37 protein-coding genes and 6 pseudogenes are annotated in these 41,728 nt (G+C 71.8%); 22 read left to right on the forward strand and 21 right to left on the reverse strand.

Annotated features, from left to right (window positions below):
- Together B1L11_RS31850 and B1L11_RS31855 are read right to left on the reverse strand one after the other, a co-directional pair.
- On the reverse strand, window positions 1–823 hold an 823-nt coding region (locus B1L11_RS31850; protein ID WP_079319088.1), incomplete at its 3' end, for a tyrosine-type recombinase/integrase.
- Between the two features lie 132 nt (window positions 824–955).
- On the reverse strand, window positions 956–1,384 hold the full coding sequence (locus B1L11_RS31855; protein ID WP_079319117.1) for a glutaredoxin domain-containing protein: 429 nt from the start codon (window positions 1,382–1,384) through the stop codon (window positions 956–958).
- Window positions 1,385–1,446: 62 nt separating this feature from the next.
- Here B1L11_RS31855 and B1L11_RS31860 point away from each other — a divergent pair.
- The 9 genes and pseudogenes from B1L11_RS31860 to B1L11_RS31890 all read left to right on the forward strand — a co-directional run.
- Window positions 1,447–2,268 (forward strand): annotated as a pseudogene (locus B1L11_RS31860) (extracellular solute-binding protein); the annotation flags it as partial.
- Window positions 2,269–2,325: 57 nt separating this feature from the next.
- Window positions 2,326–3,231, forward strand: coding sequence for a carbohydrate ABC transporter permease (locus B1L11_RS31865; protein ID WP_218671446.1), 906 nt, complete (start codon window positions 2,326–2,328; stop codon window positions 3,229–3,231).
- Complete coding sequence (locus B1L11_RS31870; protein ID WP_079319091.1) at window positions 3,228–4,076, forward strand: carbohydrate ABC transporter permease; 849 nt, start codon at window positions 3,228–3,230, stop codon at window positions 4,074–4,076. Before B1L11_RS31865 ends, B1L11_RS31870 begins: the two co-directional genes overlap by 4 nt.
- 44 nt (window positions 4,077–4,120) lie before the next feature.
- Window positions 4,121–4,831 carry a family 1 glycosylhydrolase gene (locus B1L11_RS52445; RefSeq protein WP_256863066.1) on the forward strand — a complete coding sequence of 237 codons (711 nt, stop codon included), beginning with the start codon at window positions 4,121–4,123 and terminating at the stop codon, window positions 4,829–4,831.
- Entirely contained in the window at window positions 4,819–5,322 is a 504-nt protein-coding gene (locus tag B1L11_RS52450) for a family 1 glycosylhydrolase (protein ID WP_256863067.1), read from the forward strand. The genes B1L11_RS52445 and B1L11_RS52450 overlap by 13 nt, the downstream gene beginning before the upstream one ends.
- A complete protein-coding gene (locus B1L11_RS31880; RefSeq protein ID WP_179155418.1) occupies window positions 5,319–6,989 on the forward strand; it encodes a family 20 glycosylhydrolase in 1,671 nt (556 codons plus the stop codon). The genes B1L11_RS52450 and B1L11_RS31880 overlap by 4 nt, the downstream gene beginning before the upstream one ends.
- Window positions 6,986–7,744: pseudogene (locus tag B1L11_RS54220) on the forward strand (glycoside hydrolase family 3 N-terminal domain-containing protein); the annotation flags it as partial. The gene B1L11_RS31880 and the pseudogene B1L11_RS54220, both read left to right, overlap by 4 nt.
- A gap of 277 nt (window positions 7,745–8,021) precedes the next feature.
- Entirely contained in the window at window positions 8,022–9,281 is a 1,260-nt protein-coding gene (locus B1L11_RS54225; protein ID WP_306291731.1) for a glycoside hydrolase family 3 C-terminal domain-containing protein, read from the forward strand.
- 30 nt (window positions 9,282–9,311) lie between these two features.
- Window positions 9,312–10,514: a serine hydrolase domain-containing protein gene (locus B1L11_RS31890; RefSeq protein WP_218671447.1), complete on the forward strand. Its 1,203-nt coding sequence runs from the start codon at window positions 9,312–9,314 to the stop codon at window positions 10,512–10,514.
- Here the strand turns inward: B1L11_RS31890 and B1L11_RS31895 are convergent.
- Complete coding sequence (locus B1L11_RS31895) at window positions 10,493–11,320, reverse strand: ABC transporter permease (RefSeq protein WP_079319093.1); 828 nt, start codon at window positions 11,318–11,320, stop codon at window positions 10,493–10,495. The two genes, B1L11_RS31890 and B1L11_RS31895, sit on opposite strands and share 22 nt — an antisense overlap.
- A complete protein-coding gene (locus tag B1L11_RS31900) occupies window positions 11,317–12,327 on the reverse strand; it encodes an ATP-binding cassette domain-containing protein (protein ID WP_079319094.1) in 1,011 nt (336 codons plus the stop codon). The genes B1L11_RS31895 and B1L11_RS31900 overlap by 4 nt, the downstream gene beginning before the upstream one ends.
- A 76-nt stretch (window positions 12,328–12,403) precedes the next feature.
- On the opposite strand from B1L11_RS31900, the gene B1L11_RS31905 reads away from it, so the two are divergent.
- Window positions 12,404–13,171 carry a TetR/AcrR family transcriptional regulator gene (locus B1L11_RS31905; protein WP_079319095.1) on the forward strand — a complete coding sequence of 256 codons (768 nt, stop codon included), beginning with the start codon at window positions 12,404–12,406 and terminating at the stop codon, window positions 13,169–13,171.
- 16 nt (window positions 13,172–13,187) lie between these two features.
- Here the strand turns inward: B1L11_RS31905 and B1L11_RS31910 are convergent, their stop codons facing one another.
- Entirely contained in the window at window positions 13,188–13,661 is a 474-nt protein-coding gene (locus B1L11_RS31910) for a hemerythrin domain-containing protein (RefSeq protein ID WP_218671448.1), read from the reverse strand.
- Between the two features lie 250 nt (window positions 13,662–13,911).
- On the opposite strand from B1L11_RS31910, the gene B1L11_RS31915 reads away from it, so the two are divergent.
- Both B1L11_RS31915 and B1L11_RS45810 read left to right on the forward strand, forming a co-directional pair.
- The gene (locus B1L11_RS31915; protein WP_256863068.1) at window positions 13,912–14,499 is read left to right on the forward strand and encodes a DUF2243 domain-containing protein; all 588 of its coding nucleotides are present in this window, start codon (window positions 13,912–13,914) and stop codon (window positions 14,497–14,499) included.
- A gap of 70 nt (window positions 14,500–14,569) precedes the next feature.
- Window positions 14,570–15,253 (forward strand): annotated as a pseudogene (locus tag B1L11_RS45810) (cytochrome c oxidase assembly protein); the annotation flags it as partial.
- Between the two features lie 165 nt (window positions 15,254–15,418).
- On the opposite strand, the gene B1L11_RS45815 reads toward B1L11_RS45810, so the two are convergent.
- The gene (locus B1L11_RS45815; protein WP_256863069.1) at window positions 15,419–16,591 is read right to left on the reverse strand and encodes a cation:proton antiporter; all 1,173 of its coding nucleotides are present in this window, start codon (window positions 16,589–16,591) and stop codon (window positions 15,419–15,421) included.
- The gene (locus B1L11_RS31925) at window positions 16,588–17,070 is read right to left on the reverse strand and encodes a cation:proton antiporter regulatory subunit (RefSeq protein ID WP_079319097.1); all 483 of its coding nucleotides are present in this window, start codon (window positions 17,068–17,070) and stop codon (window positions 16,588–16,590) included. The genes B1L11_RS45815 and B1L11_RS31925 overlap by 4 nt, the downstream gene beginning before the upstream one ends.
- Before the next feature lie 117 nt (window positions 17,071–17,187).
- Between B1L11_RS31925 and B1L11_RS31930 the strand changes: the two genes are divergently transcribed.
- A complete protein-coding gene (locus B1L11_RS31930) occupies window positions 17,188–17,802 on the forward strand; it encodes a helix-turn-helix domain-containing protein (RefSeq protein ID WP_079319098.1) in 615 nt (204 codons plus the stop codon).
- Here B1L11_RS31930 and B1L11_RS31935 read toward each other — a convergent pair.
- The 8 genes and pseudogenes from B1L11_RS31935 to B1L11_RS31970 form a co-directional block, all read right to left on the reverse strand.
- Window positions 17,777–18,565: a bifunctional 2-polyprenyl-6-hydroxyphenol methylase/3-demethylubiquinol 3-O-methyltransferase UbiG gene (locus B1L11_RS31935; protein ID WP_079319099.1), complete on the reverse strand. Its 789-nt coding sequence runs from the start codon at window positions 18,563–18,565 to the stop codon at window positions 17,777–17,779. The two genes, B1L11_RS31930 and B1L11_RS31935, sit on opposite strands and share 26 nt — an antisense overlap.
- A 36-nt stretch (window positions 18,566–18,601) precedes the next feature.
- On the reverse strand, window positions 18,602–19,453 hold the full coding sequence (locus B1L11_RS31940) for an SRPBCC domain-containing protein (RefSeq protein WP_079319100.1): 852 nt from the start codon (window positions 19,451–19,453) through the stop codon (window positions 18,602–18,604).
- On the reverse strand, window positions 19,446–20,015 hold the full coding sequence (locus B1L11_RS31945) for a helix-turn-helix domain-containing protein (RefSeq protein WP_079319101.1): 570 nt from the start codon (window positions 20,013–20,015) through the stop codon (window positions 19,446–19,448). The genes B1L11_RS31940 and B1L11_RS31945 overlap by 8 nt, the downstream gene beginning before the upstream one ends.
- 80 nt (window positions 20,016–20,095) lie before the next feature.
- Window positions 20,096–21,357 (reverse strand): annotated as a pseudogene (locus B1L11_RS31950) (RNA polymerase sigma factor).
- Window positions 21,358–21,483: 126 nt separating this feature from the next.
- A complete protein-coding gene (locus B1L11_RS31955; RefSeq protein ID WP_079319102.1) occupies window positions 21,484–21,855 on the reverse strand; it encodes a YciI family protein in 372 nt (123 codons plus the stop codon).
- 47 nt (window positions 21,856–21,902) lie between these two features.
- Window positions 21,903–22,565 (reverse strand): DUF998 domain-containing protein, encoded by a 663-nt coding sequence (locus tag B1L11_RS31960; RefSeq protein WP_079319103.1) that lies wholly within the window; start codon window positions 22,563–22,565, stop codon window positions 21,903–21,905.
- Between the two features lie 204 nt (window positions 22,566–22,769).
- A complete protein-coding gene (locus B1L11_RS31965; protein ID WP_143737691.1) occupies window positions 22,770–24,038 on the reverse strand; it encodes a cell wall metabolism sensor histidine kinase WalK in 1,269 nt (422 codons plus the stop codon).
- 75 nt (window positions 24,039–24,113) lie between these two features.
- On the reverse strand, window positions 24,114–24,773 hold the full coding sequence (locus tag B1L11_RS31970; RefSeq protein WP_079319105.1) for a TetR/AcrR family transcriptional regulator: 660 nt from the start codon (window positions 24,771–24,773) through the stop codon (window positions 24,114–24,116).
- A 57-nt stretch (window positions 24,774–24,830) separates the two neighbouring features.
- Between B1L11_RS31970 and B1L11_RS45820 the strand changes: the two genes are divergently transcribed.
- The 4 genes from B1L11_RS45820 (at window position 24,831) to B1L11_RS31990 (ending at window position 28,838) form a co-directional block, all read left to right on the forward strand.
- Window positions 24,831–25,025, forward strand: coding sequence for a hypothetical protein (locus B1L11_RS45820; RefSeq protein ID WP_143737692.1), 195 nt, complete (start codon window positions 24,831–24,833; stop codon window positions 25,023–25,025).
- A gap of 70 nt (window positions 25,026–25,095) precedes the next feature.
- Complete coding sequence (locus tag B1L11_RS31975; RefSeq protein ID WP_079319106.1) at window positions 25,096–26,013, forward strand: cell wall metabolism sensor histidine kinase WalK; 918 nt, start codon at window positions 25,096–25,098, stop codon at window positions 26,011–26,013.
- Window positions 26,014–26,129: 116 nt separating this feature from the next.
- Entirely contained in the window at window positions 26,130–27,680 is a 1,551-nt protein-coding gene (locus B1L11_RS48850; RefSeq protein ID WP_218671449.1) for an SDR family oxidoreductase, read from the forward strand.
- 297 nt (window positions 27,681–27,977) lie between these two features.
- Window positions 27,978–28,838 carry a pentapeptide repeat-containing protein gene (locus B1L11_RS31990; RefSeq protein ID WP_256863070.1) on the forward strand — a complete coding sequence of 287 codons (861 nt, stop codon included), beginning with the start codon at window positions 27,978–27,980 and terminating at the stop codon, window positions 28,836–28,838.
- Window positions 28,839–29,062: 224 nt separating this feature from the next.
- Here B1L11_RS31990 and B1L11_RS55375 read toward each other — a convergent pair.
- Window positions 29,063–29,437: pseudogene (locus B1L11_RS55375) on the reverse strand (SDR family oxidoreductase); the annotation flags it as partial.
- On the opposite strand from B1L11_RS55375, the gene B1L11_RS32000 reads away from it, so the two are divergent.
- Complete coding sequence (locus B1L11_RS32000) at window positions 29,436–30,224, forward strand: AraC family transcriptional regulator (RefSeq protein ID WP_143737694.1); 789 nt, start codon at window positions 29,436–29,438, stop codon at window positions 30,222–30,224. The pseudogene B1L11_RS55375 and the gene B1L11_RS32000 overlap by 2 nt on opposite strands.
- Window positions 30,225–30,252: 28 nt before the next feature.
- Here the strand turns inward: B1L11_RS32000 and B1L11_RS32005 are convergent.
- A pseudogene (locus B1L11_RS32005) lies at window positions 30,253–32,257 on the reverse strand (BTAD domain-containing putative transcriptional regulator).
- A 140-nt stretch (window positions 32,258–32,397) separates the two neighbouring features.
- Here B1L11_RS32005 and B1L11_RS32010 point away from each other — a divergent pair.
- Together B1L11_RS32010 and B1L11_RS32015 are read left to right on the forward strand one after the other, a co-directional pair.
- The gene (locus tag B1L11_RS32010; RefSeq protein WP_079319109.1) at window positions 32,398–33,276 is read left to right on the forward strand and encodes an alpha/beta fold hydrolase; all 879 of its coding nucleotides are present in this window, start codon (window positions 32,398–32,400) and stop codon (window positions 33,274–33,276) included.
- A gap of 316 nt (window positions 33,277–33,592) precedes the next feature.
- Window positions 33,593–34,831, forward strand: coding sequence for a WD40 repeat domain-containing protein (locus B1L11_RS32015; RefSeq protein ID WP_079319110.1), 1,239 nt, complete (start codon window positions 33,593–33,595; stop codon window positions 34,829–34,831).
- A 487-nt stretch (window positions 34,832–35,318) separates the two neighbouring features.
- On the opposite strand, the gene B1L11_RS32020 is transcribed toward B1L11_RS32015, so the two are convergent.
- From B1L11_RS32020 to B1L11_RS32030, 3 genes are read right to left on the reverse strand one after another with little or no spacing between them, the layout of a single operon-like run.
- Window positions 35,319–36,173 (reverse strand): haloalkane dehalogenase, encoded by an 855-nt coding sequence (locus B1L11_RS32020; RefSeq protein ID WP_079319111.1) that lies wholly within the window; start codon window positions 36,171–36,173, stop codon window positions 35,319–35,321.
- 19 nt (window positions 36,174–36,192) lie between these two features.
- Window positions 36,193–36,633 (reverse strand): winged helix DNA-binding protein, encoded by a 441-nt coding sequence (locus tag B1L11_RS32025; protein ID WP_079319112.1) that lies wholly within the window; start codon window positions 36,631–36,633, stop codon window positions 36,193–36,195.
- Between the two features lie 59 nt (window positions 36,634–36,692).
- Window positions 36,693–37,106, reverse strand: coding sequence for a nuclear transport factor 2 family protein (locus B1L11_RS32030; protein WP_079319113.1), 414 nt, complete (start codon window positions 37,104–37,106; stop codon window positions 36,693–36,695).
- A gap of 108 nt (window positions 37,107–37,214) precedes the next feature.
- Here B1L11_RS32030 and B1L11_RS32035 point away from each other — a divergent pair, with 108 nt between their 5' ends.
- Both B1L11_RS32035 and B1L11_RS32040 read left to right on the forward strand, forming a co-directional pair.
- Window positions 37,215–37,754, forward strand: coding sequence for a MarR family winged helix-turn-helix transcriptional regulator (locus B1L11_RS32035; protein ID WP_079319114.1), 540 nt, complete (start codon window positions 37,215–37,217; stop codon window positions 37,752–37,754).
- Between the two features lie 319 nt (window positions 37,755–38,073).
- Window positions 38,074–38,733 (forward strand): recombinase family protein, encoded by a 660-nt coding sequence (locus tag B1L11_RS32040; protein ID WP_079319115.1) that lies wholly within the window; start codon window positions 38,074–38,076, stop codon window positions 38,731–38,733.
- A 13-nt stretch (window positions 38,734–38,746) separates the two neighbouring features.
- Here the strand turns inward: B1L11_RS32040 and B1L11_RS32045 are convergent, their stop codons facing one another.
- A complete protein-coding gene (locus B1L11_RS32045) occupies window positions 38,747–41,668 on the reverse strand; it encodes a Tn3 family transposase (RefSeq protein WP_079319116.1) in 2,922 nt (973 codons plus the stop codon).
- Window positions 41,669–41,728: the final 60 nt, after the last annotated feature.

A 41,728-nucleotide genomic window follows, 5' to 3' on the forward strand; every position in this document is an offset into this window, starting at 1 on the left:
CGCCGGCGTCGAGCAGTTCGCCGATGAACGTGCGGCGGAAGTCGTGCGGCGTACGGGGGGACGCCCCGGCGGCGGCCAGGCGCCGGGAGACGATGTCGGCGATGGCCTGGCCGGTCATGTGGGCCGGCCGCAGCCGCCCGCCCTTGTTGATGGGACAGAACAGGGGGCCCGTCGCCCGGCCGCGTACGGCGAGCCAGAGGTCGAGGCGTTCGACGGCCTCCGCGGTCAGGTAGACCAGTCGTTCCTTGTCGCCCTTGCCCCGCACCCGCAGGGAGCGCGCGTGGGGATCGAAGTCGGCCAGGGTGAGCCCGGCGATCTCGGCGCGGCGGCAGCCGGTGGAGTAGAGCGCCGCCAGCATCGCGCCGTCACGACGGCCGGCGGGGGAGTGGTCGCCGTCGCACACCTCCAGCGCGGCCGCCAGCGCCTCGGCCTCGACGTGCCGTCCCGCCGGGACGCGGGTGTGCTTGTAGGCGGGCAGGTCGGCGGCCCGCTGGTAGTCCTCGCCGCTCATCAGGCCCAGCCGCCACGCCTCCTTCAGCACGCGGCGCAGGGCGACCAGGTGTTTGTTGACGTGGGCGGGCGACCAGCCCTGCTCCCGCATCAGCGTGCGCAGGCGGATGGTGTGCTCGTAGCGGAGCAGTTCCCAGGGCTGACCGGCGCCGGTCGCCGCCGGGTCTCCGGTGATGAGGCGGGCGATGCGGTCGAGGCAGCCCTTCATCGTGCGCTTGGACTCGGGGCTCTGCAGCGCGTCGAGATACACCCGGTAGGGGTCGCGCTCGGGCCGTGCCGGGGTGTTCCGCTCGGGGACGGCGGGGGTGTTCATCGCCTCGATCCTACTATGAATCTACATTGTAAAGGCGCCCGACTAGTTGTAAGATCATTTAAGTCACCGACAAACCCTCGACGACAACGCGAAGGCCGTACGTCCCGCGTCCGGAGCAGTCGCTGAGGTCTGTCAGGGCAGTTGGGCGCGCACCCATCGAGGGTCGGGGTTGACGTGCGGCCTGCCCGCCACGACCACGGTCGGCACCGTCTCGTCGCCGCCGGTGGCGGCCCGGACCGCCGCGGCGCCGTCCGGGTCGCGCCAGATGTCGACCCAGTGCATCCGGTGGGCGTGACGTCCGAGCCGCGTGCGCAGGCGCAGGCAGTAGCGGCAGCCGGGGCGCCAGTAGACGATCGGGCGGCCGTCGGCCTCGCTGCGGCGCAGCGCCTCCGCCGCACTGACGGACCTCGGGAAGGCGAGGGGCGACAGCAGTGCGGCGGCCAGCAGGAAGATCAGGAGCAGCGTGACGGCGGCGCCCGGCAACCCCTGGGTGACCTTCCTGGCCGCCGCGGCGAGCCCGACGGCCAGGAAGAGGATCGGCAGCATCCATCGGCGCAGCATGGCGGTCACGCTAGCGCACCGGCCCGCGGTGCCGGCGGCTCGAGGTTTCCTGGTACGTCGACGTCCGCGTGCTGTACTACCGGACGGATCTGGCCGAGAAGGCCGGCTGGAAGAAGGCCCCCGCCACCTGGGACGAACTGCGGCAGATGGCCAAGGACATGCAGCGGAAGGCCGGGGCGAAGTGGGGCATCCGCCTGCCCGCGGGCACGACCGGATCGTTCCTGTCCACCCTGTGGATGCCGTGGTCGAACGGCGCCGAGCTGTTGAACGCCGGCCAGTCCGCGTGGACGCTCGACACACCGCAGTTCGCCGGAGCCTACGAATACCTGGCGTCGTACTTCACGGAGGGCATCGCCGACCCGAACGTGGACACGGCCACCGCCGCGGAGGTGAAGGACTTCCTGTCGGGCGCGACGCCCATGGTGGTCGACGGCCCGTATCTGCGCAGCGTCATCGCCACGGCCGCCGGGAAGCAGTTCGCGAGCAAGTACGCGACCGCGCCGCTGCCGAAGAAGGAGAGCTCGATCTCGTTCGTCGGAGGGTCGAACCTGGTGGTCTTCAAGGCGGCCAAGAACCCCGATTCCGCCTGGAAGCTGGTGCAGTGGCTGAGCCAGGCGCAGACGCAGGCGGCCTGGTACGCGGCCAGCGGTGACCTGCCCGCCGTGCGGAGCGCGTGGCAGGATCAGGCGCTGGCTTCGGACCCGACGCTCGCGGCGTTCGGCGAGCAGCTCACGACCGCCAAGGCGCCGCCGCAGATCGTCTCCTTCGACAAGGTCGGCGCCGCCGGCGACTCCGCGATCGAGAAGATCGTCAAGGGCGGGGTGAGCGTGGCCGACGCGCTGCGGGAACTCCAGCAGCGGGCCGACGCCATCGGAGAGTCCTGAGTCGTGTCGAGATCCGCACTCGTGGCAACGCCTGCGCGGGCGCGTACGTCCGGTGACGTGCGCGCCCGTCCGGGAGGACCCGGCTCCGCGCGCCGGCGCCGGCAGACCGTGATCGCCTGGATGTTCGCCGCACCGTTCGTCGTCGTCTTCGCGGTGTTCATGATCCTGCCGATCGTCGGCTCGCTCGGCTTCTCCTTCACGGACATGACCGCCCGGGACATCCAGACGCCGTTCAGCGTGGACTTCGTCGGGTTCCGGCAGTACGCCGACGTGCTCACCGACCCGGAGTTCCTGAACGCGGCACGCGTGACGGTGTTGTTCGTGCTCGTCGGCATCCCCGTCACCGTGGGGCTCGGACTGGCGCTGGCGCTCGCGCTCAACTCGGGGATCCGGCGATTCAGGCCGATCTACCGCCTCGGCTTCTACGCGCCGGTGGTGACGAGCGTGGTCGCCGTCTCGGTCATCTGGCGTTACATCCTCGCCCGTGACGGACTGCTGAACATGCTCCTCGCGGTGGTCGGCGTCCAGGGTCCCGACTGGCTGAACAGCACCACCTGGGCGTTGCCCTCGCTGATCGTGATGGCCGCCTGGCGCAACACCGGAACGCTGATGGTGGTCTTCCTGGCGGGCCTGCAGGGCATTCCGGCCGACATCACGGAGGCGGCGGCGATGGACGGCGCCGGGGTGTGGCGTCGCCTGCGCAGCGTCACGCTCCCGCTGCTGCGCCCCACGATGCTCCTGGGCGGCGTCCTCATCTCGGTCGGCTATCTGCAGTTCTTCGAGGAGGCCTACGTGATGACGCAGGGCGGGCCGCTCGACTCCACCTTCTCCATGACCTACTACACGTTCAACACCTTCGGCTTCGGCGACCTCGCCAAGGCGTCGGCGGCGAGTTACATCATGTTCGTCGTCATCGCCGTGGTCAGCGCCGTGCAGTTCCGTGCGCTCAGGAGAACCACATGACCCGCACGACCGGACGGGCCCGGCCGAAGCTCCTGTCGGCGCGACCGCTCGGCTACGTGGTGCTGACCGCCGGCCTTGTGGTGTGGCTCATGCCGTTCGCCTGGATGGTGCTGGGCTCGTTCAAGACGCAGGACGAGATCTTCGCCGATCCTCCGACGTGGTGGCCGCAGTCTCCCACCGGCGGGAACTTCGCCCGGTGGCTCACGCAGCTGCACTTCGGCACGTACTTCACCAACAGTCTCGTCGTCGCGGTGCTCACGGTGCTGGGCAACCTGCTGTTCTGCTCGATGGTCGGCTACGCCCTCGCCAAGATGGACTTCGCCGGCAAACGGATCCTGCTCGGCGTCGTGCTGGTGACCATCATGGTGCCGGGCGTCGTGACCTTCGTTCCGCTCTTCGTGATCGTCGCGAAGATGGGGATCCTCAACTCGTACGGCGCGCTCGTGCTGCCGTTCCTCACCCAGCCGGTCGGCGTCTTCCTGATGCGCCAGTTCATGCTCGACATCCCCGACTCCCTGATGGAGGCCGCGCGCATCGACGGCGCGTCGGAGCTGAGGATCTTCATCCGTATCGTGATGCCGTTGTGCGGCCCCGCGCTGGCGACGCTCGGCATCCTCACCTTCCTCGGCTCGTGGAACAACTTCCTGTGGCCGCTCGTGGCCAGCCAGTCCGAGTCGATGTACACACTGCCGGTCGCGCTCTCGCTCTACTCCACGGGCCAGTACTCGACCGACTACGGCACGCTGCTGGCCGGCGCCGTCCTGATCATCACGCCGATCCTCGCGCTCTTCGTGTTCCTGCAGCGCTACTTCGTGCAAGGCATCGCCACGGTAGGGCTCAAATGACGGCACCGCAGACGCAGACGACCGCAACAGAAGGAGCAGACGTAGTGAATTCGCACGACCTGGCCTTCCCCGACGGGTTTCTTTGGGGGGCGTCGACGGCGGCGCACCAGGTTGAGGGGAACAACGTGGGAAGCGACTTCTGGCAGGCGGAGAACGACGGGACGTGGGGTCTGCCCGATCGGTCGGGCGACGCCTGCGACAGCTACCACCGCTGGGCCGAAGACCTCGACATCGTGCAGAGCCTCGGGCTCAACGCCTACCGGTTCAGCATCGAGTGGGCGCGGGTGGTCCCCACACCCGGTCATCCCTCGCTGGCGGTGTTGCACCACTACCGCCGGATCATCGAAGGCTGTGGGCAGCGGGGCCTGACGCCGGTCGTCACGCTTCATCACTTCACGAGCCCCGCGTGGCTGAGGGACGAGGGAGGCTGGACGTCCGCGGGGGCGATCGCGCGCTTCACCGAGTACGTCCGCGCGGTGCTGCCGATCCTCGACGGCGTGCCCTGGGTCTGCACGATCAACGAGCCCAACATGCTCGCATGGACGACCGCGCGGCGTGCGCACGGGATCGGCGGCTCCGCCCCCTCCTTCGTCCCGCCGGATCCCGAGGTGACGCTCGCGCTGGCACGCGCGCACGCGGAGGCCCGGGAGTTGCTGGCGTCCGTGCCCGGGGTCAGGTCGGGGTGGACGGTGGCGAACCAGAACGTGCAGGACCACGGCGCCGGCGCGACCGCACGGCCGAGATGTCGTATCTGATCGACGACCAGTACATCGACGTGGCGAAGGGGGACGACTTCGTGGGCGTGCAGGCCTACAGCCGGCTCCGGGTGGGGGAGCAGGGGGTCATCGCCCCCGGTCCGGCCGACAGGCGCACGATGACGGGCTGGGAGTACTATCCCCGCGCGCTGGAGGACGCGGTCCGTCATACCGCCGCGCGCCTTGGAGGGTCGACGCCGTTGCTGGTGACCGAGAACGGCATCGCGACCGGCGACGACGACGAACGGATCGAGTACACGGGCGAGGCCCTGACGGGCCTGGCCCGCGCGATGGCCGACGGCGTCGACGTGCGGGGGTATCTGCACTGGTCGCTGCTGGACAACTTCGAGTGGGGCTCGTGGGAACCCACCTTCGGTCTTGTCGCGGTGGACCGGACGACCTTCCGGCGGACGGTCAAGCCCAGCGCGCGGTGGTTCGGGCGGCTCGTGCAGAACCCCGTCACGACGCTCGGCCGGGAGGCCGCGTCGTGACGCGGACCGCCGGGGCCGCGGTGAGGGCCGCGGTGAGGCCCGCGCTGGTGCCGTGGCCGTACGCGGTCGCGCTCGACGACGCGACGACGACGGTCCTGGACCCCGGCCGCGTCGTGATCGAGGCGGAGGACGCGCTGCGCGAGGTCGGCGAGTGGCTCGAAGGCGAGTTCGCCCGCCTCGCCGGCCGGCCGGGCGGCGACCACGCGGACGATCCACCGCCGCTGCGCGTCGTCCTGCTGATCGGGGAGGCTCCCCGCGATGTGCCGCCGGCGGGCGGGGTCGCGCCCGACGAGGTCGCGCAGGACGAGCGGCACACCGTGACGATCGCTCCCGGCGAGGTGACGGTGACCGGAGCGTGCCCCCGGGCGGTCCTGCGGGGCGCCGCGACGCTGGTGCAGCTGGCGGAGTGCGCCGACGGACGGCTGCCGACGGGGCGGATCGCGGACGGGCCCGGCCTGGCGTGGCGCGGCCTGATGCTCGACGTCGTGCGACACCCGTTCCGCCTGGAGGAGATCCGCCGCGTCATCGACCTGCTGACGCGGTACAAGCTCAACGTTCTGCACCTTCATCTCACCGACACCGAGGGCTGGAGGCTGGAGTCCGCGTCCTGGCCGAGGTTGAACGCGACGTCGCCGGGCGAGTTGATCACATGGCGCGATCTGGACGCGTTGGCGGCGTTCGCCGCGGCGCGCGGGGTGACGATCGTGCCCGAGATCGACCTTCCCGGGCACTGCCTGGCGGCGGTTCGCGCCTATCCGCAGCTCACCGATGGCGGGATCGCCTCCCGGCTGGGATATGTGGACCCGTCCGTACCGGGGGCCGAGGCGTTCCTGGAAGAGACGGTCAGCGAGTTCGCGCGTGCGTCCCGCGGCCGTTTCGTCCACGTCGGCGGCGACGAACCCTTCGGGATGCCGCACGAGGCCTACGCTCGTGCGGTCGGCGCCACCGTACGTGCCGCGCACCGGGCCGGGAGGCGGGTCGTCGCGTGGCAGGAGACCGTGCGGAGCGGCGCCCTCGGCGAGGGGGACATCCTGCAGCTGTGGATCGGTGCGGAGACGAGCATCGACGCCGACGCCAAGAAGGCCGGGTTGCCTGAGGCCGCCCACCCGTTCGTCGACCAGATGGTCGCCTTGTTCGCCCTCGCGCCCTCCGACGGCCCCGCCGCCGCGGCGGCCGGACTGCCGGTGCTCGTCTCCTCCAGCGACGTGCTGTATCTCGACCGGCCGTACGCGGAGGCGGCCGACGACGCCGAGGGGGAGGCGCGCCGGGCCCGGCTCGGGTTCCGCGACTATCCGCCGAAGACTCTCCGTGAGATGTTCGACTGGTCTCCGCGGTCGCTGGTCGCGGGGCTCGACGTGCGGATCGCCGGTGTGGAGGCCGCGATCTGGTCGGAGACCATCGAGGACTTCGACGATCTGGCGTTCTTGCTGCTTCCCCGTCTCCCGGGTGCGGCGGAACGGGCATGGACGCGAGAGCGGACGAGCTGGGAGGATCACCGGGCGCGGCTGGACCCGCATGCCGAGGTGTGGCGGGCGACCGGATGGGGCGCGGCGTTCCGGCCCGCCACGTGCGGTGTGCGCCCTTCCCCGACCGTCGCTCCGGCACCGACCACCTTTACGACACCGGGCGCTCCCTCATCCCTCCTGAACGCAGAGGCCGGCACATGAACCTCTCCCACGACCTCACCCTGGCCGAGAAGGCGTCGCTGACCTCGGGGAGCAGCACCTGGCAGACCACCGCCGTCGGCGAGTGGGTGCGCGCGCTCACGCTGACCGACGGCCCGCACGGCATCCGCAGGCAGGACCCCGCGTCGGGCGACGCGCTCGGGCTGAACAACAGCCTTCCCGCCACCTGTTTCCCGCCCGCAGTCACGCTCGGTTCCTCCTGGGACCCCGAGCTGGCCCGGCGGGTGGGTGCGGCCCTCGCCAGGGAGGCGTCCGCGCTCGGCGCCGACGTCGTGCTCGGGCCCGGGGTGAACATCAAGCGTTCCCCGCTGTGCGGCCGCAACTTCGAGTACTTCTCGGAGGACCCGCTGATCAGCGGGGTGATGGGCGCGGCCCTGGTCACCGGGATCCAGTCGCTGGGGATCGGCGCGTGCGTGAAGCACTTCGCGGTCAACAACCAGGAGACCGACCGGATGCGGGTGAGCGCCGACGTCGACGAGCAGACCCTGCGCGAGATCTACCTGCCCGCCTTCGAGCGGATCGTGCGCGAAGCGGCGCCGTACGCCGTGATGTGCTCCTACAACAAGATCAACGGAGTGTACGCGAGTGAGAACCGCACACTGCTGACCGAGGTGCTGCGGGAGGAGTGGGGCTTCGACGGACTGGTGGTGTCGGACTGGGGCGCGGTCGACGACCGGGTCGCCGCCCTCGCCGCCGGGCTGGACCTGGAGATGCCGCCGACCGGCACCGACGAGCGGATCGTCGCGGCCGGGCGCCTGGAGGAGTCGGCGGTCACCGCCGCCGCCGAGCGCGTCATCCTGCTCGGCCGCCGGGTGGAGGGCGCGCGGCGCTTCGACGGCTGGGACGAGGACGCCCATCACGAGCTGTGCCGCGAGGCCGCCCGGGCCGGCGCCGTCCTGTTGAAGAACGACGGCGATCTGCTGCCGCTCGACCCGGCCGCCTCCCAGCGGATCGCCGTCATCGGGGAGTTCGCCCGCACCCCCCCGTTATCAGGGCAACGGCAGCTCGCACGTGGTGCCCACGCGCCTGGACACCCCGTGGGACGCGCTGCGGGCCGCCGCCGGCCCCGGCGCCGAGCTCACCTTCGCCCCCGGATTCACCCTGGTTCACGATCGGGGGGACGGCGTGCCGGAGGCCGCCCTGGTGGCCGAGGCCGTGGCCGCCGCGCGACGGGCCGATGTCGCGCTGGTGTTCCTCGGCCTGCCCGAGGCCGCCGAGTCCGAGGGCTTCGACCGGACCACGATCGACCTTCCGGCCGACCAGATCGCCCTGTTGCGTGAGGTGTCGGCCGTCTGCCCGCGGATCGCGGTGGTCCTGGCCAACGGCGGGGTCGTCTCCGTGGCGGAGTGGCAGGACATGGCGTCCGCCGTCCTGGAGGGGTGGTTGCCGGGGCAGGCCGGCGGGGCCGCGCTGGCCGACCTGATCTTCGGGTTCCACAGCCCCTGCGGCAGGCTGACCGAGACCATCCCGCTCAGGCTCGCCGACACTCCCTCCTACCTGCACTTTCCGGGACGTGACGGGCATGTGGTGTACGGCGAGGGCCGTTACGTCGGCTACCGCCACTACGACACCCTGGATGTTCCCGTGGCCTACCCCTTCGGCCACGGCCTGAGCTACACCCGGTTCTCCTACAGCGACCTGGAGGTCGTGGAAAGCGGGGAGAACGCCTGGACGGTTGAGGTCACCGTCACCAACACCGGCGGCCGGTTCGGCCACGAGGTCGTGCAGCTCTACGTGGCCTTTGAGGAACCTATCCCGTCCAGGCCCGGGCACGAGCTGCGCGGCTTCGCCAAGGTCGGGCTGGAGCCCGGCGAGTCCGAGCGGGTCTCCTTCGCCCTGACCGGCAGGGACATCGCGCAGTGGTCGCCGGCCCGCCACGGCTGGCGGGTGGACGAGGGGCGTTTCATCGTCGAGGTGGGCGCGTCCTCGCGTGACATCCGCCTCAGGGCCGAGGTCGCCGCGGCCGGGGACGGGCAGGTGGACGAGCTCGAGCCGATGTCCACGCTGGGGGAGTGGCTGGCCCATCCCGTCGGCGCGCGGCTGCTCGGTGAGCGGATGCGGCACGTCGCCGGCCTCCTCGGCGCCTCCGGCGGCCACTCGGCGCTGATCGAGCTGGCTCTGGGGATTCCGCTGGTCAAGTTCTCCACCTTCGGCATCGGGCTGACCCCGGACGTCGTCGCGGAACTCGTCGCCGCGGCCCGTGAGGCGTCCCCGCACGACGACCGTTCCGGGGCGACGGTGCCGCAGGGCCGTACGACAGGGGGAAGCCGATGACCGAGGTCCACGGCAGCGTCCACCCGGGCTTTGAAGCCGTTCGCGCGGCCTTCGCACGCGGGCAGCACGACGACGGGGGGCGCCGCCCAGCTCGCCGTCTACCAGGACGGGCGGCTCGTGGTCGACCTGTGGGCGGGCGGCGACCCGATCGGCGGACGCCCCGTGAGCGGCGACTCGCTGGGCATCGTCATGTCGGTCAGCAAGGGAGCCGTCGCCACCTGCGCCCACCTGCTGTCCCAGCGCGGCGTGCTCGACCTGGACGCCCCGGTCGCCCATTACTGGCCGGAGTTCTCGGCCGGGGGCAAGGCCCGGATCAGGGTGTCGGACCTGCTGACCCACCGGGCCGGCCTTTCGGGGTTCAACCCTTTCGCCCCGGAGGCGCCGATCGGCCCGGACGCATACCTGGACTGGGGCGCCTGCGTGGCCGCGCTGGAGGCGATGAGCCCGCTGTGGGAGCCGGGGACCGCCATGATGTACCACGCCCTCACCTACGGCTACCTCGTCGGCGAGGTCATCCGCCGCGCCACCGGAAGGACCGTGGGGGCCGTCCTGGCGGACCTGGTCGCCGGTCCGCTCGGGCTGGACCTGTGGATCGGCCTGCCCGAGTCCGAGGAGCACCGCTTCGTCCCGCAGTTCTCCCGCAGCCTCAGCCGGGCGAGCAGGAGGTGCTCGCGCTGCTCACCGGTCTGGGCCTCGATCCGGCCGACCGGCTCGTGCGCGCCACCGCCGCGACCTTCCGCGGCGTCGCCGCGGCGGCGGAGGGGTTCAATCGGCGCGAGGCCCATGTCGCCGAGGTCCCTGCCGCCAACGGCATCGCGAACGCCCGTTCGCTCGCCCGCATGTACGCCGCGACGATCGGCGCGGTCGACGGGGTTCGCCTGCTCGACGGCGACAGTGCGGCACGGGCGAGTGCCCCGCAGACCGACGACCTGCCCGCCCCGCCGCCCTTCGACCGCCTGCCGGCCCGGAGTCCTCGCGCTTCGGGCTCGGCTACGAGTTGCCCCGGCCGGGCCTTCCGATGCTCGGGGAGGGGTCGTTCGGTCACGCCGGAGCCGGGGGACGCCTGGCCTACGCGCAGCCGCGCACCGGTACGGCCGTCGCCTACGTGTGCACCGACATGAGCTGGAACCCCGCCGCCGGCCCCGATCCACGCTGGGTGCCGTGGACCCGGGCGCTGCGGGACATCGTGGGCGGGACGTCTTGAAGGGGTGTCAGCGGTCGAGGCGGCGGTAGCGGCGCACCGACAGCGGGAAGAAGACCGCGATGAGCAGCAGCGGCCAGACCAGGGCCATGACCGCGGCGTGCTCGGCGATCCAGGTGGTGCCGCCCGCCCCGGGGTTGCCGAACAGGTCGCGGGTGGCTGCCATGGTGGCCGACAGGGGGTTCCACTCGGCGACGGCGGCGAGCCAGCCGGGCATGGTGCCGGTCCAGGCGAAGGCGCTGGACAGGAAGCCGACGGGCCAGACGAGGACCTGGACGGCCATGACGGCTTCCGGGCCGTTGAGGGTCAGCCCGAGGTAGATGCCGACCCACAGGAACGCGAAGCGCAGCAGCAACAGCAGCCCGATGGCGAGGGCGGCGCGGGCGGGGCCCTCGTGCCAGCGCCAGCCGACGGCCAGGCCGCAGGCGATCATGACGAGGAGGCCCAGGACGGTGTTGAGCATGTCGGCGACGCTGCGGCCGAGGACGACGGCCGAGGAGGCGATGGGCAGGGAGCGGAAGCGGTCGGTGACGCCCTTGGCGGCGTCGCGGGCGACGGCGGTGAAGGTGGCCTCGATGCCGAAGAGCATGGTCATGGCGTACATGCCGGGCATGAGGAATTCGCGGTAGTCGCCGCCGCCCGGTACGGCCATGCCGCCGCCGAACAGGTAGCCGAACATCAGCACGATCATGACGGGGAACAGCAGGCCCGCCACGACCTGGCCGGGTTTGCGGACCCAGTGGCCGAGGTCGCGCAGGGTGACGGTCCAGCCGTCGGCCAGGGCCCAGCGCAGCCGCGCGGCCGCGGTGCGGGGGATCTCGGGTGCGGTGACGGTCATGCGGCGGCTCCCCTTCTCGTGCCGTTCTCCGTACCGTTCTCCGTGCCGGTCGGGTGGCCGGTCAGGTGGAGGAAGACCTCGTCCAGGGTGGGCCGTCGCACGGCGATGTCCGCCACGGCGATGCCGGCGGCGTCGAGCGCGCGCAGGACCTCGGGGAGCGCGGCGGACCGGTCGCGTACGGGTGCGCTGACGCGGCGGGAGTCGGCGTCCACGTCGACGGACACATCACCGGGGGCATCGCCCGGGGCGCCCGCCACCCGGCCGGCGATCGCGGCGGCGGCGGGCAGGTCGGCGGTGTGGCGCACGACGACGTCGAGGCGGTCGCCGCCGAGCGCGGATTTCAGCTCGTCGGGGCTGCCCTCGGCGACGACGCGGCCGGCGTCGACGACCGAGACACGGGAGGCGAGCTGGTCGGCCTCCTCCAGGTATTGGGTGGTGAGGAGCACGGTGGTACCGGCGGCGACGAGGCCGCGTACAGCGTCCCACACCTCGGTGCGGCCACGCGGGTCCAGGCCGGTGGTGGGCTCGTCGAGGAACAGCACCGGCGGGGAACAGATCATGCCGACCGCCAGGTCGAGGCGGCGGCGCATGCCGCCGGAGTACTGCCCGACGGGTTTGGTCCCGGCGCCGGCGAGGCCGAACCGGGCGAGCAGCTCGTCGGCCCGGGCACGGGCCGCGGCGGGGCGCAGGTGGTGGAGGCGGCCGAACATGACGAGGTTCTGCCTGCCGCTGAGGACCTCGTCGAGTGCGGCGTGCTGGCCGACCAGGCCGATGCTGCGGCGTACGTCGGCGGCCTGCCGTACGACGTCGAAGCCGACGACGCGGGCCGTGCCGCCGTCGGGGCGCAGCAGCGTGGTGAGTATCCGGACGGCGGTCGTCTTGCCTGCGCCGTTCGGCCCGAGCAGGCCGTGCACCGTGCCCTCGCTGACGGCGAGGTCGACGCCGTCGAGGGCGGGGGTGTCCCCGTATCGCTTGCGCAGCCCTTCGGCCACGACCGCGTGTGTCATGGTGGCTCCTCCGTACGGTTAAGTACGCTGTACCGTACAGCATACGGAACCAGGGTGCGCATAGAATTCGCAGGCGATGACGGAGTACAGCTCGCAGGGAGACCCGGCGCGGAGTCTGGCCCTGCTGTGGCGCACGGGTGAGCGGACCGGGCGCAAGGGCAAGCCGGATCTCGGGGTCGATCGGATCGTGCGCGCGGCGATCGAGGTCGCCGACGCCGAGGGCCTGGCCGCGCTGTCCATGCGCAAGGTCGCCGAGCAGCTCGGGGTGGGGACGATGTCCCTGTACACCTACGTCCCGGGCAAGGCCGAGCTGATCGACGTCATGCTCGACACCGCGTACGGCGAGCTGCCCGCCCCCGAGGAGGTGCCGGGCGGCTGGCGGGGCAGGCTGGAGCTGATCGCGCGGGAGAACCTGGCGCTCTACCGGCGGCACCCGTGGATGCTGCAGGTGTCGTCGCTCACCCGGCCCCCGCTGGGGCCCAACCTCATCGCCAAGTACGACTACGAGTTGCGGGCGGTCGACGGCATCGGCCTGGACGACCTCGAGATGGACTCGGTCGTCACGCTGCTGAACGGCTACGTGAGCGGCGCGGCGCGGGGTGCGGTGGAGGCGGCGCAGGCGCCGGGGGACACGGGCGTCACCGACGAGCAGTGGTGGTACGCCCACGCGCCCTACCTGGCCAGGGTGTTCGACCCCCGGCGTCACCCGGTGGCCGCCCGGGTGGGCGCGGCCGCGGGCGAGGCGTACAACGCGGCCTACGACCCCGACCAGGCCTTCGAGTTCGGCCTGCAGCGCGTGCTCGACGGCATCGAGGCGTTCGTCGCCGCCCGCACCGCCGGATGAACGGTGCCGGAGCCGGTCAGCGCTCCGCGTCGTCGGCGAGCAGGAACGCGGGCGGGGAACGGTCCCAGTCCGGCACGTTCAACGCGTTGAGCGCCGCAACGATGCGCTTCTCCTCGTAGACGAAGTGCGTCTCCATCAGCGCCGCCAGGCTGTCCATCTCGCGCCGGACTTCGGCGGGGTCCGTCTCCTCGTCCAGCCCGGCGACGAGCGCCTCGAGCCGTCGCAGGGAGTCCTCCACCAGCCGGTGGTCACGGCGCAGCTCCTCCAGCACCGGGCGCAGTTCGGGGAACCGCCCGGCGACTTCGGGGAACGCGACGTCGTCCTCGCCGGTGTGATGCCGGGTCAGCGCCGAGCAGAAGGTCAGACAATGGGCACGCAGTTCGCGTGGCCGCGCGCCGCCGGCGAAATAGGCGTCGACGCCTTCACGCAGCCCTGCCAGCTCCTCGCGGAGCCAGAGGTGTACTTCGATCAACTGGTTGCCGAACGCCATCAGGCGATCGTCGGATCTCGCCAAAGTTCGTTTCCGTGGTTTCGGCGCCTCCATGCCCTCGGCGGTCTCTTTGCCGGGTGCACTGCGGCGCTGGCAAGATTCCTACCAACGCCGCAAAGAACGTGTCAAACACGTAAGCACCAGGCCGGATGTACGGGGACGACCGCAGCCGCTCCATAAAGAGTCGGTAGGCCCGCGGCGGCTCCGCGCGTGCCTGCGTGACTACACCATCTCGTCCGGGGAACCTGCCGTGGCGGAGATCCGCACAGCGGCGGCGGAGGGGACGGAGGCAGGGGTGATGGCGACCACCGCGGGCGAGGCCCGGGCCGATGCGACGCCGGCCAGTCTGCGGCTGCCGGGCATCGTGCTCGGGGTGGGACTCGGCGGGTTCGTCGACGGCATCCTGCTGCACCAGCTCCTGCAGTGGCATCACATGCTGAGCGGCACCAACAGCGACCGCATCGGGGTGAAGTACTACAACCCCCGCACCGTCTCCGGGCTGGAGATGAACACGGTGTGGGACGGCGTCTTCCACGCCGTGTGCTGGCTCGCGGTGCTCATCGGCCTCGCGATCCTGTACTCCAGGGTCACCCGCAACCGGCGCAGGGTGTGGACCTCGCGGGTGTTGTGGGGCTGGATCCTGGCCGGCTGGGGGATCTTCAACCTCGTCGAAGGCGTCCTGGACCACCACATCCTGGCCATCCATCACGTCCGCGGCGGTCCCCACCAGCTCTGGTGGGACATCGGTTTCCTCGTCCTTGGCGCGCTGCTGCTCGCCGGGGGTTACCTGCTCGCGCGCAGCGGGCGGTCCTTCGACCCCGCCCAGACCCCCGCATGACGGACCACGCACGATGGACCCCGGCGTGACGGATCACGGCATGATGGACCCCGGCGTGATGGATCACGGCATGGCGGACCACGGCGCGCACTTCGCGGGGTTGTCCGGCGTGCTGCTGCCGACCCTCGCCCTGCTCGTGTATCTGCACCTGGCCAGGCGGGCGCGCCGCCGCAACCCGGTCGCGGGCTGGAGCCGGTGGCGTACGGCGGGCTTCGCCACCGGGGTCGTCCTGTCGGCCGCGGCGCTCCTGCCGCCCGTCGCGTCCTTCGCCCACGCCGACTTCCGGGGCCACATGGTCCAGCACATGCTCATCGGCATGTACGCCCCGCTCGCCCTGGTGCTGGGGGCCCCGGTCACCCTGCTGCTGCGGACCCTGCCCGTCGGCGGCGCGCGGCGGCTGAGCGCCGTCGTGCACAGCCGTCCCGGCCGGCTGCTGACCCATCCGGCGACCGCCCTGCTGCTGTCCACCGGCAGCCTCGTAGTGCTGTACTTCACCCCGCTCTACGACGCCGTCACCGCCCGGCCCGCCGGGCACTGGCTGCTGCACGCGCACTTCCTGCTGTCGGGGTGCCTGTTCGCGCACGTCATCGCCGGCCCCGACCCCGCGCCCGCCCGGCCGGGCGTGCGGGCCCGCCTGATCTACCTCGGCTGCGCCATCGCCGTGCACGCGGTCGTCGCACAGCTGATGTACGGCGGATTCTGGGTGGACGTCCACGCGCCCGTTCCCGACGTGCAGGGCGGCGCAGAGATCATGTACTACGGCGGCGACATCGCCGAACTCCTCCTCGCCGCCGCCCTCGTGTCCACCTGGCGTCCGGAACGCCGTCCCCGGCCGGGCCGTACGGGCGTGAAAAGAGCACGGCCCGCCGCCGCGATGCGGGGCAGACCGGTGACACGGGGGGAAGGAGGGCGACGGCCCTCAGGCGCGGGCGGCTATCCGCGTGAGGAGCGGCTGGACCAGGCGGGCCGCCAGGGGACCGAAGGCCGCCAGGATCAGGACGTACGCCGCCGCCAGCGCGCCCAGGTCGGGATGGGCGCCGGCGGCCACCGCCAGCCCGGCGATGACGATGTTGAACTCACCGCGGGGGATGAGCGCGATGCCGGCGCGGACCCGTCCGGCACGCGCGATGCCGGCGCGGCGGGCGGCGTACACGCCGGTCAGCAGTTTGGTGATCATCGTCACGAGGGCCAGGCCTGCGGCCAGACCGGCGGCGGGGAGGATCTTGGTGGGGTCGGTCTGCAGGCCGAAGAACACGAAGAAGACCGCGGCGAACAGGTCGCGCAGCGGCGCGAGCAGCGCCTGGGCGTCTTCGGCCAGCTCGCCCGACAGCGCGATCCCGACGAGGAACGCCCCGACCGCGGCCGACACCTGCAGCTGCTGGGCCAGCCCGGCGACCAGCAGCGCCAGCCCGACCACCTTGAGCACGAGCACCTCGGAGTTGGGGCTGGCGACGAACGCCTCGATGTAGCGGCCGAAGCGCAGCGCGACCAGCAGGACCACGCTCACCGCGGCGAGCGCGATGGCCACCGTGACCGCCCCGGCGACCAGGCTCAGGCCCGCCAGCATGGCGGTCAGGACCGGCAGGTAGACCGCCATCGTGAGGTCCTCGAACACCAGCAGCGACAGCACCACCGGGGTCTCCCGGTTGCCGATCCAGCCAAGGTCGGACAGGACCTTGGCGGTGATGCCGGAGGAGGTGGCGTAGGTGACGCCGGCCATGGCGACGGCGGCGACCGGTCCCCAGCCGAGGAGCAGCGCGCAGATGGCGCCGGGCGCCGCGTTGAGCACGAGGTCGACCAGGCCCGCGCGGGCGTTGCCCTTGAGGCTGGTCACCAGCTCGTCGGCGTTGTATTCCAGGCCGAGGGTGAGCAGCAGCAGGATGACGCCTAATTCGGCGCCGGTGGCGATGAAGTCCTCGCTGGTGGCCAGCGGGAGGATGCCACCGGTGCGAAGGCCAGGCCCGCGATGAGGTAGAGAGGGATGGGGGAGATGCCGACGCGCAGCGCCAGTGCTCCGAGGATGCCGAGTCCGAGGACGACGGCGCCGAATTCCAGGAAGAGTATCGCGGTATTGTGCACGCGCTGCCCTCAGCCGCTGGCGAAGATGTCGGCGACGGCGGCGGTGCTGTCCTCGCTGCCCACCACGACCACGATGTCGTCCCCGGTGAGGAGGAAGTCGGGGGCGGGGCTGGCGAACACGTGCCCGGCGCGGACGACGGCCACGATGGAGGCTCCGGTGCGGGTGCGGACCTGTGCCTCGCCCATGGGCCGGCCGGCGTAGGGGGAGCCGGGCGAGATCGGCAGCTGCACGCTGACCAGTCCCTCGACCTCGCGGTGCAGGGCGTTGAGCCGCTGGACGATGCGAGGGGCGCCGAGCAGCTCGACGAGCGCGTCCGCCTCCTCGTCGTTGAGTTTCACTGTCTCGCAGGCCCTGTCGGGATCGTCGGGATCGTAGATCACCAGGTCGCGCCGCCCGGTGCGGTGGGAGACGACCCCGATGCGCCGTCCCGAGCGGGTGGTGAACTCGTGCCGCAATCCGATCCCCGGCAACACCGTCTGCTCGACATCCACGGTGCCGCTCCTCCGTCCTGATAAGCCAATACTTGCCCAGGAACCTACCAATAATGGACGGAGGTCTCATTTCGGCCGTCTTGGCACGTGCCGTTGCGGGTATGGCAAGCTGACGCCGTGGACGACGACCTCGAACACGCGCTCGTCTCGGTCGGGCCCCGGCTGCGCGCGCTGCGCAGGCAGCGCGAGACGACCCTGGCCGACCTGTCGGCGGCGACCGGCATCTCGGTGAGCACGCTGTCGCGGCTGGAGTCGGGTGCCCGACGTCCGACCCTCGAACTGCTGCTGCCCCTGGCCCGGGCCCACGGGGTCACGCTGGACGAACTCGTCGACGCCCCGCCGACCGGGGATCCGCGCATTCACCTGCGGCCGGTCGTCCGCTTCGGCATGACGATGCTGCCGTTGACCCGCCGGGCCGGGGGCATCCAGGCGTACAAGCTGGTGATTCCGGCAGGCAGCGCCAGGAGGCAGCCGGAGCCGAAGACCCACGAGGGGTACGAGTGGCTCTACGTGCTGAACGGGCGGCTGCGGGTGGTCCTCGGCGAGCAGGATCTGGTGCTGTCACCGGGCGAGGCGGCCGAGTTCGACACCCGGCTGCCGCACTGGTTCGGCGCCGCCGACGCCGACGCGGTCGAGTTCCTCAGCCTGTTCGGCCAGCAGGGCGAGCGCGCCCACCTGCGCGCCCGCCCGAAAGCGAAGCAGGAGCCTACGCGGGCCGGCGGGCGAGGGTGAGCATGTGGCCGCTGACCCCGAGAAGCGACGGCACGCGTTCCAGCGTGCGCTGCGCGTCGAGCATGAGGCTGCGGCGTTCGGGGTCGTCGAGCCAGTCGTTCACGTCGCCGTACAGCCAGAAGGCGCCCTCCAGGCCGTACCGCTCGGCGCCGGGGAGCCCCGCGTCGGCGAACTCCCCGGGCACCTCGTCGGGGTCGTGCAGGTAGGCGGAGAAACCCTGCACGGGACCCAGCAGGACGCCGTCCTTCATGGCCTCGCGCGCGGCCCGGCGGTGCGGTTCCTGCTCGTAGACCCCCAGGTAGACCATGTCGTGCACGGCCGCGTAACGGTTGATGGTGGCGGCGGCCACCAGTCCTCCGGGGCGCACCACGCGGCGCGCCTCGGTCAGGGCGGTGACCCGGTCGGCGCGGTCGGCCAGGTGGTAGAGCGGGCCCAGCAGCAGGACCGCGTCCGCGCTCGCGTCCGGCAGGGGCAGGTCGCGTGCGTCGCCCTGCCGGGCGGTCACACCCGGCAGGGCCGCGGCCCGCTCGACGTGGAGCGGGATCGGGTCCAGCAGTTCGACCTCGTAGCCGTCGGCGACCAGCCATTCGGCGTGCACCCCGGTGCCGCCGCCGACGTCGAGCACCCGGGCGGGCGGTGACGGCAGTGCCCGGCGCAGCACGTCCTGCGTCCGCCACAGCTCCAGCCGGCCCCGGCCCGTACGGAGCCTGCCGTCCTCCCTGTCCTGCTCGTAGTAGGCGAGCACTTCCAGGGTCACCGTCATGACCGATCACACTCCGCCTGGTCGTGGGCGCGGTGGCTAGGCCGCCGGCTCGGCGGGGAGCCAGATCCGGTGGCCGCCGGGCACCTCATGGTAACGGCGCAGCTGGGCCAGGCCGCTGAGCCATCCGGTCCAGCCCGCGTACGGCGGGTTGCCGGTGTCGAAGCCGCTCTGGACGAACGTCAGGCGGGTCTTGCCGCCGCTGTCCTCCAGTTCCCAGGTGACGACGCCCCCCGGTCCCCAGTCGGCCGACATTGTCTTGCCGGGGACCAGGTCGATGATCTTCGCGGGGTGCGGGTCGGCGTCCAGTCCGCCCATGGCGAAGCGCCCGCCGACGTACGGCTCGATGCCGATGGGGTAGCCGAACCAGTCGCTCGCCTTGTCCGAGTCGACCAGGGAGTCGTAGACCTGCTCGACCGGCGCGTCGACGACCATCTCGCCCCGGAAGTCGGCCGAGGTGTAGTCGGGCTGGGGGCCGATCTCGCGCCCCTCGACGTGGTCGGCCAGGTTGGACAGCGCCAGCGACCAGAAGGTCTGCAGCACGCCCCGGATGCTCGCCCCGGTGATGGCGTCCTGGAAGTCGAAGTGGCTCTGCGACAGGGTCAGGACGGTCGTGTCCGGGGTCTCCTCCTCCAGTGTGATCTCGGTGGTCGTCTCCACGCCGTCCAGCAGCCAGGCGAAGCGCAGCGTGTGGTCGTCGGCGTGCAGCGGGCGCTGGTGGGGGGCGTCGCCCTCGGGAGTGCGGCGGCCCCAGAACGCGTAGCGGCCGGGCAGGTCCGCCTCGGCGTGCTCGGCCAGCCACACCCGCATCGCGGCGGGGTCGGTCAGCGCGTGACGCACCTCCTTCAGCGGAGCCGCCAGGCGGACTCGGACGATCATCGGTTCACTCACGGTCGTCTCCCGGGGGATAGTGGGGATAGCACGCCACGGCGAGCTTGAAGGCGTCGCCTTCGTCGCCGCCGTAGCGCGTGAACAGGTCCTGCAGCGCGGTGCGCAGGTCGGCCAGGAACTGCTGGCGTCGTTCCGGGGGCACGCGCACCTCGCCGGACACGCCGATGGACGGCAACTCCGGCGCCGTCCGGTCGAGGGCGGCGATGTCGGCCTGCACCTCTTCCATGAGGTCGAGCAGGTAGCCCAGGCTGAGCTCGTCCTGCCGCCGGCGCAGCCCGCCGATGCGGCCCACCAGGCCCGGCGACAGCCAGTAGGAGCGGGCGCTCGCCTGGTAGATGCCTTCGGTGATGCCGCGCACCCGCCGCTCGGAGACCTGGTCGACCAGGCCCGCCTCGACCAGGCGTTTGACGTGGTAGTAGACCCGCTGCGGCGTCTGGTCGAGCACCGCCGCCACCTCGGTGCACGTGCGCGGCACGGCCAGTTGCCGCAGCACCTCGATGCGCTGCGGTTTCAGCAGTGCCTCGGCCTGCTCGATCTGCTCCAGGTACAGGACGTCTCTCATCGCAAAAACAATGTTGTACGTAAAAACTCTCTTTGTCAATCGCTCCCGGCAGGGGGAAGGGGTCATCGGGCAGGGGCCGGCTACCCGCAGCCGGCGGCGCGGGACAGGAACAGGGCCCGCTCCCGCTCGTTGCCGGTCAGGGCCGCCGCCCGTTCGAACTCCCGCCGCGCCTCGTCCGTACGGCCCAGCCGGGCCAGCAGGTCGCCGCGTACGGCGGGCAGCTGGGGGTAGCCGCGCAGGGCCTTGTCGCCGGCGACGGCGTCGGCGATCTCCAGCCCGCGCGCGGGGTCGCCGGCCATCGCGCCGCGACGGCGCGGTTCAGCTCGACCACGGGGGAGGGGGCGACGTGGGCGAGCACCCGGTAGAGGGCGGCGACGCGTTCCCAGTCGGTGTCCTCGGGACGGGCGCTCCGGGCGTGGCAGGCGGCGATGGCCGCCTGCAGGGCGTACGGGCCGAAGGCGCCACCGAGCGACTCGGCCCGCTCCAACGCCTCCAGCCCCCGGCGGATCAGCAGCCTGTCCCACAGGCGCCGGTCCTGGTCGGGGAGCAGGACCGGCGCGCCGTCCGGTCCGGTGCGGGCGCGCAGGCGGGACGCCTGCAGTTCCATCAGCGCGGCCAGGCCGTGCACCTCCGGTTCGCGGGGGAGCAGGCCCGTCAGGAGACGGCCCAGGCGCAGCGCCTCGTGGCAGAGGTCGGGGCGGGTCCAGTCGGCGCCCGCCGTGGCCGAGTAGCCCTCGTTGAAGATCAGGTAGACGACTTCCAGCACCGAGGACAGCCGCTCGGCCAGGTCGTCCGGAGCCGGCATCTCGAATCCGACCCCTTTGTCGGCCAGGGTGCGCTTGGCGCGGACGATCCGCTGTGCCACCGCCGGCTCGGTGGCCAGGAACGCCCGGGCGATCTCCCCGGTGGTCAGGCCGCCGAGCAGGCGCAGCGTGAGCGCGACGCGCGCCTCGGTGGTCAGCGCGGGATGGCAGGCGGTGAAGACGAGCCGCAGCATGTCGTCGCGGATGTGGTCGTCCATGCCGGCGTCCGGGTCCGGCTGCGGCCTGCTCTCGATGTCGCGGCCGATCTCCTGGAGCTTGCGCTCGTAGCGGCTGCGCCGCCGCAGGTGGTCGATCGCGCGGTGCTTGGCGGTGGCCATGAGCCAGGCGCCGGGGTTGTCCGGCACGCCCGCCTCCGGCCACTGCTCCAGCGCGATGAGCAGCGCGTCCTGGGCGAGTTCCTCGGCCAGGCCGACGTCGTCGACGAGGCGGGCCAGCGCCGCGACGAGTCTGGCGGACTCGATCCGCCAGACCGCCTCGATCGCGCGGTGCGCCGCGAGCAGCGCCTCGCTACCGGTCATCGGAGTGCTCAGCTCACAGGTGCTCAGGCCGGGACACTCGGGTCAGCGTGCTCCGGTCAGGGGTGCACAGGTCGGGGATGCTCAGGTCGGGGATGCTCAGGTCGGGGATGCTCAGGCCGGGGATGCTCAGGCCGGCGGGGCGAAATCTTCGGGGCCGAGCACCTTGACCACCTCGGCCTCGCCCTCCCAGCCCTCCCACAGGTCACGGTGCAGGCGCATGAAGCGCGCGGCCCACTCGACCGCCTCCTCCTTCGACCGCACGTCGTACAGGGCGTAGCTGATCAGTTCCTTGGACTCGGTGAACGGGCCGTCGGTCACGCTGAGTCTGCCCTCGGCCATGCGCACCCGCGCCGCGGACGCGCTGGGGGCCAGCCCGGCGGTGTCCAGCAGCGCCCCGGCGACGGTCGCCTCCTGGCCGAGCTTGGCGATGGCCTCCATGAGGTCGGCGGGCGGCGGGGTGTCGGGCTGGGCTGCCCTGAGCAGAACCATGTAACGCATCGGTCGTCTCCTCTCAGACAAGATCTATCAGGTGAACGCGGGACGGGTCAGGCGTTCCGGTACGCGTGCACGGCCAGGGCGCTGATCCAGGCCCAGGCGAGCACCACGGCGCCGGTGAAGGCGAGGTTGGCCCAGGCCGCGCCCGCCCCCGAGGCCACGGCCAGGAACCCGGCCGCGAACAGCGCGCCGGTCGCCCGCGAACTCCACGCCCAGGCCGCCTGCCCGCGCCGGGCGAAGCGGCGGGCGAGCACGAAGCAGGCCGCGACCAGGCAGGCGAACCCGACGCCGCCGGAGGCCAGGTGCGCGATGCCGTGCCAGCTCACCTCGCCCGCCGGCACGCCCCGCGGAAAGCCCTGGGCCGGGTCGGCCCGGAAGGCCCCGGCCGCCAGCAGGCTCAGGCCGTACGCCGCCAGCAGGCGGGGAGCCCAGCCACGGCCGTGGGCGCGGCGCAGGCCCGCGGCGAAGGCGATGGTCATCGCCCCGGCCAGCACGAAGTTCGCGATGTGGATCCAGCCGAGGTCGCCGTTGGCGAGCAGGCTCCAGGCGTGCCGGGTCAGGTCGAATCCGTCCCGGGTCAGGGCCTCGGTCAGCGACACCCCGACGTAGACCGGGCCGGCGATCACGCCGTACCCCAGCAGGCTGCGGGTGACACTGGTCTCGCGGTCGCAGGTGCGGGCGGCGGTGCCGGCGTGAGCGGTGGCGGTGGTCATGGGTGGTTCTCCTCAGGTCCGGCCGGTCCCTCACCGGCCACTCACCCACTCCTCGAACGGGACGCCCCCGGATCGACACGCCTCCCGGATTTTCTTCAAGATTTTTCCGACGGCACCTACCCGGGAGCGCCGTGCGCGGCCGCGGGCAGGGACGGCCCGGTGAGCGGCGTGATGCCAGGGCGACGTGGTGGCGCCCGCCGTCGGTCACCGGTCGTCAGCGGTCCGGTCAGCGGTCCGGTCAGCGGTCGTCCGACCGGTGCGGGTGAGACGGCGCGTGCCGATCGCGTTCCGGTCGAGGAGTGGTAGCCGGAGGACGAACCGCGCCCCGCGGGGGGAGTCCTCGATCCGCAGTGTTCCCCGGTGGGCGCGGGCGATGTCGCGGGAGATGGCAAGTCCGAGTCCGGTGCCGCCGGCGTCCCGGCGCCGCCCCTCGTCCAGGCGGGTGAATCGCTCGAAGACTCGCTCACGGTCGGCGGGCGCGATGCCGTTCCCGTCGTCGGTCACTGCGAGGACCGCCCGGCCGTCGGCGGATCCGACGCAGACCGTGACGGCGGTCGCGGCGTGGCGTCGCGCGTTGCTCAGCAGGTTGCCCACCAGCCGGATCAGCTGGATCCGTGAGCCGTGCACCCACACATCCCCGGCCGTGTAGAGCTCCACCGGTGTGCCGCCGGAGTGCGCGTCCACCTCTTCGGTGACCAGCGCGGCGAGGTCGATCGGTTCGTACGGCGCCGGCTGGCCGCCGCGTAGCCTGGTCATCGTCAGCAGGTCCTGCACGATCGCCTCCAGGCGGCCGGTGGCCGACAGCGCCCCCCGGATGGTGTCGCGGGGGTCGACGTGATCGGGGTGGAGCAGTGCTTCCTCCAGTTGCACGCGCAGCCCGGCGATCGGTGTCCTGAGTTCGTGGGAGGTGACGGAGGCGAGCCGGTACTGCTGCTCCGCCGGGCACAGCGACCACATAAGGCGGCCGCCCAGCAAGACGATGAGGAGCGCGGCACCCGCGATGAGGTATTCGAGGCGGTGCGTCGCGATCAGGGGCGGCTCGACCGTTCCGGCGTAGACGACGGGGGCGTCGGGGGCCGTCGACACCCGGTTGGCCATGAGCAGGACGCACCGCTCGCCCGGGCGGCACTCGACACGCCGTTGAAGCCGGTCGTCGGGCGGGGGCCGGAGCGTGCTCAGCCGCGGCCGCCCCGTCGCGTCCGGGCTGGCGGCCATGACCCTGCCGCGCGCGTCCACCAGCTGGACCAGGTCGACGGTGCCGGAGGTGGAGGTGGGGGTGGAGTGCGGCAGGAGGCCGCCGCGCACCTGCGCGCTCCATTGGGCGGCGACCTGCTCGGCGTCGAAGAACACCTGGTCCTCGACCCTGTATCGGATCGCCAGGTCAAGGCTCACGCCGCCCAGGACCGTGAGCAGGAGCAACAGCATCGTCGCCGCTGTCGTGTAGCGCGCCTGCATCGAGCGCAGAGACGGCATCGACCTCACCATTCTCCTGCCGCACCCGGTGGACCACCACTACGGGCAAATTGGACGATTTCGTCCACTTTGCGGTCAGTTGTCCGATCGTGTCAAATTGGCGACAGGGGTCCTGACGTGGGCTTTCACGTGGTCCAGTGCCATGTCGAGGGCGACCGCGAAGGGCCGTTCGTCCTGCATGGTTTCGGCGAGCAGGTAGCCGCCCTGCAGGGCGGCGATGACGGCGACGGCGAGTTCCCCGGGGTCCGCGCCGGGGTCGAGTTCGCCGCTTTCCCGCATCCGGGCGAGGCCGTCCGCCAGCAGTCCCTGCCATTTGCGGAAGACGGCCGCCAGGGACTGGCGGGCGTCGTCGCAGCGGCAGGAGAGCTCGTTGGCCAGGGCGCCGATGGGACATCTGTAGGGCTCGTCGCTCTCCCGGTGGCCCGTCACCAGCGAGTCGCGCCACCTCTCGAGATCCCGCATCGAGCGCACCTGGTCGAGCTGCGGCTTGTGAAAGGAGACCATGCGGTGCTCCCGCATCGCGATCACCTCGGTGATCAGCGCTTCCTTGTCCGGGAAGTAGTGATAGAGCTGCGACTTGCTGATGCCACAGGCGTCCACCACCTGGTCGAGGGTCGTCGCCGTGACCCCCTGTCGGAACATGAGGTCCGCGGCGGTCGCGACGATGCGCTCGCGAGTGGCCGCGCCGCGCGCGGTGAGCCGCGGAGAATCCTTCCTCGGCCCTCGAACGGCCATGTGACAACCCCACCTTCGGGCGTGGGAGCCCCGCCGGAGCCATACCGGAGGCACACCTTGACAACTCCGACATACCACCACAAACTGGACGAAATCGTCCAATCCTTCGCCGGGACCACCCGACGGCCGCCCGGCGCGGCCGCGACCACGCCGGTGCGGGGAAGGGCCGACACCACGCCGGGCGACACCGCGCTCGACGGCCCGCATCCGCGGGCCGCGAACTCGTCTCCCCGACAGTACGACCAGTGGTGAGCAGGAGCGCGGTCATGACAGTGACCTTTCGCGGCGGCAACGGGCACATACGGGCACTCGCCGGCCGCCTATGCAGGATCCGCGCCGGCGGGTCGCCGACGCCCTCCTGATCGTGATCCCGGCGGCCGTGAAGGCCCGGCGAGCGGGCGACAGGTCACTGCGCGCGGTGGCGTCCCTCCGTCTCGAACTGGACGCGATCAACCTCGGGGAGGCGAGCACCCGGGTCTGCGAGACAGGCGGAGGCGAGGAGATCGCCCGGCTCGCCCGGGCCGTCAACAGGACGTTGGAACGGCTGCGCGAGGCCGACGATCGCGCCGAACGCGCCCGGGAACGGCAGCGTCAGTTCGCCGCCGACGCCTCGCACGAACTGTGCACCCCCATCGCCGCACTGCGCACGCGGTTGGAGGAGGCGCAGCTGCACCCGGACGAGACCGATCTGGACGACCTCCTCGGCCACACGTTGCACGACCTCGACCGGGTGCAGGGCATCGTCACCGACCTGCTCCTGCTGACCCGGCTGGGGACCGCCCCCCGCAGAGCGGAGCGGGTGAACCTCACGGCGCTGGTCCGGGCCGAGGCCGCCCGGCGGATGGACGGGCACGACATCCGTCTTCGGCTCGACCCCGCAGTGACCGTCGAGGGTGATCCCGAGCAGATCATCCGGGTGATCGGCAACCTGCTCGACAACGCCCGGCGGCACGCCGCCCGCACGATACGGATCGGCCTGCGCCGCGCGGGGGACGGCGCCGAGTTGACGGTCGCCGACGACGGAGAGGGCATCGCCCTGGCCGACCGCGAGCGGATCTTTCACCGCTTCGCGCGGTTGGACGCCGCCCGCAGCCGGGACCGGGGAGGCGTCGGCCTCGGCCTGGCCGTCGCTCGCGGCATCGCCTCCGCCCACGACGGCAGCCTCCACGTCGAGGAGTCCGTATGGGGCGGAGCGTGCTTCGTCCTGCGGCTGCCGCTCTCGCCGGGCCGCCGCCCGTGATCCGCCCGGACCTGACGTCGGGGCTCGCGCCGCGCCGCTCCCGCCAGGTGTGATGCCATGGGCGGCATGGAGTTGCGGGAACTGCGGGCGTTCGTCGTGGTGGCCGAGGAGGGGGCATGTCGGCCGCGGCGCGTCGGCTGCACATCAGTCAGCCCGCGCTGTCTCAGACCGTCGGCATGCTGGAGCGCCGGCTGGGGGTGAAACTGCTGGTCCGCAGCAGCGCCGGAGTGCGGCCCACCGAGGCGGGGATGACGCTGCTCGCCGAGGCGCGTGCCGTACTCGCCCGGCACGACCGGGCACTGCGGACGATGGCCGCGTATACGAGCGGGGACGGCGGGGACCTGCGGGTGGGGATTCCCCTTGAGCTGCCGCCCGACCTGCTCGGACCGGCGCTGGAGCAACTCGCCGTGGCCCACCCCGGCACCCGCGTGCAGGCCCGCCATCTGTCCACGGCGGCGCAGGTGGCCGCGCTGCAGGCCGGCGAGCTCGACGTGGGCCTGCTCCGGGAGCGTCCCGCCGGGCACGAGTTCGACGCGATGCTCGTGTCCAGGGAGAGGCTCGGCGTGCTCCTCGCCGCCGAGCGGGCCGCCGAGCTGCGCGGTCCCGACGGCATCCGCCTGGAGGCGCTCGCCGGGCTGGAATGGGTGGGCTTCCCGCGCTCCGGCAGCCCCGCCTGGTTCGACGAGCTGACCGCGATCCTGCGCGGCCACGGTCTGGACCTCGGCCCCGCCGCCCCCCGAGGGGCAGGAGCTGATCGCGGAGGTCAAGCTCGCCGCCGTCAGCGCGGGCAGGGCTTTCGCGCTGGCGCCGCCGGGGTGGCCGCAGCCGCTCCCGCCGGCCGTCGCATGGTCGGCCCTGGCCGGTCACCCGCTGATCCGGCGCACCTGGGCGGTGTGGCCGGCGACGTCGCGCCGCCGCGACCTGGCCGACTTCATCGCGGGCTTCGGCGACCCGGGCGACGACCGGCCGGGATGACCGCCGCGCCCGCCCAGAGCCCGCCCGGCCCGGCTCGGCGCCCGGGCGGTGTTGTCCGGCCGCGACGGGACATGGGGAAGGAGGCGGTCGAGGACATCCGCGCCCTGGGCGGCGAGGCCCACTTCGTGCGGGCCGACCTCCGCGACGAGGCGTCGGCGCGTTCCCTGGCGAGGAGCGCGACCGCGCTGCTCGGGCACGTGGACGTGCTCGTGAACAACGCCGGGATCTACCCGTTCGGGCCCACGGCCGAGACGAGTGAGCGGGACTTCGACGCGGTCTTCGACCTGAACGTCAAGGCTCCGTACTTCCTGGTCGCCGAACTCGCCCCGGCCATGGCCGGGCGCGGCCACGGCGCGATCGTCAACGTGTCCACGATGGTCGCGGAGTTCGGCCTCGCCGGCAGGAGCCTGTACGGGGCGCGCAAGGCCGCGGTGGTGCTCCTGACGAAGTCCTGGGCGGCGGAGTTCGGCCCCCGAGGCGTGCGGGTCAACGCGGTGAGTCCCGGCCCGACGCGCACCGAGGGCACCGCTTCCATGGGCGGGGACCTCGACGGCCTCGCACTGGGCGGGCCCGCCGGACGCCCCGCGAGCCCTGAGGAGATCGCCGAGGCCATCGTGTTCCTGGCCTCGCCGCGGGCGAGCTTCATCCATGGGACGACCCTTCACGTGGACGGCGGCCGCGTGGCCGTGTGACCCGTGTCCCCCTCCGGCGGCCACCTCACGGGCCGGCGGCAGATGTTCACCGCCGTCCTGGAGGCGGAGCCGGCCTTGGCGGGCGCCGTCCTACTCACCGCCGAGCAGATGGCCGGCCTGGGCGAGTACGCCCGGCGCTCGTGCGGTGGGATACGTTCTAGCTGGGCGCCGGGACGGCGAGCGGCCCGGCGGCGCCCACCGGACACGAGGAGAGCAGGCACGTTGCCCGACACGCACGACCACGGGGACGCCCGCACGGACGCCCCGACCGGCTCAGGCCCCGGCGGACCAGCCGACCTGCGGGCCGACTGCGCGAACTGCTTCGGGCTGTGCTGCGTCGCGCTGCCCTTCGCCGCCTCGGCCGACTTCGCGATCAGCAAGGACGCCGGGCGGCCGTGCCCCAACCTCCAGGACGACTTCCGCTGCGGCATCCACGCGCGTCTGCGGGACAGCGGCTTTCCCGGCTGCACCGTCTACGACTGTTTCGGCGCGGGGCAGAAGGTCTCGCAGGTCACCTTCGGGCGCAGCTGGCGCGACGAACCGCGGACCGCGGCGCGGATGTTCGAGGTCTTCCCCGTCGTACGGCACCTGCACGAGCTGCTGTGGTACCTGGACGAGGCGATGTCCCTGCCGGTGACCCGCCCGATCCACGCCGACCTGCGCGGCGCGTTCGAGGAGACCGAACGCCTGACCATGGGCACCCCCGACGAGCTGCTGGGCGTGGACGTCGCCGCCCACCGTGAGAAGGTCAACGTGCTGCTGCTGCGGACGAGCGAGCTGGTGCGGGCGTCGGCCGGGGGGCGTGCCGCCGACCGCAGGGGAGCCGACCTCATCGGCGCCCGGCTCAGGAAGGCCGACCTGCGCGGAGCCAACCTGAGGGGTGCCTACCTCATCGGCGCCGATCTTCGAGGAGCCGACCTGCGCGGCGCCGACCTCATCGGGGCGGACCTGCGCGGGGCCGACCTGGGCGGCGCCGACCTCACGGGGAGCGTCTTCCTCACCCAGGCCCAGGTGAACGCGGCCAGGGGAGACGACGCCACGAAGCTGCCCCCGGCCCTCACCCGTCCGGCGCACTGGTCGGGCCCGGCGGCCCGCCCCGAGGCGGTCGCCGTCAGGGCCCCCGCCCGCCGCCCGCGCCCCCGCCGCCGGCGCGCATAGCCTCCGGCCCGCCGGCACACGCCGGAAGCCCGGCCGTCTTCCCGGGATTCAGGCGAACGCGGCGCGGTGATCGTATGCCCAGGTGGAGAACGTACGGGGCGGACGACCGAGCACGCGTTCCACGTCCTCCGCAGGCCGCTCGCCTGTACGGCCCGCTCTCCCGGCAGGTGCCAGTCCGCGACCCCGGCCTCGGTGTTCTGGCCCGTGCCGATGGCCGACACCTTCACCACCTTGCCGACACCGGCGGCACACGCGGCGGCCAGCATCGCCTCATCATGCTCGACCAGCCGCGGCCCCGGGGCGCTGAGCAGGAAAAGCGCCTCCGCCTTGTCCGCCGCCCGCGCCAGGGAACCGGGCTCGCCGAAGTCGCCCCGCACGACCTCCACGCCCGGTTGCGGCGTGATCGCCGCCGGGTCCCTGGTCATCGCCCGCACCCGCTCACCCATGGCCGCCAGCAACCGGACCGTCTCACTGCCGATGGTGCCCGTCGCACCTGTCACGAGGATCATGGTCACCACCATGGCAGCGCAGGTGCCGTGATCCATAGGAACTTTCGGCACGGTCGGCGTGCCGAACGCCGCTGGGTAACGTGAGGCCATGCCCCTCGAAGTCCCGATGACCGTGCCGGTCCCGTTGCGGTGGCTGGTCAGCGAGATCACATCTCTGAGGGCCTGTGGGCCGGCTGGGCGGACGCCGCTCGTCCACGTTCCCGACGCCGACACCTCGCTGGTCTTCCGGACGACATCGGCGCGGCGCAGCGCGTTGCTGGTGGTCGGCCCGCGGACCCGCGCCTCCTACCATGTGGGCAAGGACTTCCCGGTCTGCCTCAGGATGAGGCTGCGTCCCGGCGCCGCCCGGCTCCTGCTCGGAGTCCCGATGACCGAGCTGGTCGACCGGGTCGTCGACCTCGAGGAGCTGTGGGACGGCGCAGCAGGGCTGACCGCCGCGCCGACCGGGTCGGGAGACGACGTGGGGCGCGTCCTGCGGCGCCTTCAGACGGCGTTGCCGGCCCGGATCACCGCCCGGTCCAACGCGGACCTGGCCCGCGGCGAGCTGGTACGCGCAACCGCGCAAGCCCTGCGCGACCAGGCCGGGCACCAGCGCGAGCCCATCGCCGCCATCGCCCGGCGACTCGCCGTCAGCGAGCGTCATCTGCGTGATCTCGTCCGCGACGGCATCGGCGTGCCGCCCAAGCGCGTCGAGCGCATCGAACGCGTGCGCCGGGTGCTTGCCCGCGGCAGGGCCCACACCGCGCGCTGGGCGCAGCTCGCCGCGACCGCCGGCTTCTACGACCAGTCCCACATGGCCGCCGAGTTCCGCACCCTGATGGGGGTGCCTCCAGCCGCCTTCTTCGCGGGCCGTTTACCCTCCCTCCAGCCCTGCTGACCGACGATTCCGCAAGAAGAAAGCAGGCTCACGACCGGCTCGCCCCGTGACCGAGGGCGGCGGTGAGGTCGTCCAGGTGCGCGGCGACCGGGCCGAGCGTCAGCACGCCGCTGCCCGCCCCGGCCAGTTCGCCCGCCGCGGGCAGCAGCGCGGCGCGGGCGCGCTCCATCGTCGTACGGTCGCCGAGCGTGCGCGCCGCCCGGGCGGCGAGGCACCACAGGGCCTCCGTCAGCAGGTCGCGGGGCGGCTCGGGGAGCGCGCGCAGCGCCGCCGCCGCTTCGGCACGGCGGTCACGCGCCAGCAGCACCAGAGGCCGGGCCCACGGTGCGTACGGCCCCCAGTCGGCATGTTCGACGTCGGGCGGGGGCTGCCCGTGCCGCAGGCGCAGGCACAGCAACGCGAGCGGCAGCAGCCCGCGCTCCATGCCGGGCATGCCGGCGCCGTCCAGCCGGGCGGCGGCGTCCCGGTAGGCGGCCTCGGTCTCCTCCACCGGCGCCCGCCCGGTCGCGTCCAGGCGCAGTGCCCGATACCACGCGGTGAACACGCCCACCAGGGGCCGCTCGTGCCGTACGGCCAGGCGTTCGGCGGCGGCGGCGTGGGCGTCGGCGGCCGTGAAGTCCGCGAGCGCCGACCGGGCCTGCATCCGGATGAGGTGCCCGAGCACCTCGAAGGTGACCAGGCCGTGCCGGGCGGACAGATCCACCAGTTCGGCGCCGATCTCGTCGCGGCGGGCGGCCAGGCCCGTGCGGTGGAAGGTCTGCATGAACAGGCCGCTCAGCGCGAACGCCAGCAGCGCGGGGTCGTTCAGGCGGCGGGCGATCTCCTCGGCCCGCCGCGCCGCCCGCAGCCCGTGGCCGGAGCGGTCGCCGCGCGACTCCAGCGCGATCGTGGCCAGCAGGCGGGCCCGGGCCGCCTCGTGACCGGTCGCCTCGTGATCGGCCTCGTTATCGGCGGCCAGCGCGGTCAGCGTGCGCCCGGCCGCCGCGACGATCCGCGCCGCCTGTCCGGGGTCGTCGGACCGGGTCCAGATGGCGGGAACGTCGAAGGCGCCGATCACCCGGGCGGTCAGCTCCGCGTCGCCGAGTTCCTCGGCCGCCTCGATCGCGGCCACGCGATGCTCGCGCGCCGCCCGCAAGCCGCCGCCCCCGGTCACGGCGAGGTCGCGCAGCAGTCCTGCCGTCGACTCCAGGCGGGCCCGCGCCCCGGAGGCGACCGTGCGGTCGTAGGCGGCAGTGGCCTGGGCCCACACGCGTTCGGCCACGCCCTGCACGGAGGAGTCGAGATGATCGGCCTGGCGCAGGATGTCGGCCTCCAGCCGGCGCAGGCCCGGGCCCGGATCCACGCCCAGCTCGTCCACCAGCAACGCCCGCGCCCGGCGCAGCACGGCGAGCGCGTCGCCCTGCCGCCCGCTGCGGTACAGCGCGAGCGCGAGCAGCCGCCAGGCCTCCTCCCGCCAGGGGTGCCCAGCCGCGTGCGCGTCCAGGTCGGGCACCGCCTCGGCCGCCCGTCCGAGGGCCAGGCGCATCTCCGCCCGGCGCTCGACCGCGTGCAGCCGGAGCTCGGCCAGCCGGGAGCGCTCGGCGCGGGCCCAGTCCTGGTCGGCGAACTCCGCGTAGGCGGGGCCGCGCCACCACCCCAGCGCCTCCTCCAGCCGTCCGAGTCCGTCTTCGGGCGGCAGCGCGGTGGCGGCGGCCACGGCGTGTTCGAAGCGCCACGCGTCCACCGCGTCGGCGCCGGCCCGCAGCGCGTACCCCGGTCCCTCGGTGACGATCAGCCGTGCGGGGGGTGCGGGGCGGCCGGTCGGGTTCCAGCGCGCGGCGCAGCGCCGCCACGAACGTCCGCACGGCCCCGACCGCGCCCGCCGGCGGTTCGTCCCACAGGTCGTCGATCAGGCGGGTGACCGGGACGACGCGGCCGCGCGCGACGATCAGCCGGGCCAGCACCGCGCGGTGCCGCGGCCCCTTCAGGGCGATCGCGCCGCCGGTGCCGTCCCAGGCTGTCACCGGCCCCAGCACTCCGAACGCGATCCCCACCCTGCGGCCCCCTTTCCGCGCGTTCCCCCAGGTCAAAGCAACTGCCAACGCAACTGCCACGGTAGCGCGCTGATCGGATGCTCATTCACGCCCGGCAGCCTGGAGGCATCTGATCCCGCACTGCAGAAAGGGGGCGCGTGATGGCGCCTGTACTTCCCGGTTTCGACTACCTCCGCGTGCCGGTCGCCGACGGTGTGTCACTGAACGCGGCCGTCGCCGGGTCGGGGAGCCCGGTCGTGCTGCTGCACGGCTTCCCCCAGACCCACCTGATGTGGCGGCACGTCGCCGCCGACCTGGCCGCCGACCACACCGTGATCTGTCCCGACCTGCGCGGCTACGGCGCCAGCGACAAGCCGGCCGACGCCGGTCGCGAGACCTATTCCAAGCGCACGATGGCCGCCGACATCGTCGCCCTGGCCCGCGCGCTGGGACATGAGCGGTTCGCGCTGGCCGGACATGACCGGGGCGCGCTGGTCGCCTTCCGCGCCGGGCTCGACCACCCGGCGGCGATCAGCCACCTGGCCTGCCTCGACGTGCTGCCCACACTGGACATGTGGGAGGTGATGCACGGCGCCGGGGCCGCCGTCGGATTCCACCTGTACCTGATGGCCCAGCCGCCCGGCCTGCCCGAGCGGATGATCGGCGCGAGCGCGGACGCCTTCTTCGGCCACTTCCTTGACGTCTGGACCGTCGACCGCGGGGCGATCCCCGCCGACGTGCGCGCCGCCTACCTGGACGCCTGCCGTACGGCGGTGCCGTCGATCGTCGCGGACTACCGCGCGTCGGCGGGAATCGACGTGGACCACGACCGCGCGGACCGGGAGGCCGGGAACCGGCTGCGGATGCCGGTGACCGTGCTCCAGCAGGACTGGGGGGCCGCCCTCGGGTACGACGCCGTGGCGCTGTGGGGCGCCTGGGCCCCCGACCTGGTGCACACGACGGTCAAATCCGGGCATTTCATGGCCGAGGAGGACCCGGCCGGCGTCGCCGGGGCTCTGCGCGCCCTTCTCACCCGCTGACCGGTCACCCGTACAGTGGGCCACCGCCCGCGCAGGCCCGGCCAAGGGCAGAACCCTTTCGCGCCCGTCGGCGTCCAATCCCGGTGGAGGGGTGATCGATGGCGGGGACGCTGCTGCCCGAGGATCCGGAGCGGCTGGGGGGGTACTGGTTGTCGGGGCGGCTGGGCGCGGGCGGTCAGGGTGTGGTGTACGAGGCGTACGACGGCCAGGGCCGCCGGGTGGCGGTCAAGGTGCTGCACGGCGACGCCGCGGCGGATCCCGAGCTGCGGGAGCGGTTCGGCCGGGAGGCGGCGGCCGCGCGGCGGGTGGCGTCGTTTTGTACCGCGCCGGTGATCGCGGCCGAGTTGGGCGGGCCGAGGCCGTTCATCGCCTGCCCTACCACGGCGACGGCGACACCTGGTCATGGACGGAGAACGGCGGAGACGAACCGGCCCATGCCCACTACAGCGGGCTGCGCTTCAGCGCGGACGGGCGGTTCCTGCTGGGGTTCGCCGGCCGCGACATCCACGTCTGGCGGGTCTCCGACCAGCGGCAGGTGTTCGGCTACCGGGCCGAGGACGAGGTCATGGACCCTCGCCTGGATCCCGATGGGCACACAGTGCACTACCTGCTCGCCGACAAGGTGGTCGATCTGGACATCCGGGTGCGCGCCGCGTCGGTCCGCCCGCAGGGGAAGGTCTCCACGGCGAGCCTCAGCCCCGACTGCCGCTGGATGGCTGTGCAGGACGACGGCGCTCCGATCCGGATTTGGGACGTACGGCGACGCCGGTTCGCCGGGTCGCTCCCGGGCACGACCGACTGGGGGGTGATGGGCGTCGACTCCGCCGGCCGGACTCTGGTCACCGCCGACACGACCCAAGAACGGCTGCGGGTCTGGGACGTCGCCACCCGCAGGTCACTGTGGGATTACCGGGCACCGGCCGGCCTCCTGGTGGACAGCATCGCGTTCACACCGGATGGGCGGATGCTGGCGGCCGATCTGGGCCGCAACGACAACTTCCCGGGACCGACACGGACTCGGCTGCTCGAGTGGGACACCCATACCGGGCGCTCGATCGGACAGATGAGAGTCGACGACAACGGCGGCATCGTATTCATCGAGCGCGATGGCCGGACGATCGTCACCGACCACGGGCTCATCAACGCCACCTCCGGCCAGTCGATCAAGGTGCCCTTTCCGCCGAGAGCCGTGACGGGCAGCCCCGGCGGCGATCTCATCGCCGTGGGCGGCTACATGGGACGCGTCTTCCTCTGGGACACCAAGGGACCGACCCCCGTGTCACCGGTGCTGCACGGCGCCGTGGAGGCGATCGGCGGCATCGGCTTCTCCCCGCGAAGCGATCTCCTCGCCGCAACGGGAGAGTCCGGCACCTTACAGCTCTGGGACGTCCGCGCACATCGACCGCTCGCCGCCTCCGCTCCCGTCGGCCGCAGGCGGACGGGAGCCGGCCCAGCAGCACCGTCCAGACTTCGCTCGCATGGCCTCGGCGGCCGAGAAGGCCATTTTCCCGGACATGGCCCTCCGCTCCCGAACATGTCCCCAGCCGTCAGGTAGCGGAGTGAGAGATCACGATTGCGGTTCGTGATCATTTCGGAGCGGTGAATGTGACTGACTGGGTGGGCCTTCTGCTTGACCGTGTTCGTGCGCGGGGTGGACGAAGAACGGGTCGCTGTCGCGGGCGCCGTGCTGGCGGTGGTAGGCCGGGTGCACGGTCGGCGGCCACGTGGACGTGGCGGTTAGCCGCACCGGGATCCCCAGTGACAACTCGCGGCGGCGTCTTGCAGGGACCGGACTCTGATCATGGGGAACTGCTTCTTGTAGCGGCCGGCTCTGGCGGTGGCAGGTAGCGGGTCGTCGTCGATCCGGCGGGGAGGTCCCCCTCGGTAGGTGAACCCGAGTGGGGAATCCCCTGAACGCCGGGATCCCGCCCGATCACGATGATCAGACGGGATCCCGGCGGCTTCAGTCCAGCCCTGCCGGAGAACGGCTCCTTGCGCGTCTCGATTCTCCGCCGGCTCGAACGGCTTCCTGATGGGGCGGGCTATCGGAGGTTCTGTTGGTCCAGCCAGGTGGCGATCGCCGCGGCGATCGCTTCGGGCTGGTCCTCCGCCGCGTGGTGCCCGGCTGGGCCGCAGTGTTCGACCTGCAGTCCCGCGACGTTGTCCTTGCACCAGGCGGCGACCTCCGGAGTGATGAGCAGCGTGGGTGAGAAATCGAAGGTGAGCAGGAGCTTGGGGACATCCCGGCTGTCGGCCAGCCAAGTTCCGTACGCGCTGATCCTGGCGGTCACATCGGCAGGGTCGCCGTCGATCGGCAGCGACCGGGTCCAGTTCAGCAGGGGGCGGCGACTCTCTCGAGTGGGGTACGGCAGGCGGTACACGTCGAGGTCCTCGGCGCCGAGCGGGTTCAGCACTCCCCCGGTGTAGGCGGCTTCGACGAAGAGGTGCGTGTCGAGCACCAGCGCCTCGCCCTCGGCGGTGCGGAACCGCGCGGTGTGGGCGCGGGCCTGCTCGGAGAGTTCGCTTGAGTCGATCGGCCGCACGATCGTCTCGAAGAAGGCGACGCCACGCACCCTGCCGGGGTTTCGGGCCGCCCAGTCGAAGGCGAGCGAGCCGCCCCAGTCGTGGCCGACGAGCACGATGTCGTCCAGGCCGAGGGCGTCGAAGAAGGCGTCCAGGTAGCGGGCGTGGTCGGCGAACCGGTAGTCGCCGACCGGCTTGCCCGAGCGGCCCATGCCGATGAGGTCAGGGGCGATCAGCCGTCCCGCGCCGACCAGCGGGAGGATCGTGCGCCACATGTGGGAGGAGGAGGGGTTGCCGTGCAGGAAGACGACGGTGGCTCCGCTGCCGTGGTCTTCGTAGTGAATCGTCGAGTCGAGGACGTCGATGCTGGGCATGATGGGCGCTTCCTTGTCTTCAGCCTGCGAACAGCACGCCGTTGGCCCTGGCCAGGACGGTGTTGAGCACGCGGGCCGCGACGGTGAGGTCCTCGGCGGGCAGGTCGCCCCACAGCCCCTGGATGATCGGGCCGAGCGCGGTGCGCACCTGCGTCCACTGCTGCTGACCGGCCTCGCTGACCTGCACGTCGCCGCCTTCGCCGCCGTCCTTCAGCAGGCCCGCGGCGGTCAACTCGGCGATGCGCTCGGCCACGGACGCCTCGCTGAACTTGGTGGCCTTGCTGACCTTGCCGATGAGCTCGGCGCGGTCGATGGTCCCGCCGCTCACCGAGGTCAGCGTGAGCGTGACCCACTGGGGTTCGGTGATGCCGGTCCCGTCGAGCTGACGCTCCAGGATCGCGTTGAGGGTCTTCTCGGTCTGGCCGATGAGCGCGGTGCCGAAGGGCAGGGTGGGTGCCATGACTCCATCCAATCCAGCGAAATAGAACGTTTGTCTGATTAACGGTCGGGCTTCGCGGATCAGCTCGCGCGGGTCCAGAGGGGGGTGATCCGCTGCTCACGGAATCGCCAGCCCGCCGGCGTCCGCACCGCGATGCCCCCCATGCGCAGCCCGCCGGTGAAGTGGGGCGCTTGGCCGTCGCGGTAGTAGAACACGAGCGAGTAAGCAGAGACGGCGGCCTCATCGCCGTCGATCTCCGCCAGCAGGTCGGTGGTCAGGTGCTGGGCCTGCTGCCCCTCGACCTCGCTCTTGCGCATGAAGTCGACGACGTTGTCGATGCCGCGCAGTTCGCCTCCACGGGGCGAGTGCACCGCCACGTCGTCGGCGAAGACAGTGTGCGCATCCGCCCAGCGCTTCTCGTCGAGCAGGCGGGCGAAGCGGGCGAACAGATCGGCGATCTCGATGCGGTCGGCGACCGCGGTGTTCGTGGACACAGTGCCCTCTTCCATTAGTTGAATTAACGTTTATGTGCCAAACGTTTGTGATGTGAACGAAGCTACATCGTTAGTGGGGCGAACGCAACAGGAGGTAAGATCGGCGGCATGACCAGCAGAGCCGACGCCTCGGACATGCCGCACGACGGCGAGACGAAGACGCCGGACAGACTGCGCCGACGGGCCAGCCGCCTCCTGTCCGGCCTGACCGCACAGTCGGACCGGCTGGTGAACGACGGACTGGCCAAGGTCGACGCCCGCAAGTGGCACTACGCCGTGCTGGCCTCGTTGCAGGAGCACGGCCCGGGCAGCCAGGCGACGCTGAGCCGGCGCACCGGCATCTACCGCAGCGACATGGTCGGCGTACTCAACGAGCTGGCCGAGCGCGGCCTCATCGAACGGACGCCGGATCCCGATGACCGCCGCCGCAACGTCATCACGATCACCGCCCAAGGCCGCCGGCGCCTGCGCCGCCTCGACCAGGTCCTCGACGACCTCCACGACGAGCTGCTCGCCCCGCTCGCTCCCGCCGAACGCGACCAGCTCGTCCAGCTACTCACTCGCCTGCTGGACCACCACATGCACGCACCGGAGCCCCGGTCTCCTAACCCCCACCCTCCTGCCCCTTCCATGGCTGGCCCCAGGTAGAGATCAATGCCGGCATCCCTATGCCCCCGAAATGCCCAGGGCTGTGCCGTACAGGCGCTTGACGTGCAGTCTGATCACGCACCGGCGCTCCTCGGAAGGTCCCTCGCTCCAGCAGAAGGTCTTGATCATGATGTGGGTCGCCGCCGAGGTGTCGGGATTAGAAGATTTAACGACACCCTCTGATCGGGCCCCGCAAGTCCTCTGGAAAACCGGGCATCGAGTGACGAACCGTGACGTCAGATGGCCGGTTCCGCACACGAATTGACGACAGGATTTTCCGACAGGAAGATCGGGCTCCAACCCTTCCGAGGAGAGTCCGGTGCAGATCGTCTACTCCCGCGTCTCCACCGCGGCCCAGTCCCTGCTGCGGCAGCGCCACATCCTCACTGAGGCCGGCCTTCTTGTGCGCACCGAAGGTGTCGCCGAGGGATTCCGGCCTGCCGACGGCGTCCTCCTCTTCGAGGACCCCGCCACCACCTCCAAGATCCCCGCCCTCGACCGGCCCGCGTTCGGCAAGATCGCCGCCAGGGCGCACCCCGGCGACACCCTGACGGTCTCGGAGCTGTTCCGGCTCTGCCGCGACCTGCTCGACATCCACGCCGTCCGCAACTGGTGTCAGGCCCGCGGCGTCGCCCTGCGCGTCCTGTCCGGACCGCTGTCGAACTTCCACGATCTGGCCGCAGGCGACGCGACCACCGCCGTCATCATCAACGTGATCACCGCCGTCGGCCAGTTCCAGCGTGACATCCAGAACGAGCTCACCGTCGAGGGGATCGCCGCAGCCGAGGCCGAAGGCCGCTACCGCGGCCGGCCGCCCGCGCTGGACGGTGACCGGCGCGAGGACGTGCGGGCGGCCTTCGGGGAGGGCACGTCGATCGCGGCCCTGGCACGGGCTCATGGGGTAAGCCGGGCGGCCGTGCGAACCGCCCTGGCCGACCTGCTGCCCGGCCAGGGCGTCCAGGCTCGGGCATCGGCGTGATCGACGGGAAGGGTCAGGCGACCAGGTCGAGGTTGAGACGGCGGCCCATGTCGATGTCGATCGTGCCGTACAGGTTGGCGTTGGACCAGAACAGCGGCGAGAGTCCTCGCTTGTCGGCGTCCGTCATCTTCTTCTGCCAGGCGGTGTCCTTGAGGACGGACTGAACCAGCAAGGTGTTGATGAAGACGAGCGCCGACTGGAGCAGGTGAAGGCTGAGCATGGAGACCTCCTGATGCTCCTTGTCGCTGCCCGGGATGGTGCCGGCGCTGCCGTAGAACAGGTCGGTGTTGGCCGAGTTCCAGTTCTCCACGACCTGCAGGCCCTCGTGGATCTCGCGGCGCAGCCCCTCGGAGGCGACGTACTCGGCGACGAACACGCTCTTGACCGCCTTGCCGAGTTCCTCGATGGCCTTGTAGGTGGGGTGTTTGGGGCCGCCGCGGGTGAAGCGTCGCAGCACTTGCTCGGCCTCGGCCGTGCCCAGCCGCAGGGCGGTGGCGTATTTCACCATCTGGTCATACTGCTGAGCGATGATCTCCCAGTCGATCGGCTTGTCGGCCACCATGCCGGTCAGGCAGGACGGGACCTGGTCGTCGGCGTCGGCCTTCACCAGCTTCTGCCGGGCGATGTTCTTCATCCGCGGCAGCAGCTTGAACCCCAGCAGGTGCGAGAACGCGAACCCGACCAGCGACTGGCCATGACTATCGGTGTACTGGCGATCGATGGTGGCGTCGGTGCAGTGCCGCAGCACACCCTCCATCATCGCGGCAACCTCGGAGGCGTTGCAGGTCCGAAGCTGGGAGTAGACACACACCGACTTACGGTCGACGTGCCAGTAGATCATGACGCCGGGACCACCGTAGCGGGCGTGGTACTCGGTCATCAGGTTCGATGACCACGACCCGAACTTCTTCGAGTCTGACGCGCACGCGGTCCCGTTGCCCCACCACAATGGATCCCGCATCCTCAGGGTGGCATTGACCAGGGTTGCGATCGCCGCGCGGAGGTTGTCGCGGTTGACGAACAGGTGCCGGGTCGCGCGCAGGGCCGCCTCGGTCTCGCCGTGGCGGCCGCCGTCGGCGACCCGTTTGATCCCCACGTTCGTGCCGAGCGCGTACAGCACCAGCAGCAGCCGTTTGCGGATCACCTCCCGCGGGGTCACCTCCCTGGTCGCGACCGTGGTGAACGCGTCGGTGAAGTCGGTGACGAAGTCCGACTCCTTCAAGAAGTCCAGCAGGTCGATGATCCCCCAGCGGGCGGCGACCTCCGTGTGCAGCGCCCGCAGGTTCTCCGGGACCTTCAGCTTGCCCAGGTCGGGGATGTGCCACCGCGGCTCACCGCGGTGCGTCTTCACCTTCGCGCCGCCGGACTTGTTCCTATTGACCGCTTGGCCGCAGGCCGCCATCGAGGCGCGCATCGCCTCCTTCAACGTGGCGATGAACACGTCGGCATCCAGCGGCTGGCGCAGGTTCTCGTAGTGGACGTCCCGGTTGTCCTCGAAATCGGCCGGCAGATCCTCCTCCGGGTTGCGCCAGCGGCGGGCGCCGGCCACGTAGATCTCGCGGCGGCGCAGCGCGTCCTTCAGTGACACGATCACACACAGTTCGTAGGAGGCCCGCTCGATGACCCCGTTGTCGTCGACGACCGCTTCCAGCCAGCCATCCGGCACCACCCCTTGGATGGGCACGCTCTCGCTGGCGTCGTAGTGGCGGGTGGTGTTCGGGATGTCGGCGTAGCGCTGCAGCAGGTCCAGGGCGTCCATCACCGGCCGGTAGGCGGTGTTGTTGCACTTGAACTCGATCGCGGCCAGCAGCTTGGGCAGCATCCGCCGGTAGTAGGAAGTGTAGGAACTGGTCAGAACTGTCCGCACCCGCGCCTTGAAGGCCCCGGCGTCCGCCTTCGCCTCGGCCACCAGCGCCTGCAGCGTCGCCTCCCCGCCCGGCACCGCCGGGAACACCACCTGCCGGACCGTGCCCTCCGGAGCCCGCAGCGACGCCTCGGCGATCGAGAACAGCTTCTCGGTCTTGCGATGCACCTTCTTGGCCTCGGCCTCGATCGCCTTCTCGACCTTCCGCTCAGCCCGCGTGTTGATCTTCGAGACCAGGCCGATGAACAGATCGACCAGCGCGTCGGTGATCTCCGTCGTCCGCGACCACGCCAACGCGGCCACCAACGTCAACCGGACCGGCGGCTGGTTCGCCGCGAAGTCCGACGGATGCGAGGCCATCGCCCGCGCCCGCCAGGAGGCCACCAGCCGGTCGGAGTACCCGCCGAACAGATCCGCCGACAGTCCCAACGCTTTGGCCCGCCGCAGCTTGACGATCTCCTCCAGCAGCGTCTCCAGCCCCAGCCGTCCAGGGTCGGACTTCAGCTCGAGCAGGAACCCATCCGCACCCGTGGCCAGCTCCCACAGCGACCGCGCCGAATCCGCCGACAACCCGTTCAGCACATGCAGGCAGAACTCCCGCTCGAACCGAGCCCGGCCTGCGCCCACGATCCGGTCCACCCGCCCCGGCGGCTCGATCTTCAACGTCCGGCAACGCCTCAGCAGCGCAGCCCGCAGTCTCTCGTCCGTGAACACCATCGGGCAGATCTTGTCCGCCAGCCACTCGGCGAGCACGTCCTCATCCGCTCGGGTCGACTCCCGAAACCCCAGCGCGTCCCGCACTTGGGCTCGGTGCCGCTCGATCGATCGGCCCGACCAGTCGTACTCCGCCAGCAATGCCGGCTCGACCTTCACCTGGCCGGCCACGTAGTCCACCGCGACCTTGGGCAGCTCACCCACATGCCGCGGGAACCGCCCCTCCTGCTCGAAAAACTTCAGCATCAGGCCGAAACCCAGACGAGTCGCCCCCGTCTTGTTCCCTACCAGTTCCCAGTCGCCGTCCAGCAGCGTCCACGCCGCGATCAGTTCTTCCGGTTCCCACTCCCGCCGCACCCGATCCGCCCTCCCACCCGACCGTCTCCAACACGAACACGATCAAGCACAATGGCCCAC

The organism is Microbispora sp. GKU 823 (assembly GCF_002027145.1).
Classification (GTDB): domain Bacteria; phylum Actinomycetota; class Actinomycetes; order Streptosporangiales; family Streptosporangiaceae; genus Microbispora; species Microbispora siamensis.

What these genes read in the sequence shown, in the direction of transcription:
- B1L11_RS31900 (WP_079319094.1), bottom strand. Translation starts at nt 12,327, where the DNA reads ATGACACACGCGGTCGTGGCCGAAGGGCTGCGCAAGCGATACGGGGAC.
- B1L11_RS32000 (WP_143737694.1), top strand. Translation starts at nt 29,436, where the DNA reads ATGCCCCTCGAAGTCCCGATGACCGTGCCGGTCCCGTTGCGGTGGCTG.
- B1L11_RS52450 (WP_256863067.1), top strand. Translation starts at nt 4,819, where the DNA reads ATGTCGTATCTGATCGACGACCAGTACATCGACGTGGCGAAGGGGGAC.
- B1L11_RS31910 (WP_218671448.1), bottom strand. Translation starts at nt 13,661, where the DNA reads ATGGCGTTCGGCAACCAGTTGATCGAAGTACACCTCTGGCTCCGCGAG.
- B1L11_RS31970 (WP_079319105.1), bottom strand. Translation starts at nt 24,773, where the DNA reads ATGGCCGTTCGAGGGCCGAGGAAGGATTCTCCGCGGCTCACCGCGCGC.
- B1L11_RS32035 (WP_079319114.1), top strand. Translation starts at nt 37,215, where the DNA reads ATGACCAGCAGAGCCGACGCCTCGGACATGCCGCACGACGGCGAGACG.
- B1L11_RS48850 (WP_218671449.1), top strand. Translation starts at nt 26,130, where the DNA reads ATGTCGGCCGCGGCGCGTCGGCTGCACATCAGTCAGCCCGCGCTGTCT.
- B1L11_RS31895 (WP_079319093.1), bottom strand. Translation starts at nt 11,320, where the DNA reads ATGACCGTCACCGCACCCGAGATCCCCCGCACCGCGGCCGCGCGGCTG.
- B1L11_RS31960 (WP_079319103.1), bottom strand. Translation starts at nt 22,565, where the DNA reads ATGACCACCGCCACCGCTCACGCCGGCACCGCCGCCCGCACCTGCGAC.
- B1L11_RS31975 (WP_079319106.1), top strand. Translation starts at nt 25,096, where the DNA reads ATGCAGGATCCGCGCCGGCGGGTCGCCGACGCCCTCCTGATCGTGATC.
- B1L11_RS31935 (WP_079319099.1), bottom strand. Translation starts at nt 18,565, where the DNA reads ATGACGGTGACCCTGGAAGTGCTCGCCTACTACGAGCAGGACAGGGAG.
- B1L11_RS32010 (WP_079319109.1), top strand. Translation starts at nt 32,398, where the DNA reads ATGGCGCCTGTACTTCCCGGTTTCGACTACCTCCGCGTGCCGGTCGCC.
- B1L11_RS31945 (WP_079319101.1), bottom strand. Translation starts at nt 20,015, where the DNA reads ATGAGAGACGTCCTGTACCTGGAGCAGATCGAGCAGGCCGAGGCACTG.
- B1L11_RS31955 (WP_079319102.1), bottom strand. Translation starts at nt 21,855, where the DNA reads ATGCGTTACATGGTTCTGCTCAGGGCAGCCCAGCCCGACACCCCGCCG.
- B1L11_RS32020 (WP_079319111.1), bottom strand. Translation starts at nt 36,173, where the DNA reads ATGCCCAGCATCGACGTCCTCGACTCGACGATTCACTACGAAGACCAC.
- B1L11_RS31905 (WP_079319095.1), top strand. Translation starts at nt 12,404, where the DNA reads ATGACGGAGTACAGCTCGCAGGGAGACCCGGCGCGGAGTCTGGCCCTG.
- B1L11_RS31965 (WP_143737691.1), bottom strand. Translation starts at nt 24,038, where the DNA reads ATGCCGTCTCTGCGCTCGATGCAGGCGCGCTACACGACAGCGGCGACG.
- B1L11_RS32025 (WP_079319112.1), bottom strand. Translation starts at nt 36,633, where the DNA reads ATGGCACCCACCCTGCCCTTCGGCACCGCGCTCATCGGCCAGACCGAG.
- B1L11_RS31855 (WP_079319117.1), bottom strand. Translation starts at nt 1,384, where the DNA reads ATGCTGCGCCGATGGATGCTGCCGATCCTCTTCCTGGCCGTCGGGCTC.
- B1L11_RS31870 (WP_079319091.1), top strand. Translation starts at nt 3,228, where the DNA reads ATGACCCGCACGACCGGACGGGCCCGGCCGAAGCTCCTGTCGGCGCGA.